The organism is Serratia sp. J2 (assembly GCF_046269175.1).
Classification (GTDB): domain Bacteria; phylum Pseudomonadota; class Gammaproteobacteria; order Enterobacterales; family Enterobacteriaceae; genus Chania; species Chania fonticola_C.
Genome location: NZ_JBKABN010000028.1, coordinates 1 through 57671 on the forward strand (window position 1 = coordinate 1; position 57671 = coordinate 57671).

Annotated in this window: 42 protein-coding genes, 1 tRNA gene and 3 pseudogenes (1 of these 46 running past the window's edge); 28 read left to right on the forward strand and 18 right to left on the reverse strand. The window is 51.4% G+C overall.

Going from position 1 to position 57671, the window contains the following annotated elements:
- Nucleotides 1-322: 322 nt before the first annotated feature.
- The 14 genes and pseudogenes from ACKWMY_RS22730 to ACKWMY_RS22795 all read left to right on the forward strand — a co-directional run.
- A pseudogene (locus tag ACKWMY_RS22730) lies at nucleotides 323-721 on the forward strand (transposase); the annotation flags it as partial.
- Between the two features lie 210 nt (nucleotides 722-931).
- Nucleotides 932-1407: pseudogene (locus ACKWMY_RS22735) on the forward strand (transposase); the annotation flags it as partial.
- A 280-nt stretch (nucleotides 1408-1687) separates the two neighbouring features.
- Entirely contained in the window at nucleotides 1688-2428 is a 741-nt protein-coding gene (locus ACKWMY_RS22740; RefSeq protein WP_409487088.1) for a hypothetical protein, read from the forward strand.
- 88 nt (nucleotides 2429-2516) lie between these two features.
- On the forward strand, nucleotides 2517-2999 hold the full coding sequence (locus ACKWMY_RS22745) for a hypothetical protein (RefSeq protein ID WP_409487089.1): 483 nt from the start codon (nucleotides 2517-2519) through the stop codon (nucleotides 2997-2999).
- Nucleotides 3000-3123: 124 nt separating this feature from the next.
- Nucleotides 3124-4266, forward strand: a complete 1143-nt coding sequence (locus tag ACKWMY_RS22750) for a tellurite resistance domain protein (RefSeq protein WP_409487090.1) — start codon at nucleotides 3124-3126, stop codon at nucleotides 4264-4266.
- Between the two features lie 49 nt (nucleotides 4267-4315).
- Nucleotides 4316-5815, forward strand: a complete 1500-nt coding sequence (locus ACKWMY_RS22755; protein WP_409487091.1) for an SrfA family protein — start codon at nucleotides 4316-4318, stop codon at nucleotides 5813-5815.
- 18 nt (nucleotides 5816-5833) lie between these two features.
- Entirely contained in the window at nucleotides 5834-8902 is a 3069-nt protein-coding gene (locus ACKWMY_RS22760) for a virulence factor SrfB (protein WP_409487092.1), read from the forward strand.
- Entirely contained in the window at nucleotides 8902-11601 is a 2700-nt protein-coding gene (locus tag ACKWMY_RS22765) for a putative virulence factor (protein WP_409487093.1), read from the forward strand. Before ACKWMY_RS22760 ends, ACKWMY_RS22765 begins: the two co-directional genes overlap by 1 nt.
- The gene (locus tag ACKWMY_RS22770) at nucleotides 11595-12608 is read left to right on the forward strand and encodes a hypothetical protein (RefSeq protein ID WP_409487094.1); all 1014 of its coding nucleotides are present in this window, start codon (nucleotides 11595-11597) and stop codon (nucleotides 12606-12608) included. Before ACKWMY_RS22765 ends, ACKWMY_RS22770 begins: the two co-directional genes overlap by 7 nt.
- A complete protein-coding gene (locus ACKWMY_RS22775; RefSeq protein ID WP_409487095.1) occupies nucleotides 12605-14566 on the forward strand; it encodes a vWA domain-containing protein in 1962 nt (653 codons plus the stop codon). Before ACKWMY_RS22770 ends, ACKWMY_RS22775 begins: the two co-directional genes overlap by 4 nt.
- Nucleotides 14566-15294, forward strand: coding sequence for an ABC transporter ATP-binding protein (locus ACKWMY_RS22780; protein ID WP_409487096.1), 729 nt, complete (start codon nucleotides 14566-14568; stop codon nucleotides 15292-15294). Before ACKWMY_RS22775 ends, ACKWMY_RS22780 begins: the two co-directional genes overlap by 1 nt.
- Entirely contained in the window at nucleotides 15284-16498 is a 1215-nt protein-coding gene (locus ACKWMY_RS22785) for an ABC transporter permease (RefSeq protein ID WP_409487097.1), read from the forward strand. Before ACKWMY_RS22780 ends, ACKWMY_RS22785 begins: the two co-directional genes overlap by 11 nt.
- A gap of 49 nt (nucleotides 16499-16547) precedes the next feature.
- Nucleotides 16548-18116, forward strand: coding sequence for an SUMF1/EgtB/PvdO family nonheme iron enzyme (locus ACKWMY_RS22790; protein ID WP_409487098.1), 1569 nt, complete (start codon nucleotides 16548-16550; stop codon nucleotides 18114-18116).
- An 815-nt stretch (nucleotides 18117-18931) separates the two neighbouring features.
- Complete coding sequence (locus ACKWMY_RS22795; RefSeq protein WP_409487099.1) at nucleotides 18932-19972, forward strand: helix-turn-helix domain-containing protein; 1041 nt, start codon at nucleotides 18932-18934, stop codon at nucleotides 19970-19972.
- 348 nt (nucleotides 19973-20320) lie between these two features.
- On the opposite strand, the gene ACKWMY_RS22800 is transcribed toward ACKWMY_RS22795, so the two are convergent.
- The gene (locus ACKWMY_RS22800) at nucleotides 20321-20839 is read right to left on the reverse strand and encodes a hypothetical protein (protein ID WP_409487100.1); all 519 of its coding nucleotides are present in this window, start codon (nucleotides 20837-20839) and stop codon (nucleotides 20321-20323) included.
- Complete coding sequence (locus tag ACKWMY_RS22805; RefSeq protein ID WP_409487101.1) at nucleotides 20832-22460, reverse strand: anti-phage dCTP deaminase; 1629 nt, start codon at nucleotides 22458-22460, stop codon at nucleotides 20832-20834. Before ACKWMY_RS22805 ends, ACKWMY_RS22800 begins: the two co-directional genes overlap by 8 nt.
- A gap of 113 nt (nucleotides 22461-22573) precedes the next feature.
- Between ACKWMY_RS22805 and ACKWMY_RS22810 the strand changes: the two are divergent.
- From ACKWMY_RS22810 to ACKWMY_RS22845, 8 genes and pseudogenes are all read left to right on the forward strand, one after another.
- A pseudogene (locus ACKWMY_RS22810) lies at nucleotides 22574-22764 on the forward strand (ATP-binding protein); the annotation flags it as partial.
- A 243-nt stretch (nucleotides 22765-23007) separates the two neighbouring features.
- Nucleotides 23008-25173 carry a type VI secretion system Vgr family protein gene (locus ACKWMY_RS22815; protein ID WP_409487102.1) on the forward strand — a complete coding sequence of 722 codons (2166 nt, stop codon included), beginning with the start codon at nucleotides 23008-23010 and terminating at the stop codon, nucleotides 25171-25173.
- 1 nt (nucleotide 25174) lies between these two features.
- Nucleotides 25175-26521, forward strand: coding sequence for a VRR-NUC domain-containing protein (locus ACKWMY_RS22820; protein ID WP_235784855.1), 1347 nt, complete (start codon nucleotides 25175-25177; stop codon nucleotides 26519-26521).
- 16 nt (nucleotides 26522-26537) lie between these two features.
- Nucleotides 26538-27692: a type VI immunity family protein gene (locus ACKWMY_RS22825; RefSeq protein WP_409487103.1), complete on the forward strand. Its 1155-nt coding sequence runs from the start codon at nucleotides 26538-26540 to the stop codon at nucleotides 27690-27692.
- Nucleotides 27689-27958: a PAAR domain-containing protein gene (locus ACKWMY_RS22830; RefSeq protein ID WP_409487104.1), complete on the forward strand. Its 270-nt coding sequence runs from the start codon at nucleotides 27689-27691 to the stop codon at nucleotides 27956-27958. Before ACKWMY_RS22825 ends, ACKWMY_RS22830 begins: the two co-directional genes overlap by 4 nt.
- A 31-nt stretch (nucleotides 27959-27989) precedes the next feature.
- On the forward strand, nucleotides 27990-28286 hold the full coding sequence (locus tag ACKWMY_RS22835) for a hypothetical protein (RefSeq protein WP_409487105.1): 297 nt from the start codon (nucleotides 27990-27992) through the stop codon (nucleotides 28284-28286).
- Nucleotides 28259-28405: a PAAR domain-containing protein gene (locus ACKWMY_RS22840; RefSeq protein ID WP_409487106.1), complete on the forward strand. Its 147-nt coding sequence runs from the start codon at nucleotides 28259-28261 to the stop codon at nucleotides 28403-28405. The genes ACKWMY_RS22835 and ACKWMY_RS22840 overlap by 28 nt, the downstream gene beginning before the upstream one ends.
- 146 nt (nucleotides 28406-28551) lie before the next feature.
- Nucleotides 28552-29166: a hypothetical protein gene (locus tag ACKWMY_RS22845; RefSeq protein WP_409487107.1), complete on the forward strand. Its 615-nt coding sequence runs from the start codon at nucleotides 28552-28554 to the stop codon at nucleotides 29164-29166.
- Between the two features lie 782 nt (nucleotides 29167-29948).
- Here the strand turns inward: ACKWMY_RS22845 and ACKWMY_RS22850 are convergent.
- From ACKWMY_RS22850 to ACKWMY_RS22870, 5 genes are all read right to left on the reverse strand, one after another.
- Nucleotides 29949-30431: a hypothetical protein gene (locus ACKWMY_RS22850; protein WP_409487108.1), complete on the reverse strand. Its 483-nt coding sequence runs from the start codon at nucleotides 30429-30431 to the stop codon at nucleotides 29949-29951.
- Nucleotides 30432-30455: 24 nt separating this feature from the next.
- On the reverse strand, nucleotides 30456-31328 hold the full coding sequence (locus ACKWMY_RS22855; protein ID WP_409487109.1) for a hypothetical protein: 873 nt from the start codon (nucleotides 31326-31328) through the stop codon (nucleotides 30456-30458).
- 53 nt (nucleotides 31329-31381) lie between these two features.
- Nucleotides 31382-32272 (reverse strand): GTPase family protein, encoded by an 891-nt coding sequence (locus tag ACKWMY_RS22860; protein ID WP_409487110.1) that lies wholly within the window; start codon nucleotides 32270-32272, stop codon nucleotides 31382-31384.
- Between the two features lie 886 nt (nucleotides 32273-33158).
- Complete coding sequence (locus ACKWMY_RS22865; RefSeq protein WP_409487111.1) at nucleotides 33159-34370, reverse strand: tyrosine-type recombinase/integrase; 1212 nt, start codon at nucleotides 34368-34370, stop codon at nucleotides 33159-33161.
- A 244-nt stretch (nucleotides 34371-34614) separates the two neighbouring features.
- Nucleotides 34615-34709: transfer RNA gene (locus ACKWMY_RS22870), tRNA-Sec, on the reverse strand.
- 174 nt (nucleotides 34710-34883) lie between these two features.
- Here ACKWMY_RS22870 and ACKWMY_RS22875 point away from each other — a divergent pair.
- Nucleotides 34884-35468, forward strand: coding sequence for a DJ-1/PfpI family protein (locus tag ACKWMY_RS22875; protein ID WP_021181316.1), 585 nt, complete (start codon nucleotides 34884-34886; stop codon nucleotides 35466-35468).
- 94 nt (nucleotides 35469-35562) lie between these two features.
- On the opposite strand, the gene ACKWMY_RS22880 is transcribed toward ACKWMY_RS22875, so the two are convergent.
- From ACKWMY_RS22880 to xylF, 8 genes are all read right to left on the reverse strand, one after another.
- Entirely contained in the window at nucleotides 35563-36915 is a 1353-nt protein-coding gene (locus tag ACKWMY_RS22880; protein WP_211134892.1) for an amino acid permease, read from the reverse strand.
- Nucleotides 36916-36995: 80 nt separating this feature from the next.
- Nucleotides 36996-39335, reverse strand: a complete 2340-nt coding sequence (locus tag ACKWMY_RS22885) for an Orn/Lys/Arg decarboxylase N-terminal domain-containing protein (RefSeq protein WP_409487112.1) — start codon at nucleotides 39333-39335, stop codon at nucleotides 36996-36998.
- A gap of 123 nt (nucleotides 39336-39458) precedes the next feature.
- A complete protein-coding gene (locus ACKWMY_RS22890) occupies nucleotides 39459-40148 on the reverse strand; it encodes a helix-turn-helix domain-containing protein (RefSeq protein ID WP_029710806.1) in 690 nt (229 codons plus the stop codon).
- A gap of 260 nt (nucleotides 40149-40408) precedes the next feature.
- The gene (locus ACKWMY_RS22895) at nucleotides 40409-41755 is read right to left on the reverse strand and encodes an esterase-like activity of phytase family protein (RefSeq protein WP_409487113.1); all 1347 of its coding nucleotides are present in this window, start codon (nucleotides 41753-41755) and stop codon (nucleotides 40409-40411) included.
- Between the two features lie 115 nt (nucleotides 41756-41870).
- Nucleotides 41871-43049 carry a D-xylose utilization transcriptional activator XylR gene (gene xylR, locus ACKWMY_RS22900; RefSeq protein ID WP_024527304.1) on the reverse strand — a complete coding sequence of 393 codons (1179 nt, stop codon included), beginning with the start codon at nucleotides 43047-43049 and terminating at the stop codon, nucleotides 41871-41873.
- Between the two features lie 51 nt (nucleotides 43050-43100).
- The gene (gene xylH, locus ACKWMY_RS22905) at nucleotides 43101-44285 is read right to left on the reverse strand and encodes a xylose ABC transporter permease XylH (protein WP_024527305.1); all 1185 of its coding nucleotides are present in this window, start codon (nucleotides 44283-44285) and stop codon (nucleotides 43101-43103) included.
- The gene (locus ACKWMY_RS22910; protein ID WP_074030881.1) at nucleotides 44263-45804 is read right to left on the reverse strand and encodes a xylose ABC transporter ATP-binding protein; all 1542 of its coding nucleotides are present in this window, start codon (nucleotides 45802-45804) and stop codon (nucleotides 44263-44265) included. The genes xylH and ACKWMY_RS22910 overlap by 23 nt, the downstream gene beginning before the upstream one ends.
- A gap of 28 nt (nucleotides 45805-45832) precedes the next feature.
- A complete protein-coding gene (xylF, locus tag ACKWMY_RS22915) occupies nucleotides 45833-46828 on the reverse strand; it encodes a D-xylose ABC transporter substrate-binding protein (RefSeq protein WP_409487114.1) in 996 nt (331 codons plus the stop codon).
- A 376-nt stretch (nucleotides 46829-47204) separates the two neighbouring features.
- On the opposite strand from xylF, the gene xylA reads away from it, so the two are divergent.
- The 4 genes from xylA (at nucleotide 47205) to ACKWMY_RS22935 (ending at nucleotide 51655) form a co-directional block, all read left to right on the forward strand.
- The gene (xylA, locus tag ACKWMY_RS22920) at nucleotides 47205-48524 is read left to right on the forward strand and encodes a xylose isomerase (RefSeq protein WP_074030879.1); all 1320 of its coding nucleotides are present in this window, start codon (nucleotides 47205-47207) and stop codon (nucleotides 48522-48524) included.
- 51 nt (nucleotides 48525-48575) lie between these two features.
- Nucleotides 48576-50027, forward strand: coding sequence for a xylulokinase (xylB, locus tag ACKWMY_RS22925; protein ID WP_409487115.1), 1452 nt, complete (start codon nucleotides 48576-48578; stop codon nucleotides 50025-50027).
- 156 nt (nucleotides 50028-50183) lie between these two features.
- Nucleotides 50184-50735, forward strand: a complete 552-nt coding sequence (locus ACKWMY_RS22930; protein ID WP_065683450.1) for an isochorismatase family protein — start codon at nucleotides 50184-50186, stop codon at nucleotides 50733-50735.
- Nucleotides 50736-50737: 2 nt separating this feature from the next.
- Nucleotides 50738-51655: a GlxA family transcriptional regulator gene (locus ACKWMY_RS22935; protein WP_409487116.1), complete on the forward strand. Its 918-nt coding sequence runs from the start codon at nucleotides 50738-50740 to the stop codon at nucleotides 51653-51655.
- On the opposite strand, the gene ACKWMY_RS22940 is transcribed toward ACKWMY_RS22935, so the two are convergent.
- Entirely contained in the window at nucleotides 51652-52644 is a 993-nt protein-coding gene (locus tag ACKWMY_RS22940) for an acyltransferase (protein ID WP_074030875.1), read from the reverse strand. The two genes, ACKWMY_RS22935 and ACKWMY_RS22940, sit on opposite strands and share 4 nt — an antisense overlap.
- 230 nt (nucleotides 52645-52874) lie before the next feature.
- On the opposite strand from ACKWMY_RS22940, the gene ACKWMY_RS22945 reads away from it, so the two are divergent.
- Nucleotides 52875-54119 (forward strand): MFS transporter, encoded by a 1245-nt coding sequence (locus ACKWMY_RS22945; RefSeq protein ID WP_024527312.1) that lies wholly within the window; start codon nucleotides 52875-52877, stop codon nucleotides 54117-54119.
- 45 nt (nucleotides 54120-54164) lie between these two features.
- On the opposite strand, the gene ACKWMY_RS22950 is transcribed toward ACKWMY_RS22945, so the two are convergent.
- Together ACKWMY_RS22950 and selB are read right to left on the reverse strand one after the other, a co-directional pair.
- Entirely contained in the window at nucleotides 54165-55703 is a 1539-nt protein-coding gene (locus ACKWMY_RS22950; protein ID WP_065683447.1) for an aldehyde dehydrogenase family protein, read from the reverse strand.
- Between the two features lie 219 nt (nucleotides 55704-55922).
- On the reverse strand, nucleotides 55923-57671 hold the 3' portion of the coding sequence (gene selB / locus ACKWMY_RS22955) for a selenocysteine-specific translation elongation factor (RefSeq protein ID WP_409487117.1). Its footprint extends 93 nt past the window's final position; the window shows 1749 of its 1842 coding nt (coding positions 94-1842); its start codon lies beyond the right edge, outside the window; its stop codon occupies nucleotides 55923-55925.

The window sequence follows — 57671 nt, forward strand, 5'->3', positions numbered from 1 at the left end:
ACGGAAACAACACCACCGATTGTTCAAGCAAGCATGAAGTGATGGCAGGACAGGTCAGACCGTGATGGGGAAAATCCGGTTTATTCAAGGCTACAGAAAGAGCGCTTTGTTGATAGAGGCCTCCATCAGCGTATTCCATCAGGGACAGAGGTGTTTCACGTCACCTCTGCAAAGTCCGGATCTATGGCTGCAATTGACGACCTGCAAACCCACCACAACATATTTAGCTTGGCAAACAGGAGGCGACCATCTATGAATAAATCGAACTCCTGACTGCAATCGGGATCAGATCACCACATTCCTGAGCCTTTAGCGGTATCCCGTGGCAAAGCAAAAGTTCAAGGTCACTAATTGGGCGGCCTACAACAAGACTCTCGTCAACCGTGGTTCCCTGGCATTCTGGCTTGATGAGTCGGCCATCAAGGCCTGGTACGACGAGCAAAAAACGTCTTCACGAGGGCGCTCACAACGTTATTCTACGTTAGTTATTTCCACCTTACTGATGCTCAAACGCGTCTTTCGCCTCACGCTACGTGCCGCTCAGGGCTTCATTGACTCTATTTTTACCTTAATGAAGCTCTCGCTTCGTTGCCCGGATTATTCCTGCGTCAGCAGATGGGCCAAGTCCATCTGCATCCCTTTTAAAAACCCCACGCGCGGCGAGATTGCCCATCTCGTTATCGATTCCGCCAGCTTAAACGTTTTCGGTGAAGGCGAATGGTGGAAGGACACATAAATTACTATGGAGTCCCTTTCAATATGAAGACTCTGAGTCAGTTTGTGAGGGAAGTGAAGTTACTGTGGCTGAAGTCACTCCGGCGCCGGAGTTAGTGACACAAAATGACATGGAATCGCTTCGGTTTACTCTGCAAACGCTGGTTACCATCTCCCAGAATAGTCCACCCACACCCGATGCATCGCTTCCACGCCAGAAACCACCGTCAGGGATGAGGTTGCCAGATGGCGTAAAGGTGGGAGCGCACCAGTTACTGCGCCAGCCCATCTTCCGTCAGCTTCGCGGGTGAGCTGGTGGTTGATGCCCTGGAGAATAATAAGAGGGGAAGAAAATTATGCATCCCGCTTTATTAGTCTGATGTGCGAAAAAGAGCCTCAGTTGAAAATAGCACAGCAATTGGCGTTGGACTTCTACGGATCCTGAAAACGAAAAACAAACCACAGCTAAGCAGGTGGTTCACTGATGTCAGCGAAAGCGGCCCTGTTGAGCTTCAGCGTGTTGCCACCGGGATGGAGGCTGATGCAGCAGCAATATGTGAAGCAATTACCAGCAGATGGAGTATCGGTGTAGTCGAAGGGCATGTAAATCGCCTGAAAATGCTGAAGCTGCAGATGTACGGGCGTGCTGGATTCGAGCTACTGCGGCGGCGAGTAATGAGTCCTCTGACGTAAATAGATCCACCCAAGTTGCGGAAGACCCACTTTCGTACCGTTAGTGACAATTCCTACCGCAACCCCTGCAATCGCAAGTACGTCGACTCGTCGTATTAATGATAATTTCTAGACACTGGAAAATGCATCTTCAAGTTAACTGTGTATAATGCTGCCAATACCGTCTGGTTGAGCTGTTAGTGATAAACGGCCGAATTTAAAAAAATTTATTACAGCAATAATGTCGATGGACAGCACACTGTACCCACACTGCTCCATTCGATAACTTAAGGATAAAATAATGGCGAATAAGTTTAAGTGTAGCCCAACCTGTCTTCTGGTTTCTCTAACCCTTCTTCTTAGTGGCTGTGCCAATACAGGTAGCTCTCTCTTATCTAGTACCAAACCCGATCCACGACTGACCAGCGGCGAACAATCCGAGTTCTTTACTAGCTCAGCAGCCCAGGGCTGTGGCTTCGGTGCTCTGGCAGGGGCAGGTCTTGGCGCACTGGCTGGTGCATTGGCTGGAGATGGCAAAAAGGCCTTAGTTGGGGCCGCAGTTGGTGGAGCTGCCGGATGTGCTGCAGGTATGGCGACAAACTACTACCTGGATAATCTGAAAAAAGATTACGCCACCACAGCAGATCGCCTGCAGGCGATGGATAAAGACATCAGCAAAGATACCGCTGACTTAGCGAAAACAACCGCAGCCATGAAACAGGTTATCAGTGATAACCATGCCACACTGACCAAAATTAGCCTGCAGAAAGACAATGCTGGCTTTGATAAAGCCAGTGCTAATAAAGAACTGGCGCAGGTTGATGCCAACATCAAAGTCATGAAAGACAAAATCAAGGTCATGAAAGAAAAAAGCACGGCTTATAAAGTGGCCCTGCAGGGACAAAAAACGACCAGCGAGGCTGAGAAAAATAAGTTGAAAATTCTGAACACAGAGTATAGCCAACTCGATGGTCAGATTAGTGCTTTGGAAACAGAAGCGAATGGTTTGTACAGCCAACGCCAGGCTATTTCACTGGGTTAATAATTACGGGCCGATATTATTACGGCCCTATTTATGCCTATTGCTGCACTCGACATTTTATTTAGCACTCTCAATTCATGGACCTCTCATGAGAAAATACTTAATACTCGCTTCACTGTTGCTTACTGGTTGCGCCACTTCGCCCCAGGACTGCGATTTACATGCTCAAGACCCAAGTTTTATTACCAAGTTGAGCTGCACGACCTCCGGTGGATATAGACAGAAAGTCGACGAGCAGGAGCGCCAGGTACTACAAAGCCAGCGGGACAATAAAATTGCTCAACAGGACCTTGCTGATACCCAAAAAAGGGAGCTAGCCGCAAGCCAGAAGCTGGCAGATGAACAAACCCGGTTAACCGCGGCGCAATCCGATTTGGTGCAGACACTTAAAAAGCTCCAGTCGAGCAACGTGAACAACAAGCAGCGCCAGCAAGAAATTAAGCAATTGCAAGAGTTGCAACGCCAATCTCAGCAATCCCATAGCGACAGTGAAATTACCGCTATTGAGAAGAAAATTGCTGAAGCCAAAAAAAGAGTCGCAGCGCTTGAGCAAGCCAACGCGCTTCAGTAGAAGTGCCATTTGCGTGGCGGCCTTTTAAGGCCGCCGCGTTGCCAAAACCAGACCATGTGAAAGCAGTGGCCTCACTTTGCCGATCAGCGTCTGATGCTAATGACAACAACAATGAATCCGGGCTATGCAACGATTAACAAGATCAGCGCCAATTGATGATTCAACCCTCACCACCTATGAAGAAACGGTCGCTATGATCCACCGTTATCTTCCCCCTTCCCTTGCGTTACTTTATGCGACGGCACGTCGTAATGTCGAAGGGGATCTGGAGTGGTGGACAGAACGGCAAGGGCTTGCAACCCTGCTGTCAGCACTGAGCGACGCTGAACAACTCAAGGTCCAGAGCAAGCGCCAACAGTATCAGGATACTGTTGCAAGCTTGATTGAACAGCTTAAAACTCATGGGGAAGCAAAACCGGCCCAGGCGTTGCAAACGCTGCTTACCCATTCACAGGAACTGACCTGTTATGGTGTCGGTGGCGAGCCCGTATTGATCAACTGGGTAACCCAAGTACAGGAATCCCCTGCTACGGTGGCACTAGTGCCGTGGTGGCGACGATTCCTTCCTTGGCTGCTATTGCTGTTATTGCTCTCGCTAGCACTCTACTGGTGGTGGTTTACCGGTCATAATCGTCCTGACGCGGCCCTTCCTGTGCAGAACGAAACGCCTGCAGCGGTTGCCGACTCCCCGCCGAAAAATACCCAGTTAACGCAGGATAATCCGAGTATCAATCTCGAAAAAAGAAAGAACTTCGGGCGCATCAAGGTCAATCTGACCTGGCAACAGGGCCAGCATAAAGAGCCAGTGGATCTGGATATTGCCACATTTGTTCGCTTCAAAAATGGCAAGAAAAGTGGCGTTGAGGCACTCAGTAAATTTCTTGGCGACTATGACAAACCTCCCTTTATGTTATTGCAAAAAGATCTGCGTGGGGGCGACGACCAGGATGGTGAATGGCTATTTATCAACGGCAGTCAATGGCAGGAAATTGATGAAGTGCTGATTTATAGCTTCATCTATGGTGGTACGGATAACTGGCAGGGCACCGATGCCACTATCACGATCTATGTCCCAGACCAGCCGCCAATCAGCTCCACGTTGACTAATGGATATGAACTCAATAGTGTCGCGGCAATCGCCAGATTAAAGAATGTTGATGGTGACATCAAAGTTGAGCGGCTCAACAGCTTCTTCCGCGATCGGGAGTCACTGGATAAGCATTATGGTTGGGGCTTTAAATGGACACCTGGTGCGAGTAAAAATTAGCCACATTCATATGACTTGCGTTAATTAACAGCCTTACAAGGTTTAGACAATGCGAAATTCGACTCAGGGACCACTGCTACGTACCGGGAATAACTCTTCGTTTAAGGCGCTGGGTGAAACCGGCTATCCCGTGTTTAAGATGGCATTTCAGCTACGTGAAGCCATTTACCGCCTTGATGCCGGGCGCGACCTGGCCCGACATCTTGCCGTTCCGCAAAATGACCAGGGCGGTGATCGGACCGACTGGTACAGCAGTTTTGCCGGTGATGTCATTCCATGGAGTGGTGCAACTGAAAGCGAGCGTGCCTCCGCGCGTCAGCAATTCAACGAATTCCAGATGGCGGTACAGCGATTAAGCGAGCAGATGCTTAATGCAGAAAAAAGTGGTGCAGGTGGCGATCGCCGGGTGTTTACCCAATTATTAAAATTGGTAGTCCACTTCCCTGATGATGAGTTTCTTTATCTGGTTAACGGGGTGCTGGTTATTACTTTCTGGGGCTTTATTCACCCAGGTGGCGAGCAGCGTAATCCCATGCACTGGCTGCAACCTTCCTCTGTACCGGTACAAACATCCGTTGCCCCATTAACTCAGCCGCTAGCACAACAGGCACCAACCGATATCGATACTACCGAGACCGTTACGCACACCCGATGCTGGAACTGGCGCTGGTTGCTCTGGTTACTTTTAGCCCTGCTTTTACTTGCCCTACTACTAGGGTTACTGCGTGGCTACTTTCCGTCTCTCTCACTTCCTGGTCTGCCAGGATCCTCCAGTGAGAAAAACCTCAGCCAACCAGTCAGCAATGCCGCGAATAGCAAAGCCTTAAAGGGAGATCCCCCTATAATCTCCAGCGTGAATATCCCGGTGACAACCAGTGCAACGAACGCAGCCACCAGCGTGCCAGTCGTTGGTTCAGCCGACGCAATTCAGGCTCTGGATGGCGCACACGCACATACCTCAGGTGATTCTGCGGCTACTGACGCTGACGTTCCCGCCCTGAAGGCAACTGATAATGCCAGCGAGGCGCAAGAGCCGGTAAGCAACAGCGAAGTTCCTGTTACTGAACCTGCGGCTGATACTGTTCCGCCAGCAACGCCGGAGGCGCAAAACAGTGAGCCCTGCAAGCCCGCTATTGTCCCAAATACCGTGCCGCCTGTGATACCCGCTCAGGGCGAACCTCTAACGCTTCCCGCCACCTTACCTGATGGCCCAGCTCAGTTTCTTAACGGGCAATGGCAGGTCAATGGCGGAATTCAGGACAAACTCACTGGCCGCCCGTTGCAGTTGCAATACAACTTTAACCAGGGCAATGGTAGCGTCAGCGTACGTCAATCCAATGGCGTAACTTGCACCGGTGCTGCCAGAGGGAGTGTGCAGCAAGGTGCACTCCGCATTACGAATCCCGAACAGATGAAATGTAGCGATGGCTCAAATTTCATTGGCCCCCAAATAGAGTGCAAATCACCTGCTTCTGGTCACGCCGATTGTGTCGGCAACAATGATGAGGATAAAACCTTCCCCATTCGCATGCTTCAGCCCAATACTTAAACAGGGACGAATTACATTATGTTGCCTGAGATTGTTTCTTTTGATCGTCAGATCACCCTCGTCGGTGACTCCGGAATTCAGTTTATGGATTTCGGCTTAAACCTCAGACGCCAGCCAGTTGGTGAATTTGTCAAACTAGCGAACGGCGTACTCACTCGTCTGATTTACAACGAGCAGCGTGATTACTATTTCTATCAGCCGACACCTGACAATATTGAGAAGGCTAAAAGCCAATACGACATACCTGTCGAGCAGAGCCTTAAATTGCTGGACAGCGTCTGGATACCGCTCCCTCTGTTTCGTTTTAGTCTGCCGAATATTTACCAGGAAGGGCCACTGAACTGGGCACGTTTCCGTATAGTGAAGCTGCCTGAACCGGATATGGATGGCCATAGTCACCGAATGACGCTGGCTATCGATACCCGCATCATGGCAAAACAGCAATCGGCAGCCGACCTCAGCCCTAATCATGAGGATGTGAATGCTGGAGCCACCTTTGCAGTGGCAACCGCCACCTATGCACTCAACTGGTATTTGACCCAGGACTGGGTAAAAGACTGGCTGATCGAAGTCTTTAAAGAAGCCAGCAAAGGCAGGGACATCGATGAACGCGAGGATGAGATAGCCCAACAGTATCCACTGGCGCACTATCTTAATCTGTTGGCGTTAATGGCTATTCCGCTGGAAGGTCTGCAAACCCAGACAGAGCCCTCTATCGAGCTGCCACAATTTAAGGTGATCGCCAATCGGGAAGTTAACGCCATTAAACCGATCCCGGTCGATCTGATCCTTGATGTAGGTAACTCTCGTACCTGCGGCATTTTAATTGAAGATCACGGGCAGTCAGGATCCGGCTTAATGCACAATTACGTGCTAAAACTGCGCGATCTTAGTGCTCCCGAACATGTATATACCGAACCCTTTGAAAGCAAGGTCGAGTTCTCACAGGCATTTTTTGGCAAAGATCACTACTCGGTTCGCAGCGGCCGCCATGACGCTTTCCAGTGGCCGACAATAGCCCGCATCGGTGGTGAAGCCAACCGTTTAGCGTCGCGCCGCCGCGGGAGCGAAGGCTCTACGGGATTATCCAGCCCAAAACGTTACCTGTGGGATGAGAAATTTTATGGTCAGGGCTGGCGCTTTAACAGCAGCTATGTGCAGGATACCAACACCCTCGCCACTGCCGCCCCCTTTGCCAATTTAATTGATGAAAAAGGCGAGGCACTGCACACCATTAAAGACGAGATGGATCGTATCCCAGTCTTTACGCCACGCTACTCGCGCAGTTCTCTGATGACCTTTATGTTATCGGAGGTATTGACCCAAGCCATCAGCCAGATCAATAGCCCGGAACAGCGTATTCGCGAAGGCCATGCCGGCCTCCCTCGCCAACTTCGGCATATTATTCTAACTGTTCCGCCAGGTCTGCCGATGGCTGAACGATGTATTCTTGATGAAAGAATGCGTCAAGCCATTGGTTTAGTGTGGAAATCTCTGCGTTGGCATACTGGTGAGAATGATCCTTATGCCGATGAACTCGACGACCACAGCAAGGAGAATATCAAGATCCCACTGCCTAAGATCCGCGTGGAATGGGACGAGGCCTCCTGCGCTCAACTGGTGTATCTGTATACTGAGATCAACCAGAACTTCGCCGGTCACCCGGAAGTGTTTTTCGATACATTGGGCCGTCCGGATCGTAAAGAGCGGGAAACCATCACCATTGCGTCAATTGATATCGGCGGTGGCACAACGGACCTGGTCATCACCGACTACCGACTGGATCGTAATGGGGTGTCCGGTGGTGGCGCTAACGTGCATATCATTCCCCACCAGCGTTTTCGTGACAGCTTCAAAATCGCAGGCGATGATATTCTGTTGGATGTGATTCAGTCCTACGTACTTCCCGCTTTCGAGTTGTCACTGCGTGAAGCGGGTGTGCGCGCCGTTGAAACGCTGATGTCCCAGTTGTGTGGTTCGCAAAATATCAGTGCCGCCGAAGCGGTGCTGCGTCAGCAACTGAGCTTACAGCTGTTTGTACCACTGGCCCTGCACATATTGACCCAATATGAGCAATATGACCCGCAGGATGAACAGACGCATCTGCTCATTAATCAGCGGGTTAGTGAGTTACTGCCTGCTGGCAGTATCAGTGACGAAGTTGAGGGTTTTGTGCGCCGAGAAGTGCAAAAGGCGGGTGGCCCTAATGACTTCAAACTGGCTGACATCAACCTCAATCTCCTGCTGGCGAAGATGCACAATGATTTGTGCTCCGGTAAGTTCAACATCAATAAAGTCCTTACTGCGCTGTGCGAGGTTTTATCCTGTTACCACTGCGACCTGCTGCTGCTTACCGGTCGCCCGTCGCAACTGCCGGGTATTCAGACCATCGTCCGTCGCAATCTACCCTTACCTCCGGGGCGCATTTTAGCGCTGCATGGCTACCAGACAGGTACCTGGTATCCGTTTCATAAAAACGGCCATATTGACGATCCAAAGAGCACCGCATCAGTCGGCGCAATGCTATCGCAGCTCTGCGCTAACCACAGCATTCCCAACTTCCATTTCCGTATCTCGGCGCTGAAGCCTTATTCGACCATTCGCCATATCGGTATCATCGATATGGATAACCTGATCCACGATGCCGACGTTGTCTATCGTCACATCGAATCAGAAGACGGGCAGATTAAATTGCCGGTGATAATGAATCAGGAGGGAGAGGCAACAACGCAAAGCATTGTCATGCGTGGCGATCTACGCCTAGGTTATCGCCAGTTGGATGCAGAGCGCTGGTCCGCAGCGCCCTTATACACCCTGCGGTTTAGCGAGTCGGGCCGTGAAAAATTCTCAAAGGCGACATCCACAGACAGCGGCTCCCCGTACCTCAAAGTCAGACTGACGATTGATAAAGGCAAGGCCGCCCACAAACTGGGGCTTATCAGTGATCGCCTGATCATCGCTGATGTGAGCAGCAATACCGACAAGTCTTTCAGCAAAAATGACTTAGCGCTGGAACTCAATACCATGCCCGATACGGGACTCATTGACAGTCGACACTGGCTCGATAGCGGGAGTGTGAAAAAATAATGAACAACGATCAAGATACTCTGCAACAAGGTTGGGCTGCTATCGCTCAGGGTTGTCAGGATGCACTGGGTTGGGTTGACAGCGTGCGAACCAGCTCTCGCCGCCTGGATAACGAAGCAGATAAGCTCAACCTGAGTTTGCTGCGCACCCGCAATCTGGCTAATAGCCTCACTCAGGTCTCCACCACTCCGATGACCGTGGGTTTCTTCGGCATCTCGCAAGCGGGTAAGTCCTATCTTATTTCGGCGTTAGCGGCGGGTAATAATGGCGAGTTGCAAGCCCGCTATGGCGCCCAGGAGGTGGACTTTATTAAAGAGGTCAACCCAGTAGGCGGGGGCAAAGAGGCGACCGGCCTGGTCACACGCTTTACCAGACACGCGCCCGATGCCCCGGTGGGTTACCCGATCCCTTTGCGCCTGTTCAGTGAAATTGACCTAGCAAAGATCTTCGCCAACACCTGGTTTAACGACTTCAACCATGAACACCTGAATTATAAGATTGACGAGAACCGCATTGAAGAATGTCTGCGTCCATTCCTGCAACGTGCCGGCCAGGCTAGCGCTAATAATGGTGTCAACAGCGAGGACGTGGTGGCACTGTGGGACTATCTCAACGCGTCATTCAAAAAATCAGTGGAGAAACTTGAGCACGCCTGGTGGCCACAGGTGCTTAAAATCGCACCTGCACTCACCCCACACGAACGTGCGGACCTCTTCTCTCTGCTGTGGGGGGAGCAGCCGGAGCTAACCGAGACCTATCGTTCACTGTCTAATGTGCTGGCGAAACTCAACCATGCAAAAATGGTGTTTGCCCCCTTAGATACGCTTATCGATCACAGCAGCGGCAGCATTATGAATGTCGACAGCCTGAATCGTCTCGGTTCGAATCAGGATCGCACCGTCGAAATACGCTTCTGGCAAGAGAACCAGCAAACCGGCAGCGCCGTTTTGTCACAAGCTGAGCTGGCGGCATTGACCTCTGAGCTCATTTTCCCGCTGGCGGAAGTCACTAACAATAGTGTGATGGAACAGGTCGACTTACTCGACTTCCCTGGCTATCGCGGGCGACTTAAGCTCCTCGCACTGAAAGATGCCGCTCAGGATGGTCAGAATCCGGTATCGCAATTATTACTGCGCGGCAAGGTCGCCTACCTTTTTGAGCGCTACACCGATAACCAGGAGATGAATGCCCTGGTGGTGTGCGCAAGCTCGTTTAAACAAAGCGACGTTTCCGATGTTGGCCCGGTACTCACACGCTGGGTGGAGAAGACGCAAGGCAAAACCGCAAAAGAGCGCGGGAAAAGTAAAGCAGGCTTGTTCTGGGCCATTACCATGTGTGATATGCGTATCACGGACAATCTGAAAAAAACCGAAAGTCAGTTAAAAGAGGCCTGGGAAGGCATGCTGCATATGACGCTGCTGGAACGTTTTGCTCAGTACGACTGGTTGAAAGAATGGTCACCCGGCAAGCCGTTTGATAACTGCTTCCTGGTACGTAAACCTGGGATGGATAACCCCTTCCTGACTCTTGAAAATGAACCCGTCCAGGGGAGATCTAAAGAAGTGTCTCTCGCTGAACGCTATTGCGATGTGCTCGACACCATGGGCCGTATCTTTGTCGCGGGTAATAATGTACGCCATCACGTTGCCGAGCCGAAAGAAGCGTGGCAAGAGATGCTTAAGCTCAACGATGGGGGAGTATCCCGCCTGACTGGTGCTTTGCGCGGTGTCGCCCATCTGGAATTCAAATTACAGCGTCTGCGTGAACAGTTATTGCAATGCCGACACGAAACAGGTGATCACCGCCTCGGTCGTTGGTACGAACAGGACGGTGACGGCCAGATCGTAAAAAAACAAGCCATTGCCAAAGATCTGTGGCAAGGTTTGTCCGCCTGCCCGCATAGCCTGGGTGAGATGATCGGCAACCTGGATCTTCCCTCCCATGAACTACACAATGTCTATCTGAGTATTCGTAATCAGGAGCAAGAGCCGCAAACTGGCACTGAACAGCATCCGCAGAATACCTTTACTGCCAATCCTTTTGGCAGTAACCCATTTGCCAGCAATCCTTTCGGCGATGCCCCTGTTGATAAGCAGCCCACCGTTGTTGAATCCGCCCTCGCGCCGGAACGCGTAGGGCGGGATGACGAATTTGCCCATCAGGCATTCAAAGCCTGGGTGGCGCACCTGAGAGAGTTGCCACAGCAAAACACTCAATGGCAACAACTGGGAATGAACAGCCAGATGATCAATCTGTTGTGTGAAGAGCTGATCACTGCTGCCACGCGTCTGGATCTGGAAGGCATGTTAAAACGCGCTCTGGCAGGTCAGGAGCAGGCAGGTACACGTCGTGAGCAGTTACTGGCACGCCAGGTACTGCGTGCCCAACTGGTGATGCGTGATTTTATTGCCTGGTTTGGCTACCTCTCTTTGCCAGAAGAGAAGATCCCCAATAGCTATGTGGGTGAGAAGCAGAAAGTCTTTGCACGTCAGGCCTCTCTTGCCAGCGATGAGCTGCCACAGCTGGCCGCTGTCGCCCCACAGCCAGGTGTCTCCTATATGGGTGACTGGCTATCGGCATTAATGACAATCATCCTGGACAATGCGGGCCATAGTGCCACCCACGACATCTCCTTTGAACATAACCGGCAACTTGGTCAAATCATCGGCCAAATGAAACAAGAGAACTTGTCATGCTAGCAAAAATCTTCCCCAGCCAACCAGCAGTGCCGGGTACAGCACAATTGATGATTCGCCTGCGTGGCGAACAGGCAGTACTGTCAAACCTGACCTTTAGTCTTTGTAACAATGAGCAAAACTATCTACAACCTGACAACAGTTGGAGCTCGGCACCGCACTGGTTTACCATCGATGGCGGCTATCCATTTAACAATGGCAGCGGTTTTCGTATTGGCCCGACCTTGCTTGACCCACTGCTGGAGAGAGCAAGCCAGGTACAAATTCAGCTCCAGCTGGCGTCGGGTGAAACCCGTAGTACGACACTACAACTGGTACGCGATGAGTTGTTCTCATCCGATGCCCGTGGACAAACCGGCAACTACAGCGGCAGTAGCGTATTGACCACATTGGCTCCAACCCCACCGCCAGAACCTGTTCTGGTAGCAGAATCTGTGTTAATACCAGCAGAGCCGCTTCCATCACCTGCTCCATCTCAGCCCAAACGCAGCGGTTCCCTTATTCCGATGATCGCTGCCGGACTGTTGGTGTTGCTGATTGTCGCTGGAGCGCTATGGTGGTTTATAGGACGGGACAGCGACCACACTCTGCCAGCTACTATGGACAAACAACCGGCAGTCCCGACAGTTGCAGTCCCAGCTGTAGCGGTAGCCAAACCCGATGCCAGCGAGTGCTCACCTGCTAACCTAGCAAGCCAGAGTGAGCTTGATTTTGTGCAAAACTGCGTGCAACAAAAGCTCGACAGTGACCAGTTGCTGACAATAATTCAGGCTGCCAAAGACGTGAAAAAATGCGGTGTAGCCCAGCGCCTGTACGCCAACCGCGCTCAGGGAGGAGATATTAAGATAGCCCTCGCTTATGCCAGTGAATACGATCCGCTGGATCATAAGCCAAGCGAGTGTTTCAAAACCGCAGATCCCGATACCGCAGCTTACTGGTATGAAACAGTCCTGCAAACCGAGCCAGAAAACCCAAAAGCCAAACAACGCATTGAGGAGCTAAGAAAATGATGAAAACGCATTTTCTTCGACTGGTACTACCTTTATGTGGCCTGCTTTTCGCAAGCCAGGCGTTTGCGGCAGAGGGAGACAAACCCCTGCTACAGGAAGGAAAGAAAACCTTATTTCAAAGAGTTCTGACCACGCCGGGTTGCAAACTGGGCACAATGGCTGGCGATGATAAGGGTGAATTACAACCGGCGTTTAGCAGCTTTTATGTTTATCAAAAAGCAGATATGAATGGGCAAAACTGGGTCCAGGTTGGGCCTGACAGCTATGGTAAAACCATTGGCTGGTTACCGCAGTCGTGCACCGTTGATTGGAAAATGCAGCTAACCCTGGCCTTTACCAACCCGGCGAACCGTGACCGGCTGGTGTTTTTCAAAGATAAAAAAAACCTGGATGATATTCTCTCCGCTCCTGACCCCGTTTCGGTGGTTGCACCATTGCGCGCCCATCTGAAACGCGACGGGAGTGCTGATGGCGTTCTGGCTCAGGAGCCGGAATACTTTGTTGATCTGCAAAAACAGTTCTACCTGTTGCCGATCCTCAGCGGGGAAGAGGTGATGACTGAAAGCGGGTTCTACACCCGCTTACTCAACGTTGCCTCCGTTAGCAAGGCTGATCCCAACCCTAAACAGAGTGATGATATCAACCAGCTTGAAGGCTTTAATGCCACAGTGGTTTTCGTTATCGACTCGACCATTTCTATGGGCCCATACATCGAGCGAACAAAAGAAGCGGTCAACAAAATTTACGACAAGATTAAACAGGAACACCTGCAAGAACAGGTGAAGTTTGGTCTGGTTTCATTCCGTTCAAACACCAAAGCCGTTCCTGGCCTGGAGTACACCTCGAAGGTCTTCGCCGATCCTAATCAGGTCAAAAATGGTGAGGACTTTCTGAAAAAAGTTGCGGGTCTGAAAGAAGCCAAAGTATCCAGTTCTCTGTACGATGAAGATGCTTATGCCGGTGTACTTTCTGCTATCGACAACATTGACTGGAGTTCTTTCGGTGCGCGTTACATCGTCTTAATCACCGACGCTGGTGCCATTGAGGGCAGCAATAAACTTTCAGCCACTGGTCTAGATGCCAAACAGCTACGTTTGGAAGCAGGCAACAGGGGCATTGCTATTTATACTCTGCACCTGAAGACCCCTACCGGCAAAGACGATCATGCGAAAGCTGAAGGCCAGTACCGGGATCTCTCCAACTTTGACAGTACGCAGTCCAACCTTTACCAATCCGTTGACGCTGGCAACCTGAAAACTTTTGGTCAGCAGGTTGATATGCTGGCCGGCGCCATCACAGAACAGGTCAAGTCTGCCTATGTGGGCGATCCGGCAATCGGCAGCGCACTCTATTCTAAAGATGGTGGAAAAAAGCCGACATCTGAGGAGAAATTGCTGGGGGACACTGCATTGATTGGTCATGCCATGCAGTTGGCCTGGCTGGGCAAAAAGAATGATACCCAGGCACCGTTGGTGTTTAAGGCCTGGATCAGTGACCGCGATCTTATCAAGCAAAACATCCCGACCACAGACGTTCGCGTACTGCTTACCAAAGGGCAGTTGAGCGACCTGAGCGATGTGGTGAGTCAGATCCTGCAAGCAGCAAACGAAGGCATGATCTCGCCGGATAAAATGTTTGAGCGCTTACGCACCGTCGCCGCCACCATGGGTGCCGATCCTAACCAGTTGAAGCTGCAGGAAAGCGCCAAAATCAACGATCTCGGTGTGTTAGGGGAATATCTTGCTGACCTGCCTTACCGTAGCGATGTCCTGAATCTTGATGCAGAGACATGGAAAAGCTGGGATGGCTTGTCGCAGGAGAAGTTTATCCGCACCCTTTCGGCCAAGCTACGTTATTACCAGAAATATAATGCCGATGTTGATCGCTGGGTTGAGCTCGCCAAAGGCGGCGATCCCCGCGATCGCGTATACCCTGTACCGCTGGAAATGATGCCTTGATGCTACACATAGACGATTTGTGTGTTGTACGTGGTCAGGGTTCTCAAGCTCATCATGTCTACCTACCGCAGCTTACGCTGCGGCCAGGTCAGGTAGTGGCAGTTACCGGTGAAAGCGGCTGTGGCAAAAGTACTCTGCTTGAAGCGATCGGCTTACTGTTGCGCCCTGTCAGCGTTGGGCGTTTCGAGTTGCATGATCAAAAATGGCTGGATGTTGCCACACTGCTCAATCGCAATCAGCAAGCAGAATTGGCCGACATTCGCGCCCACCATCTAGGGTTTGTGCTGCAAAATGGTGGCCTGCTTCCCTTTCTGAGCGTGCAGGACAACATACGGCTTCCATGCCAGTTGATTGGCATGGTGGCGGATAAAGCCATGTTGAACAGGGTTATCGATACCCTGAAGCTTGGCCCACTGTTAAGCAAGTACCCGGCACAACTGTCATTTGGTGAAAGACAGAGAACCGCATTTGCCCGCGCCATCATGCACCGCCCTGGGTTAGTGCTGGCCGACGAACCCACTGCCGCACTTGATCCCTACAATGCGCAGCAACTGTTTAGCCTGTTTATCGACCTGGTTGCTCAGGAACGAATGATGGCACTGGTTGTCTGTCACGACTGGCCGCTGGTGCAACGTTTCAATTTACCTTGTTTAGTTGCCCGTCATGACTCCGGTGCATCTGATCAGTCTGAAGCACATGCCCGGAGAGGAACCCACTTTGTCCTTTAACCGAACCCTGCTGCTGGGTCGCCTGGCACTGCAAGATCTGTGGTACGATCGCATTATCTCTTTTTGTATTATTTCCTCCCTTGTTGCGGTTATCGCCCCACTATTGCTGCTATTCGGTTTGCGTTTTGGCATTGTCAGTCAATTGCAGGATGACCTGGCCAATGATCCCCGTAATCTGGAAATCAAGATGCTGAGCAGTGGCAGTTATGAGCAAAGCTGGATAGAACAGTTGCGTCAACGCCCCGATGTGGGTTTTGCTATCGGACTGACACGTTCGCTCAATACCCTTGCCGATCTGCAGGTGGACAACCGCCATTTCATCGAAAATGCCGAAGTAATTCCGACCGATGCCGGTGACCCGCTATTAGGCAAGCTTGAGATCCTGCATGAAAATGAGGTCGTCTTAACCCAGGAAGCCGCACGAAAACTTGCGGTCAAAGTCGGTGATACCCTCACCCTGCGCGTGAGTCGTCAGCTTGAAGAGCGCCGGGAATGGGGGCATAAAAGTCTGACCGTTATCGGCATATTACCGGCCACCTATTTCAACCGGGCAGCCATATTTACCCAACCCACCCTGCTCCTGATGCTCGAGTATTTCAGAGACGGCTACACTATCTCAGCCCTTGGCGTTAATAGCGGCCAACCGATAAGTATCAAACCACCGCTCTATGCGCGCGCCAGGTTGTATGCCAAAAGCATCGACCATGTAGCCAACCTTGAGCGCGACCTGCAGGCGCAACGCATCGAAACCACCAGCCGGCTAGCGGATATTGAAAATGTGAAAAGCATCAACCGAGTGCTGGGGATCATTTTTAATACCATTGCCGCCACTGCACTTATTGGCTGCATTGCCTCTCTCATCGGTTCATTTATCGCCAATGTCGATCGTAAACGCAAACATATTGCCGTACTGCGCCTTTTGGGCTTCACCAGCTCAGCGGTGGGGGTGTATGTGATATTGCAAGGCTGCCTGCTCAGCCTGCTGGCTTATGTGGGTGGCTACGGCATCTATCTTATCGCCAGTCAGATTTTTAACCGGGCGTTGGCCGGTAGCCAGGCTACCGACCAGATGCTGTGTAAAATAACCTTAGGGCATAGCCTCTTGGCAATGGCAATCACGGTTGTCGTGGCACTACTGGTTGCCAGCATTGGGGCTTATCGGGCAATTAATATTGAACCTGCGCAGAGCCTGCGCGAAGTGTGAGCCTGCCTACCTCATTTTTGAGTCAACTTATGATTAGCGGAGATTTTTCGTGACCTTAACGCCTTCCTCACTGCCGTACTGGTTAGTTCTCGGCCTACTCGGCAATGTCTCATCTGCACTGGCGGAACCCTGGGCTGCGAATACCTGGAATCCCAAGCCGGATGACGCAGATATCGTCTTGCCTATGCCCTGCGAAGGCTCGATGGTTTTCCGTCGGGTCGAGCTCCCCATGGCGGGTCCTCTCGATGATATGCCCATTACGCTGGGCCAGGATGGGGGTGACTGGGGGGTCATCGAACATAGCTATCCTGCATTTATTGCCGGAAGCTTTACTGAGGCGAAAAAAGGTAAGGGACGTTATTACCTCATAGCTAAATATGAACTTACCACCTTGCAATATCAGGCATTGACAGAAGGAACCTGCCCCACCCCCTCGCGTAAGCTCAGTTTACCCGCCACCGGGATGAGCTGGTTCGATGCGGTGACTGCCGCTGATAAATACAACCAGTGGCTGCGTACCAATGTCATGGATAAGCTGCCGAAAGAAGATGGCAATCCTGGCTTTTTGCGCCTGCCAACCGAGGTTGAGTGGGAGTTTGCCGCGCGTGGCGGCTTGAAAGTTAATAGCGCCGAGTTCCGGGATCAGCATTACCCCATGGACGATGTTAAGAACTATGAATGGTTTTCCGGTGCGCAGTCTTCTAACGGCAAAGTACAGCTTATAGGGCTGCTGAATCCTAACCCCCTTGGTCTGTATGACATGCTAGGTAATGTGTCAGAGATGATGTTTACCCCCTTTTATCTCAATAAGTTAAACCGCTTGCATGGTCAGGCTGGGGGCTTCGTTGTTCGTGGCGGTAACTTCCTATCTGGCCCCGCAGAGATTCGCAGCGCAGCGCGTAAAGAAGTGAACTACTACGACCAGGCAACACCTTTCACCAGTAAAACAACGGGTCTGCGTCTGGTGCTGGTTGCACCGACCATCACCTCAACCAATAAAGTTAAACAGCTTGAAAAAAGCTGGGAAACCCTGGGTGCAGAAAATCAGACTAACGAAAAGAAATCCGATGAAGCAAAAGACACGGCCAAAGCTCTGGGTAGTCTCGCTTCTAATGTCGACGACGCGGCCCTGAAACAAAAATTAAAAGATTTGGAAAATCAACTGCGTGCCAGTAACCAAAAGCAGCAGGAAGAACGCGATCAGTCGATCCGTGCCAGCCTGAATTTAGGCTCCTTCTTGTGCACCAAGCTGCAGGATGACGGGCGCTTCCTCGATTTCTTAAACCATAACTACGAACTGCTGTGTAAGGACAAGGACGCAAGCGATACCAGTTGCGCCAACCGTAAAACTAAGCTGGGAGAGCAATCTGAAAGGCTCCAGCAGCTGACAGGTTACTACGCCAGTAGCCTGGTCGATTCGGCGACTCTGTATGGGCAAGATGGCCTTAAACGTGAAGTTTCAGTGTTCGAGCAGATGCTTACACTTAACAAGCGACTCACGGGCCTTAAGCCCTTTCTGAACGCCCACTGGCAGAATCAACAGAAATATTTAGGAGACGGCAAGATTGATACGGCTAGCTGGCTGGAAAACTGCAAGCAGACCAACGCAAGCCATTAACCGCTACACGAAAGCGTACACCGTGTCTTGCAACCATCAGGGACGCTTTTCGGGTTCTCTGGCGGGGATCTTGCCAATCACACCTGGAATGGTCCTTTCAACGTCACGGAGCAGTGAAAAATACGTTAACCCCCCTAACGTCTCCAGTTTTTTGTGCATGGGTCTAAAAAACAAAGGACAAAGCCACCGACCCCTTGTGGGCCGGTGACTCAGAACTCACAAAGAGGATCTACTGGCCTTTTTGACTAAAGATTATTTTGTGCTTTTGCAGTTCAGACTCCATGTCGTTAATGCAATAGGCGATATAGTAAACATTAAAAATGAATGTGTAGAATGGGTTCATTTTCAACTCGAATTTAAACTCATTTAATGCATAGGCTTGCAACGCTGTTTTAGCCTTAAATGCCCAGACGATCAGCATAATCCCAGATGCCAGTGATAACAGTCTGGCCATAAGGTCAAAAATAGTGACATCATAGCTATTAATTGCTGTACCGATATCAACTAGCAACCAGCCAAAAGCCGTAACGCTAACTCGGGAGTGATATCGGTAGGTTTACCACCAGTAGAATCTGAAGAGGTCAGCATGGAGCGCCATATAGCTCTGGCTAAGTCCATCTGAGATGGGTTAACTTGAGAGTAAAATATAGAGGTTTTCGATCTACTCTTTTGGCTTTCCGCCACGGATCGCCTCATGGAAAGAACGCTACATTTTTGAGGCTATTCCGTTCGTTAATAAAATTCTCCCTATGAAAGAAGAATTTAACGACACCCCAGAATTCACTGTTATTAGAAAAGAGTAATTCGGATATAAAATGGCAAAATTTAACCCTTCGCGCCTTAGACTTGCAAGGATAAGAAGAGGATTAACAATGACTGCTTTGGCTAGTAAAGCAGGGCTCTCATTGAGAATGGTTGTTGATTATGAGAAGGATTATTGCTTATACGAACCATCCGAGCAAAAGATCTCTGCATTTGTAGATGTTTTAAAATATCCTGCTGAATTTTTCTTTGGTGATGACATTGAAACTATTGATCCTTCTACGGTCTCTTTTCGCTCTCTAAAGAAAATGACCTCTGCGCAGGAAGGGGCCGCAATAGGCGCTGGCCAGCTAGGACTTATTGTAAGTGATTATTTCGAAAGCAGTTTTAAGCTACCGGAGCTTCACTTGATTGATCTAAGAGGTGAAACTCCTGAATCAGCTGCGCGAGTCCTTCGTGATCACTGGAGACTTGGGAGTAAAAGCATTTCTAATATGGTTCATTTATTAGAAATGAACGGAATTAAGGTTTTTTCATTGTCAGAAAACGCAGCAGAAGTAGATGCTTATTCGTTTTGGAAAGCTGAAAAAGCATATGTATTTCTAAACAATCAGAAAACCGCTGAACGAAGCAGATTTGATGCAGCTCACGAGTTGGGCCATTTAGTTTTGCATAAACATGGAACACCGCAAGGCAAGGATATTGAAGTTGAAGCTAACGAATTTGCTTCCGCTTTTTTAATGCCGAAAGAAAATGTCTTGGCGGCAAGAATGCGTAATCCATCTGTAGATGAAGTGCTTCAACTGCGTCATAACTGGAAAGTATCTACCTTTGCTCTTATTTACCGAATGAGACAGGTGGGAGCATTAACTACATGGCAATACAACAATCTCGTAAAAGAAGCTTCTGCGCGAGGATTCCGAGTTAGCGAAGATCAAGTAATGGAACGTGAGCGTTCCATGATAATTGACTCATTAATTGAAACACTGGCTTATGATGGCATAACACTGCCAGTGATTGCTCGCAAGCTTAACGTCCCTCTTGGCGAACTTTCTAATCTTTTGTTCAGATTTGGTTTGATTCAAAGTATCTAAACGTTCATATTTAAGAGTAAACCGCCTCGGCGGTTTTTTGTTATCAACATATTAACTGCTCCTCCACTGATTAACGTACAGTGATACTAGTAGTGTCAGAATATGGCACAGAACAGTACTAGAAAGTCCTTGACAGCGAGGATCAGGCATTAGCGCTTTCAGCTGATAGTCGCAATAATTGCCTTCGATATATCTGAAAAGTTATTTCCATAAGTATGGGAATATGCCTATTTAATATAAGCAAGGCCTTTCTTTCAAATTAATTCATACTTCACTATGCATGATTGTTGACTTTATAAAGCCTCAAGATTACATCTGGTTTAATGTCTACTCTTCATGCCGAATGAATTAATTGGTTAGCTGTTCAAATGTAACCTGAGCAACCTCTTGTTTTATATAGCCAATTAGTCTATTAGACACTTTATCAAGATTAGATATAGTGCTAGAAAGAATTATAATTGGAGAGTTTGTCTTTCTATCAAGATGGTTGATCAGAATATTTTTAAGTTTTGAGAATTGTTCCCAAGATGATTCATTTTTGTCTGAAACATCAAGAATTGGCAATCTATGGTATTGAATTCCATGCTTTCTAAATTGATCTAGGGCATATTCAGTAGAAATAAAAACAGAAAAGAAATCAGGAAACTCTCTGGTATCCAATAATAAATATGGTTCATTTTTTTCAATAGCATTGATAAAAGAATGAGATGAAACCTCAGCCACAGGAATAAATATAACTTTTATTGCAGTAAAATCGTCAAATAATCCGAGCTGATCACTCTGAACTGTATACGCTTTCTTACGCTGACCATTCTTCTCTTTTGAGCTACAATCGCTATATATTAATCGTATATTTTGATTAATCATTGTTGCCTCCTAGCCAAGAGAGTTTTATCTCCATTGACGAATAAGGTTCTTTATATGCTTCAGAAGGCCCCCCCCAAGTCGGAGAACCTAATAATAAATCACCAGTGACTTTATTCTTATAATCTCTAACTTTTAAAAATACACGTCTATATAATCTTGGCGCAACCCCAACGAATGGACGAAAAAGGACATAAGTTCCCCCTTCAGATGGTGGATTCCAGCCTTTAGAATCTACAGTTATAGCATCATTATGAAGTTCAGTCGCCTTACTTTTAGGATAAGGCTCTATAAATTGGACCTCGTCAATTCCAGCAGCAATAATATGTCTTGCACAGTAATGACATGGGTATGTTGTGACATACATTCTACACCCTTTCGGAGATACGCCTGAAATAGAGGCGGAAAGTATAGTATCCATTTCAGCATGAACAGCTCGACTAAACTCAATCAAACCACCAAGTCTGGTTTTTCTGATTTTCTTTATTATTTCATCTTTTTCTTCCCCATCTACCAAAGCAGGGAAAACGCTAATTAATTCTTCGATTATATTATTTTGCTCTTTATTACTGCTACAATATTTTGTTTCTCTAAAAGCACAACGATGATCCTCAGTTATCTGCAAGGAGAAAGAATTTCCATAAATACCTCCCCCGGCCTTTGGCACGTCGTTTGCCCCGGTTGCTACAATATTACCCGCTGAATTAACTAATGCAGCGCCGACTTGACGAGAAAGACATACGCTTCTCATTTGAGAGGAGCGTGCGTGATGCATTGCAGTTTCTGAAATTGTTGGGCTTACAATTGATTTTTGCGTAATAAGATTCACGAATCGACGCAAATGATCATTCATTCCCGTAATTGTCAAGTCTTCATTAGCATCTTGCGTATTGTCAACAAAGAAATCAGCCTCATGAAAAGTATCCGAAACATGTTGACCATACTTTTCTTCCGCATTTTCATCACGGTTTAAAAAATCTTGAACTTGCTTCTTAACAAATTTATTTCCAATTTCAGAGCGATCAAATAAGTTGCCCCGTATGCGTTCCTCTCTTTTAGCCGGATCGCAAACTATTCCTATTAATGAAAATGAGTCTTGATAAAGCTCTCTAAACAAAGAAACCTCTGCTGGATGCCTTAGAGAGTCGATGATAAATACCCGAGCTTTACCATTTGGAACAATAGGGGTGCCTTTAAATTCAACTTCCTGCAATTTAGCACGGCACTCACTAATGTTTCCTAATACCAACCTAGCCACTGCAGAATGGTCCTCATGTCGGTCATAAATGTCTCCTTTTCTTAACTCATCGCCTCTATCTTGCATTATTTTAATATTATCAAGAGTTTTTCGGTATCCCTGAACCGGTACTTCTAAACCATGTTCTTCAGCTGTACGCCGAATTAAACTGCTCGCTTTTATGATTTCTGCCTGATAATCATTTTCTTTGAAAAAAGAGCTAAGAATTTTGGCTGCAGTTCCTGCACCGGCCCCAGCAGGTCCCACAATCGCTACGAATACTTCATTTGTCCGAAGATCACGAAGCACATCCTGACCATTCCTGACGTCTTCACGAACTGGATGCTTAGTAGCTTTCATATCTAAAGCGTTAACAACATTGCTCATTGTGCGTCAGGCTCCATAAATTAAGTTGTGCAACCATCTCATGATAACTCATACATCAAATTGTAGTCGACAACGTTTGGACAAGCCGCAGCCAGCTTTTGATGTAGTGAGCTTACCTCATACTCTCCAGCCAGCGGCCAGCCGACATTTCACCCCACCCACCATCGTTTCCCAGATCCACAACTTCTTCATACACCGATTGGTGAACGATCGCGACCTCATGCTGCTGGACAACACCATCAGTACGTTGGACTCTAGTTCCAAGGCTCTCATCCCAACCCTAGCCAAAGGTTGTTGTGTGGTAAACCTCCATATTTGTAACACCTTCCGATGCATTGAAATAATACACTGACGACTATCCCATAAAGGGGCAGCTTTGGTTTGCTGCGTTTTTCACGTTTTTAATGAGACATAGACGACCAGATCACACTTCATGAGGACTTATAGGTTGTACTGTTTTTTTATATGCATTAATATTTTTTATGTATATATACGATTTTATTTTCATTAAGCGGAAATATATTCACGCCATAAATAAGGAAGGCGGATGGCAAGCATGAGCAGGGAAGCCAGTGGGCTTCGGTTTACGCTGAGTGTGGGCAGTCTGGAGCCTGACACTTTCGTGGTAGCGGGTTTTACGTTGCATGAACAGTTCTCTATGCCATTCATTCTTGAACTTGAGGTGGCCAGTGCCAATCCCTGCATCGAGTTCGGTGCCATTCTGGATAGAACCGCTACGCTGACTATCTGGCGCGATACCGAGGTACAGCGGATCGTCAATGGCATCGTGATTGAAGTGGAACAGGGAGATACGGGACTCCATCAGACACATTACCGCCTGAGTGTACGCCCCTCACTCTGGCGCGCTGGATTAGTCAGAAATTCACGCATCTTTCAACAGCGGAATGTTCAGGAGATCCTGGAAACGTTATTGAAAGAACATCATATCAGTCACTATGCTTTTGCTTTGCGTGATACCCATGCAAGGCGTGAATTTTGCGTCCAGTATCAGGAAAGCGACGCAGAATTTCTCGATCGCCTTGCCGCTGAGGAAGGGATTTTCTATTTCTTTGAGCATAAAGATCAGCAACACACGTTGGTGTTTGCTGATGACTGCGCCGCACTGGATACCGGGCCAACACTCCCTTATCATCCAGCCAAAAGGGCAGATTCGGACGAGTTGTGTATCAGTACTTTTCGTCGCAAAGAAAGTCTGCGCCCGTCTGAAGTCTTGCTGAAAGATTACACCTTCAAAAATCCGGGTTGGAAAGCTGAATCCCGTGAGTCTGCCAATGACCTTGAACACCAGGCTTTCGATTATCGCCATTATGATTATCCTGGTCGCTTCAAAGGCACGGGCCCAACAGGCGATCAATTTGCCCGCTGGCGCGTCCAGGCTTTGCGTAACGACGCGCATCAGGGAGATGGCGCGGCCAACAGCCCAGCGCTCCAACCTGGTGTGTGGTTTACACTGGAAAATCATCCGCTGGAAACCCATAACGCACGCTGGCAAATCACCGGGGCTACGCACACCGGCAGACAGCCGCAAGCACTGGAAGAGGCCACCGGGGAACAGGGCACCACGTTGGGATGCCAGTTTACCTTTATACCCGACAAGCAGACCTGGCGTCCCCTTTCGCTGCCAAAACCGCGCATCGATGGTGCACAGGTGGCGATCGTCACCGGAGCGGGGTCTGAGGAAATTTATTGCGACGAGTATGGCCGGGTCAAGGTGCGCTTTCCCTGGGATCTCTCTGGCAGAACGGATGACACCAGCTCCTGCTGGATACGGGTTTCGCATCCGTGGGCGGGTGCTGGCTGGGGCATGTTAGCCATTCCGCGTGTTGGCCATGAGGTAATTGTGGAGTTTCTCAATGGTGACCCCGATCAACCGGTCATTATTGGGCGCACCTATCACGCCAACAATCTGCCACCCGGTGACTTACCGGCGACCAAAACCCAGATGGCCCTCCGCTCAAAAACCCATAAAGGCGACGGTTTCAATGAGCTGCGGTTTGAGGATCTCAGGGGCGGTGAAGAAATTTATATTCATGCGCAACAGGATATGAATACCGACGTACTGCGGGATCAGACGACTACCATCAACCGGGATATGACACTGACGGTCGATAATAACCGCACCTCGGTGATCAAAGTCGATGATGACGAGTCTATCGGCGGATATCAGACGCTCACGGTGGCGAAAGATCAAACCGTAACCCTCGAAGGCCAGCAGACCACGGTCGTGAAGAAAAGCCGCTTTCTTGACATTGCAGACAATGACTCCCTGAAGGTCGGCAAACATATCTCGATCCACTCTGCCAGCGGCCAGATTGAGATCGGCAATGCCGGAGGTCGCATTGTCATTGATCCCATGGGGCATATCCGCATTGAAGGGGTGAGTATTACGCTAGCTGAACATGCTGCCGGTGTTATGCCCACAACACCGCTGTTTAACTACTCTGCCCGTTATACGTTGCTGCATGAAGACACCGGTAACCCGCTGATCAATAAACCTTATACCATCAAAGGGGCCAACGACCTGGTGGTTTCAGGTAAGACCGACGCCCTGGGCAGAACGTTGATGGTGCGATCCGAAAAAGAAGACAACCTAGAACTTAGCCTGCCGGAAACCCAAAAGCCAGCGAAAGAAACCTATTACCAGGCCAGTGATAATGCCCAGGTAGAACGTGTCATGGAATTCAAGGAGTAAGATGATGAGCAATCCTGGTAACCTCTGTCCGGCAGTCACCTCAATTAATTGCACCATGGAACGCGGCAGGTTCCCTGGTGATGAAGATCCCTGCTACCTGGCACAGAAAGCTGAGATCGCCATGCGTCTGCCGCAGCGTATTGTCACTAAAGCCGGTTTATTACGCTTTTTAAACCAGTTGGTGATGGGTGGCCTGATCCAGATGGAGGAAAGAAAAGCCGACTATCACTGGCCTTATAAGGCCGAGGTCGTATTTGCTATGGCAAAACCTGTGCCCCTACCCATGCTGGCCAGCAGTGCAGCTTCGAAGAAGAAATATGGCGAGGATTTGCCTCAATCCACCAACCCCTTTGCCCGTCCTTCAGCCGAGGATTGGATAAAGCATAAGGTTAGCCGAATACGTCGCCCGGACATTATTCTGGTAGAAAAAGAGGATAAGCGATGGCCTGGGCGCGCAGCCACTTATTTTGATGGCAAGTTTCATAATAATAACTTGAAGATGTTGATCGAAGTGAAATTTCCAGGGGACACATTGTCAGATGGACAACGTATAGATTATTCATCAATAGCAACGGATGCACGTTTTGGGGTTCTGCGTGTTGATGATAACCGTACCGAGAAACAAAAGCAGTACGATAAAGAATACAATACTGCGACTCGACCCAGTGCGGAACGGTATATTTTGCCTCCGTTGCAAGAGGGTGGCAAAGACAGTGAGCACCCACAGCCTGTAACTCCGCCCGAAGGAACACCAGGAAGTATCCCGCAGCCACTGCATAAAAATCTGCCGTTATTGAGCACTTCACCCTGGGATTTTATGCCCTCCGTGGAAGACTGGGTAAGATTTGGCCATGAGGTTTCCAGCCTGGCAGAAGAAGGCTGGGAATATGTCAGCGAGAGTACCCGGCAGATGTTTCGCCAATTTGGTGCCTGGGTCTCCGAGAAAGGGGACTGGTTCTGCGAGCAAGTGCTCGACCCCCTCACCCAGCAAACTCATTATGTGTTCTCCTGGGTGAGCAAAAAAACAGGTGAAATCATCACCTGGAGCGTAGAGCAGTGCCAGGACTTATGGCGAACCGTGCTGTTAGGGTCGGAGATGACCCTGGAGTATTTAAAGCAGATCGATTGGGTGCAGATACTTTCCGATATTGGTAAGGGTACGGTGCAACTGCTTATTCAGGCTGCTGAGGTTGTGGCTGTCATTATCGTTACGCTCGCTGTGGCGGCTGCTCTGGTTGCTTTGGTGGCCATTGTCGCGGCGGCCATAGCAGCAGGCGGAGCCGCCGCCGCCGCGCTGTTTGCTGCACTGGCGGCGGTGGGCGGCGGTACCCTGGCCGTAGCGCAATAATTTATTAGGAGCAACTATGCAACACCACGAATATGCAGCATTGCTGGAACAACGGGTGCCGGAATTTACCTTTACCGACAATAACGATGTGGTCGTCAGTCGGTTGGGCTTGTCGATCACCCTGTTTTTTAAACAGGGTTACACTCTGGAAAAGCGAGAAAAGATACTGGCCTGCTTTAGCCGCTTCCGTGACGAGTTTGCTACACATTTAAGTTTTCATGCCCATGAATTTAAAGGGATGAAGAAGTACACGCCTGAAAATATCGCCAAAGTGGAAGGCTGCATCCGTAATAAAGGTGTTTATGACTACGGTGGCTGGTATATCAGCGATGCGAAAAATATGTCAGAAGCCCCCAACTGCCTGATGCACTATATCGATTCTGGTGATGATGATGATGATGAAAACTCTTATCTCAGTTTAATTTTGCCGTGGTTTTACCTTAAAGAAACCCAGGGGATGGCGCGTTTCAATGACTGGTTAACTTACCTGTGCCAACAACTAGAGCCCGACAGCGGAGACTGCGGATATTGCTTAATCTTACCACGAGATTATGATGACTATTGCTCCCTAGAATATGAATTAGCAAGACGTTTTCCACCGCTACAAGTAAATACAAATGCCTTTGCTGCGAAAAGGCATTATAACCACAGCACTCGTGGTGTTAATTGGATCACCGTTTTAGACAAGCGCTATATCAAACGGTTAGGCGGTGAGGACTGGGTACGCCAGATGCTGTCCCATGACCCGGAGATCGGCGTTGAACATTATCCTGGTGGGCTGTTAATCCGCGCCGGACAATACCCAGATTTAACCCCATTGGCGGCAGGATTATCACCGCAATATCTGGCCGTCAACCAGTTGATCCGCCCTATACGTGTTAAACACCAAGAAGGCCATTCCCTGCACTTCTACGGGGCCAACCATTTTGATGAGCTATCTACCCAAGCTTGGTACGCCCGTTATGACCAGGGGCCATTATCACTGTCGCCATTAGAATCGGGCACTCCGGCGCTGGTGACCGGCAACTGGACGACTCCCTCATTCCCTCACACCATGCGCATTATTAAGCAAGGCGAAATGGCCCCGGCAGGAAAAGAGGGGGAAGTCATTTGGTGGGATCTGGCCAGTGAAGCGGAAGATGATGGTAATGTCCAGGCTCCACGGGCATGAGAACGGTCATACAGGGAAAAAAGGTTATCCTGGTGGGGGATACCACTACCACCGGGGGGAAAGTGCTCAGTGGCTCCCCTTTGGCCAATCAAACTCAGGCACTCGCCCGCAAGGGTGATCCGGTTTTTTGCCCGGCCTGTAAGGTAACCGGCGTGATCAGTGAAGGCAGCTCGCTGGCCAATATTGCCGGTGTCGAGATCGCACTTGAAGGACATAAAGTAGCTTGTGGCTGTCCTAACGGCTGCAAGTTGGTAGTATCAGCATAGACTTTTACGAATAGACCTTACAGGATCACTAATGGCCGTCAATCAGGCGAAGATTTTTGAGCAGCTCGAACAACTGACCCACGAGCTGAATCGCGATGAATTTATCTATGGTTTTATGGCTGCCTTTGACTTCCCCAAAGCAACGATTACCCAGGTTCGGCAAGGTGGTGGCAGTCGCAACATGGCCAAAGAAACCGGTCACGTTGGTTTGAAGAATAAACTCTACTATCAAACCTCCCTTGATGGCGAAGACCTGGACTCAGTATTTGAGTTGCGTCTGGCTGATCCTGCGATACCGTCATGTGTCCGCAACATGGTTCTACAGTGATTGTTGGCCATGCTCAAGGATTCAGCGTTGATGGGAAAAATGTCGCTCGTGAAGGAGATCAAACCAGTTGTGGTGCACATCTGATAGTCAGTCGTCATGGTACAACGCATTCAGGATAACGGGAACATTACGCGCCCGGCGGGAGACGCTTTACCTTCCGCCGCACTGGCTCAACTGGACATGCATCTGGAACAGCTTATTACACGACATGCGCTACTTAACCGGCTAGGAATGCAGAGTGTCACAGATGTTACAGGGAGTTCGGATGAATAAAGAAAGGGAGCAAATAGTTAGCAGGAATAGCAGAACTGCATGGACAATCGACGAGATACGTGTTGTTGAGCAGTACTACGGGACGTTATCTGTCGCAGAAATCGGGAAGTTGTTGGGACGAACCCGGTCATCCGTAAGAAGTATGGCTAACCGGCTGAAATGTTGTGCCGAGTACGACCTCTGGAGCGATGCCGAGGTGGATATCCTTCGGACGCACTATGCTGCCGGTACCGATATGGGGACGCTGCTGGCAATGTTACCCCGCCGCACGAAGGCGGGTATCAGGTCAAAGGTGGATACTCTGGGAATTATCAGGCGGCGATGGCGTGAGGATGAAAACCGTATCCTGCGGAAGTATTATCTTCTGGAAGGTATTGCCGCTGCCGTGAGGTTGCCGGGGAGGACGGCATCAGCCATCAGAAACCAGGCTTACGCACTGGGGCTCTATCGTCCGAGAGGAATAAAGTGGAGTGAAGAGGAGTGGGTGCTGCTTGAGAAAAACCAGCATCTAGATCTGTCTGAACTGCATAAATTATTTCCAGGGCGAAGTTCCCAGGCAGTATGCCATGCTCGCATAAGATTAAAGCAGTCGCAGGGGAAGGATTAAAATATGATGGCCTGATCGCTGATGTCTAGGATACTCATGAGTCATTTTTTAGCATTGTGCGTGCGTTTTTTAATTGTTCACCAGGGAAGAAAGATGATGTGCTTAAGGAAGTTTTCCGGGTTTGGTTTCTGATGATATTGCCGAAAAACTGGAGCCTGTGGTGGCTGCGTAAGCCGATCTCCCTCATAGTAATGCGCAATAATCCTTTTTAGATGTTTGAGTGTATTGGTTGGTTCGTATCAAGTAAGTTATTCTTTCACTAACAACGGAGATAAATAATGAAAAAAGTCGTCATTACCGGATTTATAGCCTATAGCCTGATGGCAATGATTTTTTTTCATCTTTTGTAGGATTCGCTCCTGTTTCGCTATCAGTTTTCAGAGATCACAACCGTCAAGATAACTCTTGGTTACAATACGGGGAGCCTGTTGGCTATTGGTGGCGTATGCACCATTACTGCTATCATTATTTTCATTCGCAGATTATTCAGAAGCGATAAGCAGATCTATGATTATTAACATACCCTATGGACAGGATAATTAGTTCTGGCGGAACATTCAAGACAAACCTTGTGCCAGATACCATCACTAGCATCAGAACCCGTTTTTCCAGGGTTAGTACGAGGACCAGGAAAGCGGGCTGCATTACAACCTGAACCGGTATTATGATCCGGGGATTGGGCGGTATCTGACGGATAACTAAAAAGTTTTTTCGGAGGGGAATATAAAAATACAATCAATAAGTCACCTGCCTTGTTGGCCGGTGACTTATTGTAAGTGGTATTAGCTTTTTTGTTGACTGAAGATTATTTTGTGTTTTTGAAGTTCAGACTCCATATCGTTGATGCAATAGACAATATAGTAAACATTAAAGATGAAGGTATAAAATGGATTCATCTTCAGCTCAAATTTAAACTCATTTAAAGCGTAAGCCTGTAATGCGTTCTTCGCTTTAAATGACCAGACGATCAGCATAACAGCAGAAGCAACTGACAACAGGGTAGCAATATGATCTAGCACTGTCTCAGTATCGCTTATGGCATAACTGACATCGACTAATAACCAGCCAAAACCTGTGACAACAGCAAGCCATAATGGATAATCGTTAGCGACAAAGTTACTCTTCATCTCTTCCGTTAGCTTCTTCTGATTCAGATACAGCCACATCATGGGATAGATGCCGCCGGTAGCAATACTCAGAAGAAAGAAGTTCATAACCTTTGTATTAATGCTATCTTTGAGTGTATTTACATTTTTATCGTTCATAATCACATCCATTATTTAAAATAATTATAGATCCCAGGTGAATTTCGAACTTCCCTGATTGGTTTCAATTACAACTTCCTGAGGTTTACACTTACCGTAATCACTGTCTGTAGATACAGTGAAATAGTAAACATCGCTGTAGTTCAGATCCCAACTGGTTCTTGGTATTTCATTATCCTCTTTTATTTGTTGGGCTTTACTACCATAATGAACACGATTCAACATATTCTGCTCTTGTACCCTTGTCATGTATGTTATTTTGCTTTCATTGATTGAACAACGTCCTCTATTGATAGTGATTTTATGAATCTTAAGATCATCCATATTACTTATAAGTTGATACTTCCAGAAGTAATGTCTCCCAGGAGCAATGTCCCGATATTTCCCAGAAACAGATAATTTAAATAAATCTTTAGTACTGACATTGCTATTGCTATTGCTATTGCTATTGCTATTGCTATTGCTATTCGATTCAATATCAGGATTGGCATAATCACTAATATTATTCTCTAGTACCTTACCACCTAACTCAATCTCGGTAATGAGCTTTTCGTTTTTCCACACCTGAATAAATGGACCACCTCTGAGATACTCACCTACTGTATAGCTATAGGCTCCGTTTGGGATGGTAATGCTCTGGTCGCCATTCCCGGAAAGACTAAACTCAACTTTATCTTTCGGAACATTTAATAAAATATCTGGTTTAGCACCATCTTTACCGAATACATAGCGAATGTTATCGTGGACGTAGCATACAGCGACGTATTTATTTCCTTTAACGGTATAACCAGAAAAGATAGACTGCTCACCATCACATGAGTTGTCTGGATTTGCAAAAGTAAAAGTTGAGAACAGACTAATATTTAGCATGGCCATACTAATAATTAATTTCTTCATGCATTTATCCTTTAAATAATGAAAGCCCCTTAAATAAAAGGGGCGAGTAAGTGTTAACCGAAGAAAAAATCCCAGGCTTTCTTTAGTGTTTCCACAACGACTTTTTTAGCAGTTTTCGCCAAAGTGGCTATAGGCTTGGGGATAGGAGCCATATCAATGATTTCATCGATAACCCGATCTATGGTGTCGCCGAAACCGTTTGTTGCATCTTCGATTACTTTTTCTGTTTTGTGCTCCTTTTTTACTTGTGCTGTAAAAGGGCTTTTTGCTTGCTTTGGCAGAGCCCTCACCATCTCCTCAACCAAATGAGTGATGTTATAGCCTTCACTGGCCGCTACGGCGACAATCGGATACTCAGTAAAACCAAAACACTGGCTGATGTAGCCTTTCTTCGCAGAAATGTTTTCCATCTGCCGGGGAGATGGGCAACCGTTCTGTTCATCCCATTCCCGGAATGGCTCGATCTTGTCCACTTGATTCAAAACAAACAGCGTTTTTCCTTTACCTCCGGCGGGAAGAAGAACATCTTTGTAAAAATGCTCATCTGCTGAAAATGCACGATCATCACCTTTGATAACCCAGAGGATCAGATCGAGTTTTGGCATGAGCTCCTTGTAGAGTTTTTCGTACTCGCTGTCACGTTCGGCACTTTCCCCCACGCCAGGTATGTCAACGAGGTAAATGGAACGCTTCCCAAACCGGATACGTATTTCCTTTACTTCGCGAGTACACGCACCCACATTACTGACCGGACATTCTTCCCCTTTAAAAATGGCATTGCACAGGCTGGATTTGCCTGCACCGGTTTTTCCCATGATGCCAATCTTAGGCTCATAGCCGACAATCTCGTTAAGCTTGCTGAAAACGAGTCTTCTGAGCCCCTCAGGCAGGATATCCACGGCATCCTTGACCGGGTTGTAACCGGCTTTAGCTTTATCTTCCATTTGCTCCCTCTCCTCGTTAGCCAACCAAACTGGCGTCTCGCTGTAAAATCCCTGAGTAGTCTTTCTGTTATTTGCTGCTCAAAGCCCTGTTCATACATCAGATGGACTTTCTTCAATACGAAGTAACTCACTGACAGCACAACTGAAATCAGTCTGCGGACAATGCCCTACCAGACGGTATGGATTTAGTGATCTTTTCAGGAAGACTAAGGGGAGTAAAATTGTTAATACCGATCGAATTAGCGAAACCGATCTGTGAAACCTATCGTCACAGCCGATCGTTTTTTAATTTTTGATCATTAAAACCTATCAAATAAAGTAAACCGATCGCTTTTACAGATCAATTGATGAAGAGCGGATGAGTAGAATTTCCAGGAGTAATCGAGATGAGATATCTGTGCAGGAGGGGCTATCTGTTCCTATTTGAGTTCGGCTAATCGTCAGTCAAAGGTATGTTCGCAATTCCGGCATATAAACCGGTCAAACAGAACCCCATCCATTGTTGATCCCGTAACAGCGCCTGCTGTAGCACCAGTAACAAACCTCCCCAGTAACGTACCAATAACCGCCCCCGCTGCCGTTCCCACTACTGGGACGACAGATCCCATTGCGGCTCCAGCTCCAGCACCACTGAGAGCCCCCGCGATGCCACCTGCTATACCTCCCGTCATCCAGCCAATATGGCGTTCACTTATACGTTCAGAACCGCATTCAGGGCATATTGTTGTCATTTCAGTATTACTCCTTTTTTCAGTACGTTATAAAAACAAAAAGGCATCCGAACGTTGATGAACGGATGCCTGATATTAGGTAATGGTATATGTACGCTTAGTAGTTATTCGGCTTATAAATCAATGCAATTCGCACCTGGGACGTATGAGTGTCGTCATGCCATCTTATCAAACGCCCCCTGTACAACAGTTTCAGTTGCCAGTGATTCAAGGTAATCCGCATACCACTGCATCATCTCCCGCCTGCCATCCAGATATTGCGCATGGTTGTAGGCTCCACGAATGGCATTCTTATCCACATGAGCAAGCTGCGTCTCAATCCAAGCCGAGTTATAGCCCTTCTCATGTAAAATCGTGCTCATCGTGTGGCGGAAGCCGTGGCCCGTCAGCCTTCCCTTGTACCCAAGCAGCTCAATCACCTGGTTAACACTTTCCTTTGAAATCGGCTTCGTCCGGTCATTTCTACCAATGAACACCAATGGGTACGCACCCGAGATAGGTTTCAGTGACAAGAACAAATTCACTACCTGCTCAGACAACGGAACGATGTGGGGCCGCTTCATCTTCATCACTTCAGGGGGGACTTCCCAAAGCCGTTTCTCGAAGTCGATATCCTGCCAACGAGCAAAACGCAGCTCCTGAGTACGAACCCCTGTCAGCATGATGATTTGCGTTGCAGTTTTGGTGATGATGCTACCGGTGTACCCAGCGAGATCTTTGAGGAAATGAGGTAGCTCTTCAACGCTAAGAAAAGGGAAATTCGTCTTTTTCGGTGTTGCCAATGCTGTCGCCAAATCAGGCGCGGGGTTGTACTCAGCACGCCCGGTAACAATGGCGTAGCGGAAAACCTCCCCGCAGCGCTGCCGTACCTTACGCATTTTTTCCAACGCCCCACGTTTCTCCATCCGTCGTAACGTTTCCAGCAACTCCATCGGCTTGATTTCAGCAATAGGACGTTTGCCGATATGCGGGAAAATGTCTTTCTCGAAGGTATCGATAATTTCCTCACGGTAGCGTAACGACCAACGGTCGGCCTTATGCTGATGCCATTCTCGTGCGATAGCTTCGAAGGTGTTTGCGATAGAAAGCTTTTGCGACAGCTTTTCAGCCTTCTTCACTTCACCAGGATCACCACCAGAAGCTAACGTTTTGCGTGCATCCTTTCTTTTCTCTCGCGCGTCAGCCAATGAGACATCGGGATACACGCCGATAGAAAGCATCTTCTCTTTACCAGCAAAGCGGTACTTCAAGCGCCAGTACTTTGAGCCATTAGGTTTGACCAGCAGATACATGCCACCGCCGTCAGCCAACTTGTAGGCTTTCTCCATCGGCTTGGCCGTTTTCACTTTTATGTCCGTTAGTGGCATAGCATCTCCATTGATAGATATGGGCAGTGACCTCAAGCGAGGTGCTGCCAAACCAGATAAAAAGGGGTTACAACATGCCTACGGGGGTGCCAGAAAATAGCATACTTTTTTAAACCCCCTAAAGGACCCCCAGATATCACTTGATGTGGGTTGAGTTCGGTTGAACTCTGTAGACAAAATTATGGCTCAAAGCCAGTATACACGGGGTTTTAGTTGAATTCAGGAGAGTTTGAGAGACATCGAGTGGCGGAAGATCACAGGAGTCGAACCTGCCCAGGACCGCTGGCGGCCCCAACTGGATTTGAAGTCCAGCCGCCCCACCGGGGACGAGGATCTTCCTCTGGATACAGGAAGCAAGTCGCAGATTATAGCGCGAATCCCCCTAGCTGCTAAGAGGGAATTCAAGTTTCCGCGATCCCCTTCTTACACTTGCTCTCCCGCACAAAACTCCCGCCTTTTATCTGCTACCCTAGCCGAGCCCGGGTTATTAACCCGTACATTGCTGGAGATGCTATGACCAAGAAAGTTGCCGTCCTGCTGAGCGAAGGATTTGAAGAGGCCGAGGCGGTTATCGTGATCGACGTGTTACGTCGTATGGAGATAGAGGTAGAGCTGCTGTCCTGCCAGGATAGGCTGGAGCTGCGCAGCTATCACCAGATACGTATGTTTGCCGATGCTCTGTTGGAACGCCGCATGGACCAACTGTACGATGCCGTGGTGATCCCCGGTGGGCCGCAGGCTACTGCCGCAATGGCGGAAAACGAGCTGGTCGTGGAGTTTATCCGCCGCCACGATCGTGCTGCCAAGCTGATCTGCCCACTGTGTTCTGCCGCCGCTCGCGTGCTGGCTGCCAACAAACTGCTGCAAGGCCGCCGCTATGTCTGTTCTGGCGATCTGCATCAGGAGATCGAAGATGGTACCTACGTGGCTGAAAGGGTTGTGGAAGATGGCAATCTGATCAGTGGCCAAGGGTTGGGGGCCGCGTTTGATTTTGCCTTCACCGTGGCCTACCGCCTGACCGGCGATCGCACTACCACGCAAGAGCAAGCCGTACATATCTATCACGAAAACTGGCAAGCCCCACAGGCAGTGCATTAATCGCTACTGCTGCTAACTAGGCGCGGCACAGTTTGCGTTTTCCGGCTCCGATGCCGAAAGCGAAAATTGTTACCGCGCTTTCTGTTTTTTACGGCTACTCCTCGCTATCCAGGTACAGTGTTTTGATCCCGCTTTTGCTGCGTTTTGCCGCAACCAGTGCATATAGCGGGATGGTGAGCATCATCATCAATACCCCCCAGAACATGGCATTGCCTCCCGATCCGAACAGGGCAAACAGACTGTAGAGAATGCCAATCACCGCCAACGTGCAGTAGAAAATGAAGGCCCCGCCCTTATTCAAGGATTTGGCCACCATGATGATCGGTAGCGCGACCAGCGCATAGATATAGGGCAGTAAAGAGGCAAACACCGACATCAGCACAATCACCTGAAACTGTTTTGCCAGATTAGGCGAAGCCGTGGTCAGTAATACCACGGTCATCAGCACGCCGGTAAAAATCAGCCCCTTCATCGGTACATCGTTTTTGTTCACCACGGCAAAGAATTTCGGGAATAGCCCCTGCTTCGCGCCAGCTTTTGGGGCTTCAGACTGCAAGATCAGCCAGCCAGAGATCGAGCCGAAACAGGCGATAATGCTCAGTGCGGAAACCACTTCCCCGGCAAATTCGCCAAACATATAACGAGCGGCGTCGGCAAAGGGAGCGGCGGAATTCACCAATTCACTATGTGGTACCAATCCCATAATCACCGAACAACTGGTGACATAACACACGGCGGCAATCAGCAACCCCAATACCGTCGCCTTGGGCACGGTGGATTCGGGGTTTTCCACCTGTCCGCTGGACACCACTGCGGATTCCACACCCAGGAAGCCCCACAAAGCCAAAGATGCGGCGGAGAGGATTGCCGAAGCGTCGCTACCCTTGGTGCCATTATAAACTTCAGTGAACAACGCGGGTTTGAACCAGAACCAGCCAATAAAACCGATGCCCAATACCACCACTAGCATGCAGCAGGCGGTGAATGATTGGGAGCGCCCGGCCACCCTTGCCCCCAAAGAAGCCAGAGCGATAAACCCCCAGAGGATAACAATGGCGGTGATAGAGCTGACAAGCGGATCTTTGAGAATGGGGAAGAAATAGCTCAGGTAACCCACACCCGCCACCAGCAGCGCCACGTTACCCACCCAGGCGCTGATCCAGTAACAGATGGTGGTCTGAAAGCCAATAAATGGCCCAAACGCGTCGCTGGCATAGGCAATAATGCCGCCATCACGCGGTGTCACCATGCTGTTCTTGGCAAACACCAGCGCCAAGGCAATCACGCCGACAATGGTAATCACCCAGCCAAATAAAGAGATAGACCCGATGCCTGCCAGATTGGTTGGCAGCATAAAGACCCCGGATCCCATCATGTTCGAGGCAGTCACCAACGTCAGGGCGACCAGCCCCATTTTTTTTACGGAGGCAGTATTAACAGAAGCCATGATATTTCCCATCATTATTGCGTTGATACGAATCTTGAAGAGGGTGCTGATCGCACCCATGGGGATAATGCGCAGGCTGATTAACGCATGGTGGAAACAGGAACCTTGTCGGCAGCGCTGGCAGGCGTTTCTTTTATGCACCGCACCCAATAAGTGCCGTTCTCATCCACTTCCACCCCCTGCAGTTCATGTTCAAAGCCGGGGAAGCGCTGGCCGAAGGTCTGCAAGGCCACCAGGTAATCGACGATGGCCCGTGATTCTGACGTCACCTTTTCACCCGGCATGATGAGCGGAATGCCCGGTGGGTAAGGGGTTATCATCACGCCCAGCGTGCGGTTGTTTATGTCGGCAGCCTTGACCTGCTCGGTTTGGTCGGAGATCAGGCATTGATAGGCCTGGGAGGGGGTAAGAACGGGGATGGCCTCTGCAAAACAGGCAAGCTCCAAAAGCTCGGCAATTTTCAGCTCGATATTGGCCTGATGGATCGACCGGCATAAATCACCGATGCCCATGTTGCGATAGACGGGGGAGCTGGCCGCAACCTGCGGAAGCACCGAGGTCAGCGGGGTATTCTCGTCATAGTGATGTTTAAATATCATCAGCATGTCGATCAGGGTATTCCATTTGCCCTGGGTAGAACCCAATGCAAATAATACCAGAATGGTGTAGTCGCCGTTGCGGGCCGGGATAATACGCTGGGTATCCAGGAATTTTGCCACTACCGGCGCGGGGATGCCGAAAACATTCATCTTTCCTTGCGCGTTCAGCCCAGGGCAGGTAATGGTGACCTTGATGGGATCCAACATCGCATAACCTTCCGGCAAATCGCCGAAGCCGTGCCATGCCTCTCCCGCTCGCAGCTGCCAGCAGGTGGGATCGTTGGCTAGCACCTCGTCGGCAACCTGGGTGAAGGGAACCTTTTTGCCCTCCTGCAGCAACGTGCTCGGCTGCCAGACATCGAAGAACCATCCCTTGTCACTTTTTTCCGCTTTGAGCTTGTCTGCGACGGTCACCAGCGTCTTGCGGAAGCTGATAGCGTCGTGAATAGCTTCATCGACCAATGTCTTACCGGCTTGCCCCTCCATCATGGCGGTCGCCACATCCATCGAGGCAATAATCGGATAGAACGGTGACGTGGTGCCGTGCATCATAAAAGCCTGGTTGAAAATGTCGTAATCCACCGGCGCACGCTTGGAATTGCGGATATGTATCATCGAGGCTGAAGAAAAGGCCGCCAGCATCTTGTGTGTCGATTGCACGGCATACAGCGTTGGGCCGTTGTCTTTATCTTCAGGGACATCCATGGCGAACCTCCCCTGATAGAGGGGATGGAATTTCGCATAGGCATACCAGGCTTCATCAAATTTGATCCGGGGTACCGACTTGGCCAGCGTTTGGGTAACGGCGGTGACGTCATAAATCAGACCGTCGTAAGTACAGTTAGTGATGATGGCATAGGCGGGGCAGCGGTCTTCTGCCTGATAAGCCAGCACGCTGTCATCAATTTTTTGCTGGATCGCTCTGGCTTCAAACTGATCGGGAGAGATCAAGCCAATAATGCCGAGCCCATTACGCGCAGGTTGGAAATAGACGGGTTTAGCCTGGGTGATGGTCAGCTCATGGTTAACGGACTTGTGGCAATTGCGGTCAACCAGGATGATTTTATCTTTTAAATCAATTGAGTGGCCCACTATCTGGTTAGACTGGGAAGAGCCCCCTGTCACATAGAAGGTTTTGTCCGCGCCAAACAGTTTGGCAGCTCGCGTTTCCGATTCGCCCGGCGCTCCCTTGTGTTCAAGCCAGTCCCCCATTTCCGGCGTAGAGATGCCGATGTCTGCCCGCATCAGGTTTTCGCCAAAGTAATTGATAAACTCACGGCCTACCGGGTGCTTAAGATAGGCAACGCCCCCTTGATGCCCCGGGCAATCCCAATAGTAAGGGCTGTCTAACGCGTAACTTTTTAGCGCGGCGAAGTAAGGCGGCAGCAGGTTCTCAACATACTGACGTATAGCCAGATGAATGCGGCCAGCAATAAACTTGGGCGTATCTTCGCTGATATTGATGTACTCATGGATCTCTTGAATCACCTCCGTCGATAAACGCCCTAACAAAGGCACACTTGACGAAAAGAAGATAGGCACCCGGCTGTTTTTAGCGCGGATCACACGAATAATCTCCTTGATAATGGGAGACCCCTCACCCAGGTTCGCCCCATCACACTCATTAATAATGATACAACCGATACCCGCTTCTTTTCTGGCCATCGCCAGGGCCGTCTCATTGGTTTCCGCGTGGATAAAATGGTAGTTATTTAATGCCAGCACCTCCTTTATCGCATGATAGCTATCATCGACCTGTATTTTATTATCGCGTACAGAAACAATTAATATTGGAAAATCAAGATTGCTTGCATAACTCATTGTATGACCTCTTCTCATCCATGTCATTGAGATATCAACTGGGATGCCAGATGATGAAAGCGAGCATACTCTTGAAGTACAAACAATAAACTGTACCAAAGGTACAGTTTTGTAGTGAGATGATTAGCGGATGATATAACAGGGTTTAGAAAATAACGGTGGGATATAGAATTGCCATTGCTGCTTTCTGGCAAAAAATATAAACTCCCGTGTGGTTTCACAATGGACTTTCGCCAGAATGTTACTTTTATGGAACTTTACCGTTCTCAGCGTTCTGTTGAGAATACCGGCAATCTCCTTCTCCGCCATGCCTTGTAACAACAGAAAAGCCACGACCCATTCCTTAGCGGATAAAATCTCGGAGGGACAAGCAACGGTTAATTTACCGATGCCATCACCAGAGACAAAAAAACGCGGTGTGATGGAGTGCAGTGGCTTGATATGGCTGATAATACCGGAGCAATGAGCCTGTTTGTCGTAGTAGGGCATGCGTTCACAATAAAACACGCTGAATATGCGTTTGCTATCAATAGGGAGGATCCCTACTGCCTCAATCTTCCTCACCTCATCAATAACGCGTTGGTCATGGATTGAGATAAAGGGCTTAAAAGGGGCCAGTGCAGAAGGTCTCCCATTTCCTTCCGGTTTCAGTAACAGGCCATATCTGGCATTGGCATACACCGGCTTTTTATGCACGTCCTTTAAACACCAAGCCTCATCACTAGACTCCCACGCAATCAAGATCTCCAAAGGAATAGCAATAGCTAACGAATTTAATTTCGCAATAATACTTTCGGTACTGACACGAGACATTTTCCCACCTTCAATCCTTGGTGCCATTATTCACAATACAAATGGCGACATAGTGTAAAACGCCCAGAGCAGACTACCAGAAAGCCAACCTGAAGCGGCAAGATTGAAAGTAACGTTTTATTAATATACTTACCTGAAAATGACCGCGTCCTATATCTACTATGCCCCCACCAAAACCGAGTCACTTAACATATTCCTTCATCACCGGAATAAAAAAGCCTTCACCCCATCAGGAGAAGGCTTGGCGATAAATGAGAATTTTACGGTTGTAGCAGGGCTTTCACATCCAGCAAAATAAATTCGTTATCATCCGCCACGTTGGGTTCACGGCTGGAAGAGAACGGGAAGTTATTGTCGTTCCCCACGATGATATGGCTGCCATCCACCACGTCGACATTCTCGATCGTGAAGAACGGGAAGGTCAGCACGCCGTTATTCAGCGGTTTACGCGCCAGCTTCTGCGGGTCCTGAATGTTCAGCAAATCGATATACGCCAGTTTTTCTACCGGTTTGCCGACGTTGGCGTCGGAAAACGCTATTTTGTAGACCCGTTTGAATTTGGCGATCTGGTTGAAGCAGTTATCCGTTGGCGCGCCTGCCGCACAGGCTTTATCGGCTGTGCCTTCACCATTATCACGTTCGATTACCAGGCCATGATTGGCGTCGATCATATTGAAATCACCGATGGCGTTCTGATTGTCTTCCAACACATACTGCCAGATGCGGCCAGTCCATGCCTGCTGTTTGACGTCAAACTCCAGCACCCGCAGGTAGCGTTTACCCGCCACGTTCTCAAACTGTTCGCCGTCCCACAGCGCCCCTTCCAGCAGGGGATACAGCTTACTACCGTCTGGTGACACCGCCATTCCTTCAAAGCCCTTGGAGCGCGCCACCTGGAAGTTCTGCTTGCCATCCGGCGCACCTGGCAGCGTCAGCGTCGGGTTATCCGGCGATTTCACTACCTTGCCGTCAACCTGGGTATCAAATACCGCCAGTACCTTGCCGTTCAGATCCGCTTTAATCAGGTAAGGGCCGAATTCATCGCCGATCCATAGGGCATCGTCGGCAAACTGGAAGCTTTCCGGGTCGAAATCGCTGCCGGTCAGGTAACGTTTATCGCTGCTTTCATTGACGATATGGAACGGGACTTTTTTATCGGGATCGTGCAGGAACAGCGTTTTTAGCGGCGTTACCGTGCCTTCCTTGAAATCGATACGGTAATGGTTGAGATACAGCATGGCGTCCGGCGAGTTGGCCTTGCTGCCAAAGCCGTTGTCGGTCAGCACCCAGTAGGTGCCATCCGGCATGTGTTTGATACCGGAATGCCCCTGCAGCGGCTGGCCATTGATGGGTAGCCCGATACCGGTCAGCCGATCGGCAGATTTCCCCGCTACGCTACCCAGTTCGGTGATGCGTTTGCCACTGGTGTATTTACCACTCTGTTGCAGATCGGTTGGTGCATCCTGGGGGGCAGTGACGCTGGACTTCACCGGTAATACGGCGTGCCCGGCCAGCACGGCGGGGACTTCCTGAGCCTGCGCCCATAGCGTGGTGCTGAATGCCAGGCAACTGGCCAGCAGTGCCAGGCGGGATGGTAAATTATGCATATTATGTACTCCCTGATAATGGTTTTGCCCAAAGGTAAAAAGCAACGCCACTATAGGGAGCCGTAATGACAGAAATATTATGTGCCGCGTGACCAACAGTGACCGCACTGCGGTTTCAATAGCCGACCTCCCCAAAACGGTCGCGGCACTCTTTGGGCGTCATGTCATAGCCTTTCTTGAACACCGAATAGAAGTACTGCAACGATGGGTAGCCACACATCTGGGAAATTTCATTGATGGGCAATGAGGTCGCGGTGAGTAAATTGCGGGCGCGATCGAGCTTTTCTTGATGGATGGCGTTATGGATCGTCTGGCCGGTTTCATCCTTGAAGCGCTTTTCCAGATTGGAACGGGACATGCCCACCGCATCCAGTACCTGCTCCACCTTGATCCCCTTGCAGGCATGGTAACGGATATAGTGCATGGCCTGGATCACCGCCGGGTCGCGCAGTGAACGGAAATCGGTAGACCGCCGTTCAATCACCTTCACCGGCGGCACCAGAATACGCTGTAGCGGCAGATCACGCTGATCAAGCAGTTGATGTAACAGCTTGGCGGCACGATAGCCCATCTGGCGCGTCCCCTGCACCACCGACGACAACGCCACGCGCGACAGATAGCGCGTCAGCTCTTCGTTATCTATGCCAATCACACAGAGTTTTTCCGGCACGGGAATATCCAGGTGCTCGCACACCTGTAACAGGTGGCGCGCCCGCGCATCGGTAACGGCTATAATCCCGGTCTGCTGGGGCAAAGTCTGCACCCAGTCCGCCAGGCGATTCTGGGCGTATTGCCAGTTCTCCGGCGCGGTTTCCATCCCCTGATACACCACCCCTTGATACTGTTCCGCCGCCACCAACTGGCGGAAAGCCTGTTCACGTTCCTGCGCCCAACGCTTCCCCCCCTCGGCAGGCAGGCCATAGAACGCAAAGCGGTTCAGCCCTTTTTCTTTCAGGTGCATAAACGCCGCTTCCACCAGCGCATGGTTATCGGTCGCGATGTAATGCACCGGCGGGTAATCCGCCTCCCGATGATAAGAGCCCCCGACGCCAACCAGCGGCACCTGGACATTACGCAACAGTTGCTCAATATTCCGGTCGTCGAAATCGGCGATCACGCCGTCCCCCAACCAGTCCTTGATATTATCGATGCGGCAGCGAAAATCCTCTTCGATAAAGATATCCCAATCACTTTGCGACGCCTGTAAATACTCCCCAACGCCCTCCACCACCTGGCGGTCATACACTTTATTGGCGTTGAACAGCAGCGTAATACGGTAGCGCTTCTTAAACATGGGGGCTCCCCAGCAATAAATACGGTCACAGCTACAAGTGTAAAGCCGCGCCTAGACCCGGCGTTTGGTCGCGGAATCCATCCACACCGCCAGCAGCAGGATCGCGCCTTTGACGATATATTGCCAGAACGTCGGCACGTCCAACATGCTCATGCCGTTATCCAATGAGGCCATGATAAACGCCCCCATCACCGCTCCCGCCACGCTACCAATCCCCCCCGCCAGGCTGGTGCCGCCGATCACGCAGGCGGCGATAGCATCCAGCTCGGCAATGTTACCGGCAGAAGGCGAACCGGCCCCCAGGCGCGAACTGAGGATCAGCCCGGCAATCGCCACCATCAGGCCGTTGATGGCAAACACCGCCAGCTTGGTACGCTCAACGTTAACCCCGGAAAGCCGCGCGGCATCAATATTACCGCCGATGGCATAAATACGGCGGCCAAAGGCGGTACGCGACGCCATAAAGATCCCTGCCAGCATCAATGCGGTCAGGATCAGCACCGGCGTTGGTACCCCACGATAGTCGTTCAGCAGGTAAATCGCCCCTAATACCAGGATTGCCATGATGCTCTGCCGGGTGACATCGCCGCTCGCTGCCGCTACCGGCAAGCCCAGTTGCGTACGTCTACTACGCCGCCGCCACTGCCAGGCCACAAACAGCATCAGGCCGACCGCGCCAATGCCAAAACCCACTCCGTTGGGCAGGTAGCTCTGGCCAATCTGTGACATGGCATTGCTGGTGGGTGATACGGTGGTGCCATTGGTAATGCCGATCAGAATACCGCGAAACGCCAACATCCCCGCCAGAGTGACGATAAACGAAGGGACTTTACGATAGGCTACCCACCAGCCATTCCACGCCCCCAGCAACAGCCCCGCCAACAGCGTGACCACAATGGTCAACGGCAGCGGCCAGCCGAACCAGACGTCAAAGATCGCCGCCGCGCCGCCCAACAGCCCCATCATTGAGCCAACGGAAAGGTCGATCTCCGCCGAAATAATCACGAACACCATGCCCACCGCCAGAATGCCGGTGATCGCCGTCTGGCGCAGCAGGTTGGAGATGTTACGGGCGCTGAGATAGGCCCCTTCGGTGGTAAAGGTAAAGAACAGCATGATGACGGCGATCGCCGCCAGCATCACGAACACCTGCAGGTTGACGGTTTTCAGCCCGAACGGCGGCTTTTTTGCCTCCACTGGCGGCAGGCTGGCTTCAGATTGCGTGCTTTTCAACATGTGTTTCACTCCTCAAGGCCGCTTCCATTACCTGTTCCTGGGTCAGATCGCGGTTCACCAAATCAGCTTTGATCTGCCCCTGATGCATCACCAATACTCGATCGCTTAACCCCAGCACCTCCGGCAATTCGGAGGACACCACAATCACCGCGAGCCCCCGTTGTGCCAATTGATTGATCAGTTTGTAAATCTCTTGCTTGGCCCCGATATCAATGCCGCGCGTTGGCTCATCCAGAATGAGGATTTGCGGGTTCAGCAACAGGCACTTCGCCAGGATGGCTTTCTGCTGGTTACCCCCGCTGAGACGCGCGATAGCCAGTTCCGCAGAAGACGTTTTTACCCGCAACCGTGCCAGCGATTGTTGAATAGTGGCCTGCTCCTGCGCATCATCCAGCACCGTCAATGCGCCACTGAAATCCCCCAGCGCCGCCAACGTCATATTGGCTCCCACGCCCATCACCGGCACAATGCCATCGCGCTTGCGGTCTTCTGGCACCATGGCGATGCCATATCGCATTGCCTCGCGGCAGTTGGTGATGGTGGCCGCCTGCCCTGCAATGGTGATATTGCCCTGCCAACGACCCGCATAGGCGCCAAACAGGCACTGCATGGTTTCGGTACGCCCGGAGCCAACCAGCCCGGCCACGCCGAGGATCTCCCCACGCCGCAGGGTAAAAGACACATTATCGGCCCGGCGGATATGCCGGTTGACCGGGTGCCAGGCAGTGAGGTTTTCCACCTGCAGGACCACCTCGCCGATGGTATGGGGTTCCTGCGGATACAGCTCGGTCAGCTCACGGCCAACCATCATGGCGATGATATCGTCCTCGCTCATCTCCGCCGCAGGCCGGGTGCCAATGTGCTTGCCATCGCGGATCACGCAGATAAAGTCCGAGATCGCTTTCACCTCGTTGAGCTTGTGCGAAATGTAGATACAGGCGATCCCGTGATCGCGCAGATCCGCAATGATCGCCAGCAACGTGGCGGTTTCACTTTCGGTCAATGAGGCGGTGGGCTCATCGAGTACCAACAGGCGCACCTGTTTGTTCAAGGCCTTGGCGATCTCCACCAATTGCTGTTGGCCCAACCCCAGTTCACCCACGCGGGTATTGGGGTCAACCTCCAGCTTGACCTGTGCCAGCATGCGCTGGCACCGCAGGTACATGTTGTCGTAATCCATCACCCCATAGCGGCCCCACTCGTTGCCGAGAAACAGGTTCTCCAGCACCGTCATCTGCTTCACCAGGGCCAATTCCTGGTGAATGATGGCGATACCTTTCTGCTCGGTATCGCGAATGGTTTTCGCCGAAACGATCTCGCCCGAAAAATAAATATCGCCCTGATAACTGCCGTGCGGATATATTCCGCACAGCACTTTCATCAAGGTGGATTTTCCTGAGCCATTTTCACCGCACAAGGATAATACCTGCCCCGCCTCCAAGTGCAGGCTGACATTATCCACGGCTTTGACTGCGCCGAATTGTTTAGTGATATTTCGCATTTCTAACAGGCAGGGCATTATTCACTCCCCCCAGATGGCGTTGCCATTAATTAAGGTCCGATTGCTTATGGAAACCATCGGCAATAATCGTACTGTCGATATTCGTTTTATCCACCTGTACTGGGGTTAATAGCCAGGCCGAAACCTCTTTACTGCCATTATTTAATTTGGCGTTGGACTTGGGTTGTTCCCCTTTGCCCAGTTGCACGGCGATATCCGCCGCTTCGTCGGCCAGTTTGCTGATCGGTTTATAGACCGTCATGGTCTGGGTGCCCGCCACGATGCGTTTTACCGCCGCCAGATCGGCGTCCTGGCCAGAGATCGCCACCTTCCCCGCCAACCCTTGCGCAGCCAGTGCCTGAATGGCTCCACCCGCGGTGGCATCGTTGGAGGCCACTACCGCATCGATATGGTTATTGTTGGCCGTCAGGGCGTTTTCCATAATCTTCAGCGCGTTTTCCGGCAGCCACCCGTCGGCCCACTGATCGCCCACTATCTTGATCTTACCGCTGTCGATCAGCGGTTGCAGCACGGTCATCTGCCCCTTGCGGAACAGCTTGGCGTTATTATCCACCGGCGAGCCGCCCATCAGGAAATAGTTGCCCTGCGGCACGCGCTGCACCAGGCTTTCCGCCTGCATCTCGCCCACTTTCTCATTATCAAACGAGATGTAGAAATCGATATCGGCATTGTTGATCATGCGGTCATAAGCCAGGACCTTGATGCCTTCGCGTTTCGCCTCGCTGATCACGTTGCTCAGCACTTGGCCGTTATAGGGGATGATCACCAGGACATCGACGCCGCGGTTGATCATATTCTCGATCTGCGCCATTTGGGTTTCTTCATTGCCATTGGCCGACTGAACAAACACATCGGCCCCCAGGGTGTTGGCTTTCTTGACAAAGATATCGCGGTCTTTTTGCCAACGCTCCAGACGCAGGTCGTCGATGGCCATACCGATTTTAATCTGTTGGCTGTAGCCCGGTTGGCTGGCCAGTAGCAGCAATGCGCAAGCAGAAAGCAAGAGTGGTTTGAATTTCATTTTATAACCCTTGAGTTGTGTAGGGAAATAGTTATCCATACGCTTTCAAACGGCAAAATTGAAAGGTGACGAGATAAAGCACGAAACTTCCCGTGGATTGTTGTCGCTTATGCGATGTTCAGCAATTACAGATTTTCATCAGTGAATTACGGTTTTTGGTTTAATGTTGATTTTATGATGGCGGTCATGTTTTAAACCTGTGAAATATCCCGAGACCAGCAAAACAGGCCCTTCGTTGAATTATGAGATCCCGCGCACATTTAATAATTCTGTGAATTTAAGTGTGAAATAACGTAATTGAGCATTCCGCCACTTACTCCGAAGATGAGCGCATCCCGCATCCCTTACGCCGGGCACCGTTACCAAGGAGTCACTCATGCAATCCTATTTTGATCAGCTAGAACAGGTTCGTTACGAAGGTACCAGCAGCAATAACCCGTTGGCTTTCCGCCACTACAACCCCGATGAAATCATCCTCGGCAAGCGTATGGCCGACCATCTGCGCTTCGCCGCCTGCTACTGGCACACCTTCTGCTGGAACGGGGCTGACATGTTCGGCATCGGGGCCTTCGATCGTCCCTGGCAACAGCCGGGTGAAGCGCTGGAGCTGGCCAAACGCAAGGCCGATGTGGCGTTCGAGTTTTTCCATAAGCTGAACGTGCCTTACTACTGCTTCCACGATATCGACGTATCGCCGGAAGGGGCCACGCTAAAAGAGTATCTGAACAACTTCGCGGTCATGACCGACGTGCTGGCAGAGAAACAGCAAAGCAGCGGCGTGAAGCTGCTATGGGGTACCGCCAACTGCTTCACCCATCCGCGTTACGGTGCCGGGGCGGCGACCAACCCGGATCCGGAAGTCTTCAGTTGGGCAGCAACTCAGGTGTTCACGGCCATGAATGCCACCCACAAGCTGGGCGGTGAAAACTATGTGCTGTGGGGCGGGCGTGAAGGCTATGAAACCCTGCTCAATACCGATCTGCGTCAGGAGCGTGAACAGATTGGCCGCTTTATGCAGATGGTGGTTGAGCACAAACATAAGATCGGCTTCCAGGGTACACTGCTGATCGAGCCCAAACCCCAGGAGCCGACCAAGCATCAGTACGATTACGACGTCGCCACCGTTTACGGTTTCCTTAAACAGTTCGGCCTGGAAAAAGAGATCAAGGTGAACATCGAGGCCAACCACGCCACGCTGGCCGGACATTCGTTCCACCACGAGATCGCCACCGCCATCGCGCTGGGAATTTTCGGCTCGGTCGATGCCAACCGGGGCGATCCACAGCTAGGTTGGGATACCGATCAGTTCCCGAACAGCGTGGAAGAAAACGCGCTGGTGATGTTCGAAATCCTCAAGGCCGGCGGCTTCACTACCGGCGGGCTGAACTTTGACTCGAAGGTGCGCCGCCAAAGTACCGACAAATATGATCTGTTCTACGGCCATATCGGCGCGATGGACACCATGGCGCTGGCGCTGAAAGTGGCCGCCCGCATGATCGAAGATGGTCAGCTACATCAGCAGGTTGCCAAACGCTATGCCGGTTGGAACGGTGAGCTGGGCCAACAGATCCTGCAAGGGAAACTGTCGCTCGAAGCGCTGGCACAGCACGCCGAGCAACAGGTGCTGGCACCACAACATGCCAGCGGGCATCAGGAAAAGCTGGAGAACCTGGTCAACCGCTACCTGTTCGGCTAACTCTCTACGGCGCGGTGGGTCATCTCATCGCGCTTCAAAGGATCCGTGCTCATGTATATTGGAATCGATCTCGGTACTTCCGGCGTGAAAGTCATTCTGCTAGGCGAGCAAGGCCAGCTGCTGGCCAGCCAGAGCGAACCACTGCCCATCTCGCGCCCCCATCCCCTATGGTCTGAACAAGACCCGCAAGATTGGTGGCAAGCCACCGACCGCGCCATGTTGGCATTAGCTAAACAGCATAGCCTGCAACAGGTCAAAGCCATTGGCCTGACCGGGCAAATGCATGGCGCAACGTTACTGGATAAACAGCAACGGGTATTGCGCCCCGCCATCCTGTGGAACGATGGCCGCAGCTTTGCGCAATGCCAGGCACTGGAACAAACCGTACCTAGCTCACGGGAAATCACCGGTAATCTGATGATGCCCGGCTTCACCGCCCCCAAGCTATTGTGGGTCAAAGAGCACGAACCACAGATTTTCCAGCAGATCGATAAGGTGTTATTGCCGAAGGATTACCTGCGCTGGTGCATCACCGGCGAGTTTGCCAGCGATATGTCCGATGCCGCAGGGACAATGTGGCTGAACGTCGCCAAACGTGACTGGAGCGATGCCATGCTTGATGCCTGCGAGCTGACGCGTGAGCAAATGCCTGCGCTGTTTGAGGGCAACCAGATCACCGGGCAAGTGCATAGCGAGCTGGCCCAACGCTGGGGGATGGCACCGGTGCCGGTGGTGGCTGGCGGGGGTGACAATGCCGCCGGAGCGATCGGCGTCGGGCTGTATCAGGCCGGGCAGGCGATGCTGTCGCTGGGAACCTCTGGCGTCTACTTCGCCGTCAGCGACGGCTTCCTCAGTAACCCGGCCAGCGCGGTACACAGCTTCTGCCATGCGCTGCCGCAGACCTGGCACCTGATGTCGGTGATGCTCAGCGCGGCGTCCTGCCTGGACTGGGCCTGCCAGTTAACTAATGTCGACAGCGTTGCCACCCTGCTGCGTAACGTTGAGCAGGCTGCTCCTGCTGAAACGCCGCTGTGGTTCTTGCCCTATCTTTCCGGCGAACGTACGCCACACAACAACCCGAATGCCAAAGGGGCCTTCTGGGGCTTCACTCATCAACATGGGCCGAACGATCTCGCACGAGCGGTGCTGGAAGGGGTGGGTTATGCACTGGCAGATGGCATGGACGTGCTGCATGCCAGCGGCCTGCAACCCACGGCTATCACCTTGATTGGCGGCGGCGCACGTAGCCCGTTCTGGCGCCAGATGCTGGCGGATATCAGCGGCCAGCGGCTGGAATACCGCACCGGTGGTGACGTTGGCCCGGCATTAGGTGCCGCGCGTCTGGCACAGATTGCGCTGAACCCTGGCGTGTCATTGAGCACCCTACTGCCCGAATTGCCGTTAGAGCAGGTGCATGAGCCTGATACCGAACGGCATCAATATTACACCGCCCAACGCAACACCTTCCGCGAGCTTTACCGCTGCCTGCAGCCGCTGATGTAACCCCTCCCTAACTGCACATAACCCCTCTCAATCGATGAGGGGTTTACCTCCCTTCAACGTTGGTCCGTTGTTGCCATCATGATGGCCGTTTTTGGCCTTCTTTCAGACTGACTGCTGGAACAGTATGGTGTTACACCAAATTGAGGAGGGCCGAAAATGTCACATAGCGCACTATTGATCATCGATGTTCAACAATCCTTTCAACACCGCCCGTTCTGGCAGGAAGACGATCTGCCTGCATTTCAACAGGCGCTGACACGCCTGATCGCGGGTTGCCAGCAACAAGGGGTGCCGCTGGTCGACGTGTTCCATGTCTCGCCTGAGGGGCCGTTCTCTTTGGCGTCTGGCCACGTGAAACGCCTGCCGTTTCTGAGCCATCAGGCTGACGTTACGGTGCAAAAGCGAGTACACAATGCGCTGACCGAATCTGGCCTGGATGCCTGGCTGCGTGAACGCCAGATCGACCATCTGATTATCAGCGGCATTCGCACCGAGCAATGCTGTGAAACCACCACCCGCGTCGCCTCGGATCTAGGCTATAAAGTGACGTTTGTGACCGAAGCGACGCTCACTTTCCCGATGCATCACCCGGACGGCAGCCTCTTTACCCCCGAGCAGCTAAAGCGGCATACTGAAACCGTGCTGGTCGACCGCTTTGCCACCATTGCCAGCGTCGATGAAGCATTGACACAACTTTCACAGGAATAATCATGCCCAAGGCCGTTTACTTTCTGATGCTCCCCAACGTGCTGTTACTGGATGTCAGCGGCCCGGCTGAGGTATTGCGGCTTACCGGGCAGTTCCAACTGCACTATGTCAGCCCGGTGCCGCAGATTACCTGTTCCATCGGCATGACGATCGGCCAGTTGGCCCCCTTACCGCAACAGTGGAACGAAGGGGATATTCTGGTGATACCGGGGGTGGCGGACTCAACGCATTACTTTGCTAGCGAGGAAGCGGCTCTGGCGCGCAATTGGCTCCGGGCCTTGCGCCCGGCTTTGGCCCAGCGGCAGATTGACCTGGTTTGCGTCTGTTCCGGTGCGCTATTGGCCGCCCAGGCAGGCTTGCTCGACGGCTATCACTGCACCACTCACCACGCCGTGCTCGACCGTCTGCGCCAGCAGGCACCGGCCGCGCAGGTGAAGGAAAACCGTATTTTCGTTGAGGATCGTGGGGTGTTTACCAGCGCGGGTATCACCGCCGGTATCGATCTGGCCCTGCACCTGGTCAATCAATACTGTGGGGCTGACCGCGCGTTGGAGATTGCCCGTGAGATGGTGGTTTATTTCCGCCGCTCCGGCGACGATCCACAGCTTTCCCCGTGGCTACGCTATCGCAATCATCTGCATCCTGCCGTGCACCGGGCGCAGGATGTCATGGCCACCGAGCCAGAGGCCGAATGGTCGGTCCCCCAGGTGGCGGAGAAAGCCCACGTCAGCAGCCGCCATCTGGCACGGCTGTTCCGCCTGCATATCGGCCTCAGCGTACGGGAATATCATGAACAGCTGCGGCTGGCGGTCGCACAGCAACGGCTGCAACAGGGCTACGGTCTGGAAAAAGCCGCGCTAACCGCAGGCTTCTCCTCTGGCCGCCAACTGCGGCGGGCACAGCAGCGCTGGCAGGCTTAAGACACCAGCCGCCGGGTATCCACTTTCTGTAACCCCATCGACAGCAGCAGGCTCACGCCAAGCGCCATGCCAAACACCCAGAAGATATCCAGCAGCGGATAAGCCGGAAACTCCCAGTGGCGGTTACGCATCACGTTAACGATCAGGGCGTGAAAACCGTAGATCGCCAGCGAGTGGCGGGAGATCACGCCTAGCCAACCGATTGGGTTCGGCAGGCAGTTTTTGCACCACACCAGCAGCGAGACCGCCGCCACAAACACCAAGGGGCCGGTGTACATATAAAACGTATCGGCAAAGCTGCCGTTGATAAACATCTGGCTTTTGGTGCCACGGATAATCAGTACCACGCTAGCGACAAAGCACAGCACTGCCAACAGGCTCATACCGCGCCGTTGGGTAGCCATCATGCCGATCGCTCGCCCTGCCAGGGCATACAGCAGGTAATAGAAGGTATCGCCATAGATGTACAGGTTCACCGGCAGCAGATGCACGTTATCCAGGGTCAGCTTGCTGGTATTAGGGTTGGCGATAATCGCCAGAATGACAATTACCCCGGCCAGATAGCGGCCAGAGACCGGTTTGACGCTGATCAGCGGCGAAAGCAGGTAGACCACCGCAATGGCGTAAAAGAACCACAGGTGATAAAACACCGGCTTTTGCAGGATGGCGCGTAACGAGGGCCAAAAGCCGATGCGGGTAAAACAGGCAATATAAATCAGGGCAATGGCGCTGTAGAACAAAATACAGCAGGTAATGCGGATAAAGTGTTTTTGGTTGGCACTGCGCTCCCCAAAAAACAGAAAGCCGGAAATCATAAAGAATAGCGGCACCGCAGCCCGTGAAATCGAGTTCAATACGTTAGCCATATCCCAGTTATGTTCACCCACAGCCACACCGTTAGCGACGTAGTAGGTGGTCGCGTGGATCATCACCACCATCATGCACGCCAGCGCACGCAAGTTATCTATCCAACCAATTTTATTGCTCATTGCTGCCCGTCAGTTGCCTATAATTCTGTCATAGAGAAATGTTAATAAGAGGTTATAGCTCAGGGGAGTGCAGCACAACGCTTAAACGCACTATTAAGAATGAGCCTCAAAATCACCTTATGATTGCCAAGGTGAACAATTGGCGGCAAAATAGCCGCCACAACTCGCTCAGTTTGCGCACCCCCGCCCTGACAGTTCCTTATTTCTTCTTTACTATCAGTAAAATAAAAATGAAAACATCATTACCCCCTGCGGCACTTTTAGGCCGACAGGCGCTTTTATTCCCACTTTGTCTGGTGCTGTTCGAATTTGCGACCTATATCGCCAACGATATGATCCAGCCCGGTATGCTGGCGGTCGTGGCCGACTTCAACGCCGGTGTGGAATGGGTGCCCACCTCAATGACCGCCTATCTGGCTGGCGGCATTTTCCTGCAGTGGCTGCTTGGCCCGCTGTCAGATCGCCGTGGCCGCCGCCCGGTGATGCTGGCCGGGGTGCTGTTCTTCATCGTCACCTGCCTGGCCATTCTGCTGGTCACCAATATCGAGCAGTTTATCGTGATGCGCTTCCTGCAAGGGATCGGCCTGTGCTTTATCGGCGCGGTGGGCTATGCCACCATTCAGGAGTCGTTTGAAGAGGCGACATGTATCAAAATCACCGCGCTGATGGCTAACGTGGCGTTGATCGCCCCGCTGCTGGGGCCGTTGGCCGGGGCCGCCTGGGTTCACGTAGCCTCCTGGCAGAGCATGTTTGTGCTGTTTGCCGCGCTGGCCGCCATTGCCTTTGTTGGTCTGTGGAAAGCCATGCCTGAAACCGCCACGCTACAAGGGGAAGCCTTCTCGGCGGCCAACCTGTGGCGGGACTATCGCCAGGTGCTGGTCAATCGGCGCTTTATCTGTGGTTCATTGGCTATCGGCTTTGCCAGCCTGCCGCTGTTGGCCTGGATTGCCCAGTCTCCGGTGATCCTGATTAAGGGTGAGTCGCTCTCGGCGCTGGACTATGGCCTGTTGCAGATCCCGGTGTTTGGCGCGCTGATCCTGGGCAACCTGACGCTGGCCCGCGTGACTGGCAAACTCAGTATTGAACGCCCGATCAAGCTGGGCGCATGGCCGATGCTACTGGGCCTGCTGCTCGCCGCGCTGGCCACGGTATTTTCCGCCCACGCCTATCTGTGGATGACCGCCGGGCTGAGCCTTTATGCTTACGGCATTGGTTTGGCGAACGCCGGTCTGTATCGCCTGACGCTGTTTTCCAGCAACGTGAGCAAAGGTGCCGTTTCGGCCGTGATGGGCATGCTGAGTATGTCGGTATTCACCATCGGGATCGAGCTGGCCAAGGTGGCCTATGTTTGGGGCGGTAACGGGTTATTTAGCCTGTTCAATCTGGTCAGCGGCCTGTGCTGGCTGATGCTGACGGCGCTGTTCCTCAGCAAACACCGTGGTGGCGCCACTCCCGCACCGAGTGCCACAGTGTAATGGTTAACCAGCCCTCTCCCTTTGGGTGAGGGCTGGCGTGAGGGTTTAGAACAGCCCCATCGGTTTCTCAGAGTAGCTCACCAGCAGGCACTTGGTCTGCTGATAGTGCTCCAACATCATCTTATGGGTTTCACGCCCGATCCCCGACTGTTTGTAGCCGCCGAACGCCGCATGTGCCGGGTAGGCATGGTAGCAGTTGGTCCAGACGCGGCCCGCCTGAATGTTGCGCCCCATCTGGTAAGCAATGTTACCGTTGCGGCTCCACACCCCGGCTCCCAGGCCAAAATCGGTATCATTAGCCAGCGCCAGCGCTTCATCCATGTCTTTGAAGGTGGTCACCGCCAGCACCGGGCCGAAAATCTCTTCCTGGAATACCCGCATGCTGTTCTTGCCGAACAGTATGGTGGGCTCCATGTAGTACCCTTGCGCCAACCCGCCATCCAGCGCCTTGCGTCGGCCACCGGTCAGCACCTTGGCCCCTTCCTGCTTGCCGATCTCGATGTAGTTAAGGATGGTCTTCATCTGCCCTTCGGAGACCTGCGCCCCCATTTGGGTGCTGGCGTCCAGCGGGTTGCCGCTACGGATGCTCTCCACCCGTTTGATCGCCCGCTCCATAAAGCGCTCGTAGATCGATTCCTGCACCAGCGCCCGGCTCGGGCAGGTACAGACTTCCCCCTGGTTAAAGGCAAACAGCGCAAAGCCTTCCAGCGCCTTGTCGAAGAACGAATCCTCTTTGTCCATCACGTCGGCAAAGAAGATGTTGGGTGACTTGCCGCCCAGTTCCAGCGTCACCGGAATGATGTTCTGGGTGGCGTAGCCCATGATTTGGCGGCCCACCTCGGTCGAACCGGTAAAGGCCACTTTGGCGATACGCTTGGAGGTCGCCAGATATTCCCCGATTTCACCGCCTGCGCCGTTGACCACGTTGATCACCCCTGGCGGCAGGATGTCCTGGATCAGTTCCATCAGCACCAGCACCGATAGTGGCGTCAGCTTGGCCGGTTTCAACACGATGCAGTTACCCGCCGCCAGCGCCGGAGCCATCTTCCAGCAGGCCATCAGCAGAGGGAAGTTCCACGGAATGATTTGTGCCACCACGCCCAGCGGTTCGTGGAAGTGATAGGCGACGGTTTCGGAGTCGATCTCGCTGATGCCGCCCTCTTGCGCTCGTACGCAGGCAGCAAAGTAGCGGAAATGGTCGATAGCTAACGGAACGTCGGCATTAACGGTTTCGCGGATCGGTTTGCCGTTATCCCAGGTTTCTGCCGCCGCCAGCAGATCGATATTCTGCTCCATGCGATCGGCGACCCGGTTAAGCAGGTTGGCGCGCGCCTGCACCGACATTTTCCCCCATGCCCCTTTGGCATCGTGGGCCGCATCCAGCGCCAACTCGATATCCTGGAAGGAAGAGCTGGCTACTTCGCACAGCGTCTGGCCGGTGATCGGCGTCAGGTTGGTGTAATACTCGCCCTGTACCGGCGCCACCCAGGCACCACCGATAAAGTTGTCGTAACGTTTTTTCAGTTTGAGAGGAAACCCGGTGTTTTCAGGCGTGAGGTGACTTGCCGTAGTGGTATTCGCCATTTGTATCTCCTTTTAACGAGGCTGCAACCTTACCGCCCGCAGACGGTAAGCAGGTTCACGGCACCATGGCCGCAGATCCAGTGATCAAACTTAAGAAGCGGTGAACTATCTCTAGCCGGAATGATAGGGGTTTATGAGGAGAAATGGCGAAACAATGCTCAAACGCATGAGGGGTGTCACAATCTTTTAAACTGGGTGCAACAATATGCACCCATAATTTCAACCGCCAAACAGCCCGCGATCCCGCAGCAGATGCTGGTTCCCCTTACGCCGGGTAAAGCCGCTGCGATCGAAGAATTCCAGCACCTGGATCGCCAGCTTGCGGCCAACCCCCAGCCGATCGCGGAAATCACCGGCATTGGTGCTGCCTTGCGTGGCGTCCAGCTCGCGGATCATCGCGGCAAACTGTTCGATACGCTGGCTGAGGTAGTAGCGATCGACCACCACGGCGGTGACGTAGCCAAGCTGTGCCGCTTTGCGCAACGCGGCGCGAACGCTGTTTTCCTCTTCGCCCAACGAGGCGGCCAGATCGCGCACCCACCAGGGCTCTTCACCAAACAGCGGCTCAATGCGGCTCCACAGCGCCTGTTGCTCGCTGCTGAATGCCAAACCGTGGTCTGGCAAATGCAGCCAGCCGCGCGTATTACGCAGCAAACCCGCCGCCAGCAGCCGATCGATCATCATAAATACCAGCGGCTCATGCAGCGCCGGTAACGCCATACGGCGCAGACGAGCGCGCCCCAAGCCAAGCTGATCGGCATGTTGCTGATGGTATTCGGCCAACACCTGTAACAGGCGCTGCTCATGCGCCTGCACATTGGCCGGGGCCAACGCCATCTCGCCAGAGATCATCAGGGCATAACCCGCCAGCAGTTCCTGCAGGCCCTCATCCGTCAGTTGTCGCGCCCAGGCAAACGCGGCCAAATCCAGTGCGCCACCCGGCAAACGCAAATCCAGCACCTGCCCATCGCTGGATGCCTGAGCCAGCGCGGCCAGCCAGGCCAGATACTCCGGCTGACGTTTACCCCGTTTCGGCGAGGAGAGCCCCAGCACGCGGGCAGCCCCCAACGTTTGGCGTGCGCTGATATCACGCAGCACCAGCCGATCGTTTTCCACCAGCCACAGCGGGCGATCGAGGATCAGCTCCGCCAGGTTGTCGGCCAGCAACGCAATGCGCCCGGTGATATGGCTGGCAGCATGGTGAATATGCAGCGACTGCCAGTGCTGGATCAGCGCGTCGGCCTCTATCGCCACCAGAATACGTTCTGCCGCCGCTGGCGGTTGTTGCGCCAACAGCCAGTCGCCGCGCGTTAGCTGATCTTTGCTGACGTCACCGCTGATATTCAGCGCAATGCGCTGTCCGGCAACCGCCTGTTCTGCCGCCTGATTCTGCGCATGCATGCCGCGCACCCGTACCGGCACATCCGCACCGGTCAGCCATAGCGTATCACCTACCGCCACACTGCCGCCCAGTGCCGTCCCTGTCACCACCAGCCCTGCACCCTTGACGCTGAAGGCGCGATCCACCGCCAAACGAAAACGGCGTGATAGTAAGTGCTCACCGGGTTGCAACATCAACAGATGCTGGCGCAGCTCATCAATACCTTCCCCCATGGCCGCCGCAGTAACAAATACTGGCACATCATGCCAGCCCTGCTGTGCCAATTCGGCCAACACCTGGGTTTGCACTTCAGTGACTCGTGCAGGTTCCACACGGTCGGCTTTGGTTAGCGCCACCGTCAACTGCGCTCTACCGCTCAGGCGCAGGATCGCCAAGTGCTCGCGGGTTTGTGCCATTACGCCATCGTCGCAGGCCACCACCAGCAGCGCATGGTCGATGCCGCCAATGCCCGCCAGCATATTAGCGAGGAATTTTTCATGGCCGGGAACGTCGATAAACCCCAGCACGCGGCCATCTGGCTGCGGCCAATAGGCATAGCCAAGATCGATGGTCATGCCACGGCGTTG

Excerpts from the sequence above, each read along its gene's own strand:
- ACKWMY_RS22740 (WP_409487088.1), top strand. The coding sequence starts at position 1,688 with ATGGCGAATAAGTTTAAGTGTAGCCCAACCTGTCTTCTGGTTTCTCTA.
- ACKWMY_RS22745 (WP_409487089.1), top strand. The coding sequence starts at position 2,517 with ATGAGAAAATACTTAATACTCGCTTCACTGTTGCTTACTGGTTGCGCC.
- ACKWMY_RS22750 (WP_409487090.1), top strand. The coding sequence starts at position 3,124 with ATGCAACGATTAACAAGATCAGCGCCAATTGATGATTCAACCCTCACC.
- ACKWMY_RS22755 (WP_409487091.1), top strand. The coding sequence starts at position 4,316 with ATGCGAAATTCGACTCAGGGACCACTGCTACGTACCGGGAATAACTCT.
- ACKWMY_RS22760 (WP_409487092.1), top strand. The coding sequence starts at position 5,834 with ATGTTGCCTGAGATTGTTTCTTTTGATCGTCAGATCACCCTCGTCGGT.
- ACKWMY_RS22765 (WP_409487093.1), top strand. The coding sequence starts at position 8,902 with ATGAACAACGATCAAGATACTCTGCAACAAGGTTGGGCTGCTATCGCT.
- ACKWMY_RS22770 (WP_409487094.1), top strand. The coding sequence starts at position 11,595 with ATGCTAGCAAAAATCTTCCCCAGCCAACCAGCAGTGCCGGGTACAGCA.
- ACKWMY_RS22775 (WP_409487095.1), top strand. The coding sequence starts at position 12,605 with ATGATGAAAACGCATTTTCTTCGACTGGTACTACCTTTATGTGGCCTG.
- ACKWMY_RS22780 (WP_409487096.1), top strand. The coding sequence starts at position 14,566 with ATGCTACACATAGACGATTTGTGTGTTGTACGTGGTCAGGGTTCTCAA.
- ACKWMY_RS22795 (WP_409487099.1), top strand. The coding sequence starts at position 18,932 with ATGGCAAAATTTAACCCTTCGCGCCTTAGACTTGCAAGGATAAGAAGA.
- ACKWMY_RS22800 (WP_409487100.1), bottom strand. The coding sequence starts at position 20,839 with ATGATTAATCAAAATATACGATTAATATATAGCGATTGTAGCTCAAAA.
- ACKWMY_RS22805 (WP_409487101.1), bottom strand. The coding sequence starts at position 22,460 with ATGAGCAATGTTGTTAACGCTTTAGATATGAAAGCTACTAAGCATCCA.
- ACKWMY_RS22815 (WP_409487102.1), top strand. The coding sequence starts at position 23,008 with ATGGCAAGCATGAGCAGGGAAGCCAGTGGGCTTCGGTTTACGCTGAGT.
- ACKWMY_RS22820 (WP_235784855.1), top strand. The coding sequence starts at position 25,175 with ATGATGAGCAATCCTGGTAACCTCTGTCCGGCAGTCACCTCAATTAAT.
- ACKWMY_RS22825 (WP_409487103.1), top strand. The coding sequence starts at position 26,538 with ATGCAACACCACGAATATGCAGCATTGCTGGAACAACGGGTGCCGGAA.
- ACKWMY_RS22830 (WP_409487104.1), top strand. The coding sequence starts at position 27,689 with ATGAGAACGGTCATACAGGGAAAAAAGGTTATCCTGGTGGGGGATACC.
- ACKWMY_RS22835 (WP_409487105.1), top strand. The coding sequence starts at position 27,990 with ATGGCCGTCAATCAGGCGAAGATTTTTGAGCAGCTCGAACAACTGACC.
- ACKWMY_RS22840 (WP_409487106.1), top strand. The coding sequence starts at position 28,259 with ATGTGTCCGCAACATGGTTCTACAGTGATTGTTGGCCATGCTCAAGGA.
- ACKWMY_RS22845 (WP_409487107.1), top strand. The coding sequence starts at position 28,552 with ATGAATAAAGAAAGGGAGCAAATAGTTAGCAGGAATAGCAGAACTGCA.
- ACKWMY_RS22850 (WP_409487108.1), bottom strand. The coding sequence starts at position 30,431 with ATGAACGATAAAAATGTAAATACACTCAAAGATAGCATTAATACAAAG.
- ACKWMY_RS22855 (WP_409487109.1), bottom strand. The coding sequence starts at position 31,328 with ATGAAGAAATTAATTATTAGTATGGCCATGCTAAATATTAGTCTGTTC.
- ACKWMY_RS22860 (WP_409487110.1), bottom strand. The coding sequence starts at position 32,272 with ATGGAAGATAAAGCTAAAGCCGGTTACAACCCGGTCAAGGATGCCGTG.
- ACKWMY_RS22865 (WP_409487111.1), bottom strand. The coding sequence starts at position 34,370 with ATGCCACTAACGGACATAAAAGTGAAAACGGCCAAGCCGATGGAGAAA.
- ACKWMY_RS22875 (WP_021181316.1), top strand. The coding sequence starts at position 34,884 with ATGACCAAGAAAGTTGCCGTCCTGCTGAGCGAAGGATTTGAAGAGGCC.
- ACKWMY_RS22880 (WP_211134892.1), bottom strand. The coding sequence starts at position 36,915 with ATGGCTTCTGTTAATACTGCCTCCGTAAAAAAAATGGGGCTGGTCGCC.
- ACKWMY_RS22885 (WP_409487112.1), bottom strand. The coding sequence starts at position 39,335 with ATGAGTTATGCAAGCAATCTTGATTTTCCAATATTAATTGTTTCTGTA.
- ACKWMY_RS22890 (WP_029710806.1), bottom strand. The coding sequence starts at position 40,148 with ATGTCTCGTGTCAGTACCGAAAGTATTATTGCGAAATTAAATTCGTTA.
- ACKWMY_RS22895 (WP_409487113.1), bottom strand. The coding sequence starts at position 41,755 with ATGCATAATTTACCATCCCGCCTGGCACTGCTGGCCAGTTGCCTGGCA.
- xylR (WP_024527304.1), bottom strand. The coding sequence starts at position 43,049 with ATGTTTAAGAAGCGCTACCGTATTACGCTGCTGTTCAACGCCAATAAA.
- xylH (WP_024527305.1), bottom strand. The coding sequence starts at position 44,285 with ATGTTGAAAAGCACGCAATCTGAAGCCAGCCTGCCGCCAGTGGAGGCA.
- ACKWMY_RS22910 (WP_074030881.1), bottom strand. The coding sequence starts at position 45,804 with ATGCCCTGCCTGTTAGAAATGCGAAATATCACTAAACAATTCGGCGCA.
- xylF (WP_409487114.1), bottom strand. The coding sequence starts at position 46,828 with ATGAAATTCAAACCACTCTTGCTTTCTGCTTGCGCATTGCTGCTACTG.
- xylA (WP_074030879.1), top strand. The coding sequence starts at position 47,205 with ATGCAATCCTATTTTGATCAGCTAGAACAGGTTCGTTACGAAGGTACC.
- xylB (WP_409487115.1), top strand. The coding sequence starts at position 48,576 with ATGTATATTGGAATCGATCTCGGTACTTCCGGCGTGAAAGTCATTCTG.
- ACKWMY_RS22930 (WP_065683450.1), top strand. The coding sequence starts at position 50,184 with ATGTCACATAGCGCACTATTGATCATCGATGTTCAACAATCCTTTCAA.
- ACKWMY_RS22935 (WP_409487116.1), top strand. The coding sequence starts at position 50,738 with ATGCCCAAGGCCGTTTACTTTCTGATGCTCCCCAACGTGCTGTTACTG.
- ACKWMY_RS22940 (WP_074030875.1), bottom strand. The coding sequence starts at position 52,644 with ATGAGCAATAAAATTGGTTGGATAGATAACTTGCGTGCGCTGGCGTGC.
- ACKWMY_RS22945 (WP_024527312.1), top strand. The coding sequence starts at position 52,875 with ATGAAAACATCATTACCCCCTGCGGCACTTTTAGGCCGACAGGCGCTT.
- ACKWMY_RS22950 (WP_065683447.1), bottom strand. The coding sequence starts at position 55,703 with ATGGCGAATACCACTACGGCAAGTCACCTCACGCCTGAAAACACCGGG.